The organism is Anaerotruncus massiliensis (ex Togo et al. 2026) (genome assembly GCF_900199635.1).
Taxonomy (GTDB): Bacteria; Bacillota; Clostridia; order Oscillospirales; family Ruminococcaceae; genus Anaerotruncus; species Anaerotruncus massiliensis.
The window spans coordinates 2953320-3010830 of sequence record NZ_LT962687.1 but is presented as its reverse complement, the minus strand read 5'-3'; the positions used below and the strand labels follow the sequence as shown (position 1 = coordinate 3010830).

Here is a 57511-nt window from a genome sequence, read left to right as displayed (position 1 = left end):
TTGTGTAACAGGTGAAGATCAACCGCATCCGGATCAGCGATTTCCGCAATATCGCCTCGCTCGAGCTGGAGCTTTCGGACGGCGCCAACGTCGTCTACGGGGACAACGGGCAGGGCAAGACCAATTTTGTCGAGGCCGTGTGGCTTTTCACGGGGGCCAAGAGCTTCCGGGGCGCGAAGGACGGGCAGCTCGTCCGCTTCGGCGCGCCGCAGGCCGGGCTGGAGATGGAATTTTTCGCCGCCGGCCGCGACCAGCATGCCCGTGTGACCATCGAGGGGCGGCGCGGCGCGGCGCTCAACGAGATCCCGCTCAAATCCGCCGCCGAGCTGGCGGGGCATTTCTGCGCGGTGGTCTTTTCGCCCACCCACCTCTCCCTCATCAAAAACGGACCGCTCGAAAAGCGCAAGTTCATCGACACGTCGATCTGCCAGATCAAGCCCAAGTATATCCACATCCTGAACCAGTACACCCGCGTGCTCGACCAGCGCAACCGCCTGCTCAAGGACATTTCCTATGAGACGAGCCTTTTCGACACGCTGGACGTCTGGGACGCGCGGCTGGCCTCCTTCGCGGCGGTGCTGATCAAGACGCGCGCCTCCTTCCTCGACCGCCTCTCCCCCTTCGCGCGGGAGACCTACGCGGGTATTTCCGGGGAAAAGGAGGCGCTCGGGCTGGAATACCAGTCGTCGCTCCGGTGCGACACGGCGCGCTCCATCCCCGAGATCGAGGAGCAGGTGCTTGAGGACCTGCGCGCCCACCGGGGGGAGGACATCCGCAGCCGGGTGACCGGGCTTGGCCCCCACCGGGACGACATTGCGGTCACCCTCGACGGCAACAGCGCGCGGGTGTTCGGGTCGCAGGGGCAACAGCGCTCCTGCGTGCTCGCCCTCAAGATGGCCGAGTGCGAAATCATCCGGGAGACGATCGGCGAATATCCCGTCGTCCTGCTCGACGACGTGATGAGCGAGCTGGACGCGGCGCGCCGCGACTACCTGCTCAACCATCTGAGCGGGCGGCAGCTCATCATGACCTGCTGCGACCGAGCGGACTTCAAGCACCTGACGAGCGGCGTCAGCGTCAAACTGGAGGGCGGGCGCGTCCTCACGACCAGGAAATACGAGTAAAGGGGCGGGGAATATGTACCTGCATCTCGGACAGGACACGGTGGTGCGCACCGACGAGATCATCGGCATCTTCGATTTGGAGAACACCTCGATCTCAAAGATCACCAAGGAATTTCTCGCCAGGTCGGAAAAGGGTGGGCTCGTCGTGAACGTCTCCTACGAGCTTCCGAAATCTTTTGTCATCTGCGGCAGGGGCCGCCGCGACCCGAAGGTCTACATCACGCAGATCTCCTCCGCGACCCTCAAAAAGCGGGCGGGCTTCGTGGACGGGCTGGCGAACATCGAACACGGATAACAGGCCGGAAACGGCTTTACCGGATATTATCGCCCGGACGGGCGGACACAAAGGCCCGCACGGGGCCGAAAGGAGCGGTTACAGTTGGATACAGTGGACAACAACCCGGCGGGAATCCCGACCGAGGAAGCAAATTACGACTCCTCGCAGATCCAGGTGCTCGAGGGGCTGGAGGCGGTACGCAAGCGGCCCGGCATGTATATCGGGTCGACGGGGCCGCGCGGCTTGCACCACCTGGTCTATGAGATTGTCGACAACTCGATCGACGAGGCGCTCGCGGGCTATTGCTCGATGATCGAGGTGGACCTGCTTCCCGGCGAGATCATCAAGGTCTCGGACAACGGCCGCGGCATCCCCGTCGGCACCCAGAGCCAGACCGGCCTTCCCGCCGTCACCGTCGTCTTCACCATCCTGCACGCGGGCGGCAAGTTCGGCGGCAGCGGCTACAAGGTGTCGGGCGGCCTGCACGGCGTGGGCGCCTCGGTCGTCAACGCCCTGTCCGAGTGGCTCGAGGTCGAGGTGTGCGACGGCGAGCACCGCTACTACCAGCGGTTCGAGCGTGGCAAGGAGTGCGCGCCGCTCGCAATCACCGGCGACACCGACCAGAAGGGCACCCAGGTCGCCTTCCGGGCCGACCCGGAGATCTTTGAGGAGGTCCTCTACGACTACGACACCCTGCTGCGCCGGCTGCGCGAGCAGGCGTTCCTCAACGCGGGGGTCTACATCGTCCTGCGCGACCAGCGGGGGACCGAGACGGTGGAGGAGCACCTCCACTACGAGGGCGGCATCCGCAGCTTCGTCGAGCACATCCACCAGCAGAAGGGCGTCGAGACCCTGCACGACGAGGTCATCTACCTCGCGGCGCGGGAGGGGGACAACACCGCCGAGGTGGCGCTGCAGTACAACGACAGCTACACCGAGCTGCTGCTCTCCTTTGCGAACAACATCCACACGACGGACGGCGGCGCGCACGAGGTCGGGTTCAAGGCGGCGCTCACCCGCGTGATCAACGACTACGCCCGCCGCTACAACATCCTCAAGGACAACGACGAAAACCTCAAGGGCGAGGACGTGCGCGAGGGGCTGACCGCGATCATCTCGGTCAAGCTGACCGACGCGCAGTTCGAGGGCCAGACCAAGGCAAAGCTCGGAAACACGGCGGCGCGCACCCTGGTGGACACCCTCGTCTACGACAAGCTGACCACCTATTTCGAGGAAAATCCGACGGTCGCCCGCACGATCATCGATAAATCGCTGGGCGCCTCCCGGGCGCGCGAGGCCGCGCGCAGAGCGCGCGAGGTCGCCCGCCGCAAATCGGTGCTCGAGACCGCGTCGCTGCCCGGCAAGCTGGCCGACTGCTCCCAGCGGGGGCGCGACGGCACCGAGATCTACATCGTCGAGGGAGACTCGGCGGGCGGCTCGGCCAAGATGGGCCGCGACCGCAAATTCCAGGCGATCCTGCCCCTGTGGGGCAAGATGCTCAACGTGGAGAAGGCCCGGCTCGACAAGGTCTACGGCAACGACAAGCTCATGCCGATCGTCACCGCGTTGGGCACCGGCATCGGCGAGGAGTTCGACCTCGAAAAGCTCCGCTACGGCAAGATCATCATCATGGCCGATGCGGACGTCGACGGCTCCCACATCCGGACGCTGCTGCTCACCTTCTTCTTCCGCTACATGCGCCCGCTGATCGAGGAGGGGCACGTCTGCATCGCGCAGCCCCCGCTCTTCAAGATCAGCCGCGGCAAGCAGGTGCGCTACGCCTTTTCGGACAAGGAGCGGGACGACTATATCCGGGAGCTCTGCCCCGACGGCAACGGCAAATGCGACGTCCAGCGCTACAAGGGCCTCGGCGAGATGGACCCCGAGCAGCTGTGGGAGACGACGATGAATCCCGAAAACCGCACGATGATCCGGGTCCAGATGGAGGACGCGGTCAAGGCGGACGAGATTTTCACCATCCTGATGGGCGACAAGGTCGGCCCGCGCAGGGACTTTATCGAACAGAACGCGAAATACGTGCAGAACCTGGATATTTAACGTCTGGCAGAGAGGAGACGCACCATGCAGGAACAGGACAATTTTGAGACGCTGGAGGCCGCCGGGACGGTGGAGGAAGCCGCGGAGGCCATAGAGGAAGAGGCGGTCGTCAGCGACACCGGGGAAGAGCTCGCGCGGGAATTCCGGGCGGAGGCGGACGAGGGGGATGTGGACGCCGCGGAAAGCGTGCCGAAGGTCAAGAAGCTGTTTACGCTCAACTTCGCCCTCCCGCTGGAGGACTACCTGGATTTCTACCGCATCATGAACGCCGCGAACGTGAAGAAGAGCAAAAAGAAGATGACCATTATGGGCGCCGTCGAGATCGTCGTCGGTCTGCTGCTGGTCCTCTCGGTCGTGCTGGGATATTCCAAGGCCACGCCCCTTTCGTGGGTGCTGCTGGCCATCATCTTCCTGCTCGGCTTCCGCAGCCTCTTTTACTACAGGTTCTTCTACGAGCGGGCGCTCTTCAAGGCGGTCAACAGGGAGTACCAGAAGAACGCCTACCTGCGGGAAAAGATGCTGATCGACTTCTACCCCAACAAATGCGTCGAGCACATCCAGAACAAGACGGTCGAGACCTACTGGCACACGATCGATTCGGTCAAGGAGTCGGAGGGGCTGTTTTTGATCATGCTGGAGCCCCGCCGTTGCCTGCTCGTCCCGAAATCCCAGATCGAGCCGCAGATCGACGCGGTGGAGAAGTTCCTCGCGGAGATGTGCGAAAACTATGAAAAGCCGAGGTATCAGGTATGAGCGATGAAAAGAACCCGGTCGTGACCGGGGAGCAGGAGACGGAGGAGCAGGCCGTCCTCCAGGCGGACCCGGAGGAGCCCGCCGCCACGGCGGAGGACGCCGGCGGGCCCGGGGCGGACGAGCTTGACGACGAATTCGACGACGACGAATACGAGAGCCGCCACGCCGAGGTCGACTACGGCCGGGTGGAGTTCTCCTATGAGACGCGCGAGGCGGACGTGCTCGACGGGGTCGAGATCTCCGACCGGAAGAACCGGGTCGACGCGCACCGCAACTTCCAGCTGCTCGGCGTGTTCGTCGTGATCTGGATGTTCTGGGGGGACCTCTTCAAAAACAACGGCACGCAGACCCTCGTCAGCTGGGTGATGGTGATTGCCGCGCTCGCGCTGCTCTTTTTGATTCTCAAGTTCCCCGCGAACAACAACCGCAAATACGCGACGCGGCTGAAGGAACACTCCCCCCGCTTCGAGCTCGCGGCCACCCGCGACGGCATCGACGTGCGCGAGGGGGGCGGCAAGTACTACATCGCCTTCTCCGGATCGTGCAGCGTCTACGACTACAAGGGCGTCTACGCGATCTGCTACGACAAGAACAAGGTCGTCGCCGTCCCCAAAAACCAGCTCGACGAGGCCACCGCCGAGCGCTTTTGCGGCGTGCTGCGCCAGGGGCTCGGCGACCGGTTCGAGAAGGTGGCCGAGGACACGCGGCGGCCCCTCTTCGGAAAGAGGAAATGAGTTTCCGGCGGAAATCCAGGCGGCCCGAATAGGAGATGATACAGATGAAGAAGGAAACCCATGATTCCAAGGACGACGTGTTCGATTCCGAACTGATCGAACAGCGTATGCATAACATCGACATCGAAAGCGAGATGAAGAAATCCTTCCTCGACTATTCGATGTCGGTCATCGTCAGCCGCGCGCTGCCCGACGTGCGCGACGGCTTAAAGCCGGTGCACCGGCGCATCCTCTACACCCTGCACGAAAACGGCCTCACCCCCGACAAGGCCTACCGCAAATGCGCCGACACGGTCGGCAGCGTGCTCGGCCGGTACCATCCGCACGGCGACGCGTCGGTCTACGACGCGATGGTGCGCCTGGCGCAGGACTTTTCGATGCGCTACCCGCTCGTCGACGGCCACGGCAACTTCGGCTCGGTCGACGGCGACCCGCCGGCCGCCTACCGGTACACCGAGAGCCGCATGAGCAGGATGTCCCTCTCCCTGCTAACCGACATCGAGAAGGACACCGTCGATTTCATGCCCAACTACGACGACCGCCTCAAGGAGCCGGTCGTGCTGCCCTCCCGCTTCCCCAACCTGCTCTGCAACGGGTCGACGGGCATCGCGGTGGGCATGGCGACGAACATCCCGCCCCACAACCTCGGCGAGGTGATCGACGCCGCCTGCATGCTGATCGACAACCCCGACGCCTCCCTCGAGGAGATCATGCAGCACATCAAGGGGCCGGACTTCCCGACCGGCGGCATCATCATGGGGCGGGCGGGCATCCGCGCGGCCTACGCCACCGGGCGTGGCAAGATCACCCTGCGTTCCCGCTGCGAGGTCGAGGAGATGCCCAACGGCCGCGAGCGGATCGTCGTCACCGAGATCCCCTACATGGTCAACAAGGCGCGGCTGATCGAGTCGATCGCCGACCTCGTCAAGGAAAAGCGGGTCGAGCAGATCTCCGACCTGCGCGACGAGAGCGACCGGGACGGCATGCGCATCGTCATCGAGCTGAAACGGGACGCCAACGCCCAGGTGGTGCTCAACCGCCTCTACTCCTACACCCAGCTCCAGGACACCGTCGGCGTCATCATGCTGGCGCTGTCGGGCGGCGTGCCCAAGGTCATGCCGGTCAAGGAGATCCTCACCCACTACATCGACTTCCAGGGCGAGGTCGTCATCCGCCGCACGAAGTACGACCTGCGCAAGGCGAAGGAGCGCGAACATATCCTCGAGGGCCTCAAGCTCGTCTGCGACAACACCGACGAGGTCATCTCGATCATCCGGCACTCGAAGGACGTGCCCGACGCGAAGCAGAACCTGATCGAACGGTTCGCCATCACCGATATCCAGGCGTCCGCCATCGTGGCGATGCGCATGGGCCAGCTCTCCGGCATGGAGCGGATCAAGATCGAGGAGGAGCTGGCCGCGATCCTTGAACGGGTGGCGGAATACGAGGCGATCCTCGGCGACTACGGCCGCGTCATGTCGATCGTCAAGGAGGAGCTCGGTGAGATCCGCCAAAAATACGCCGACGAACGCCGCACCGAAATCGTGGCGGTGAGCGGCGAGGTGGACATCGAGGACCTCATCCCGGTCGAGGACTGCGTCATCACCCTCACCCACTTCGGCTACCTCAAGCGGCAGCCGGTCGACGCCTACCGCACCCAGCGGCGCGGCGGCCGCGGCGTTTCGGGCATGACGAGGCGGGAGGAGGACTTTGTGGAGGAGCTCTTCATCTGCTCCACCCACGACTATATCATGTTCTTCACCTCCAAGGGCCGGTGCTTCCGGCTCAAGGGCTATGAGATCGGCGAGGGCTCCCGCACCTCGCGCGGCACCAACATCGTCAACCTTCTCCAGATGGATACCGACGAGAAGGTGACGGCGCTCATCAAGGTGGCGGCCGACGAGTACGACATGGACGACCGTTACCTCGTGATGGTCACGCGCAGGGGCGTGATCAAGCGCACCCCGCTGTCGGCCTACCGCAACGTCCGCCGCATGGGGCTCATCGCGATCGGGCTGGACGACGGGGACGAACTCGCCTGGGTCCGCCAGACCGACGGCACCAGCGAGCTGATCGTCGCGACGCGGGGCGGCATGGCCATCCGCTTCGACGAGCAGGACGCGCGGCCCCTCTCCCGTTCGGCGCGCGGCGTGCGCGCGATCACGCTCGAGGAGGGCGACGAGGTCGTCGGCATGGCGCGGGTGCGCAAAAACGGCGACGCCACCGTGCTCACCGTGTCGGAGAGCGGGCTCGGCCGCCGCACCGAGGTCAGCCAGTACCGCCTGCAGAGCCGCGGCGGCAAGGGCATCCGCAACTACTATGTCGACCGCAACGGCCCCGTCGCGGGGGTCAAGATGGTGGACGGCGACGACGACGTGATCCTCATCACCGACGACGGCGTCATCATCCGCATCCCCGTGCAGGAGATCACCGTGCAGTCCCGTTACGGCGGCGGCGTGCGCGCGATGCGCGTGGCGGAGGACAGCCGCGTGGTGACGCTGGCGCGCGCTCCCAAGGAGGAGGCCGCCGACGAGGAGGGCCCGGACGGGGAGCAGGACGGTCCCGCCGAAGAGGCGGCGCCGGAGGAGAGCGGTTCCTGAGGGTAAGACTGTCCCCGGAACGCGGGCAACCGCCCGCGTTCCGGGGACTTTTTGCGCGCAATCGGGAGGTTTCCCGCAAAATTCGGCCGAAACGCCCGAAAGCTCTGTACAAGCCCGGGTATTTTCGATATAATTGTTTCGTATGGTAAAAAATAAGAAAAAATTACGTAAAATGAAGTGGTGAAACAACTTGGATATTTTCGGGTTTATCAGCCTGCTGGGCGGATTGGCAATGTTCCTCTACGGCATGTCGATGCTGGCGTCCGGCCTGGAGCGCGCGTCGGGCGGCCGTCTTGAGCGGACGCTTGAGAAGATGACCGACACGGTGATCAAGGGGGTCGCGCTCGGCGCGCTGGTCACGGCGGCCATCCAGTCCTCCTCCGCGACAACGGTCATCGTCGTCGGCCTCGTCAACGCGCAGGTCCTCAAGCTGCGCAACGCCATCGGCGTCATCATGGGCGCGAACATCGGTACCACGATCACCGCGCACATCCTGCGCCTGAGCGACCTGCAAACGGACAACTTCTTCCTCATGCTCCTGAAGCCCAAATCTCTCGCGCCGCTGGCGATGATCGTGGGCATCCTCTTCTTCATGTCCGCCAAGCGCGACCGGCAGAAGAACATCGGCATCATCCTGCTCGGCTTCGGCGTCCTCTTCACGGGGATGTTCGCGATGGAGGGGGCGGTCGCCCCGCTGAGCAACGAGCCCTGGTTCACCAGCCTATTCGCGACCTTCCGCAACCCGGTCATCGGCATTTTGGTCGGTACCTTCGTCACCGCCGCGATCCAGTCGTCGGCCGCGTCGATCGGTATTTTGCAGGCGCTGACCTCCACCGGGCTGATCACCTATTCGATGGCGTTCCCGATCATCATGGGCCAGAACATTGGCACCTGCATCACGCCGATCCTGGCGTCGATCGGCGCCTCCAAAAATGCGAAGCGCACCGCCGCCGTGCATGTGAGCTTCAACGTCCTGGGCACCATCATCTTTGTCATCGGCTGCTACACCTTCCAGCACTTTGTGGGATTCTCCTTCTGGGACGCGCCGATCGACAAGGGCGGCATCGCGAACTTCCATACGATCTTCAACGTGACGGTGACGCTGCTCTTCATACCGCTGGTCGGCCTGCTGGAGAAGATCGCGCGCACGCTTGTCCGCGACAAGCCGGGCGACCGCGACCAGGAGATCACGGCGATCACGCTGGACGAGCGCCTGCTCGTCTCCCCCGGCCTCGCCGTGGAGCACGCCCGCGAGGCGGTCGTACAGATGGCGAACATCGCGCGGCAGAACTATCTGAGCGCGATCGGGCTGCTCTTCCAGTACGACCCCAAGGTGGTTGAACGGATCAACGAGAACGAGGACGTGGTGGACAAGCTCGAGGACCGCGTGGAGACCTACCTGCTGCGGCTGGGCGAGCGGGAGCTTTCGGACAGCGAAAACCGCAGCATCTCCGAGCTGCTGCACACCTGCGGCGAATTTGAGCGGGTGGCGGACCACGCGGAGAACATCTGCGAATGCGCGGACCGGATGTTTGAAACCAAGACCAAATTTTCCAAGAAGGCCACCGAGGAGATGCAGACGATCTGTGAGGCGGTCAAGGAGATCCTCGACCTGGCGGTCGACGCCTTCCAGAATGTGGACCGCAGGGCGGCGGCGAGCATCGCGCCGCTCGAAGAGGTCGTGGACGAGATGGAGCAGCTCCTCAAGGATAAGCACATCGACCGCCTGCGGCGCGGCAAGTGCACGGTGGACGCGGCGTTCCCCTATGTGGAGGCGCTCTCGAACATCGAGCGGATCGCGGACCTCTGTTCCAACGTGGGCGAGTCGGTGCTCACCTACGACAGCCGGATGGAGGAGATCGACCGCCACGAGTACAAACGACTGCACGGCGACCAGCACGACAGCGGCTACCAGGCGCAGTACGCGGCCTTTACGGCGAAGTACTACGGCCGCCTGAAAAAGAAGGCGGTTTCGGAATAAGCAAAAGTTTCGTCCGCCTTTTCAAAGGTGACGGGTGAGAAAAAGGCCGGCGCTTCGATCGAAGCGCCGGCCTTTTTCGAGGGCGGAGCCCCCAGCCCGGGCCCGCAGGCCCTGCTGCAGGCGCATTTTGGGGGTTTGGGGGCCTCGCTGCGGCGAGCGGCGCGGGGCTCTGCCCCGCGGCCCCGCGGCTTTTTGAAAAAAGCCGGCAAAAACCTTTGGTCAGTCGTCAGAGGAGCTCTGCGAGGAAGAGACGTCCGCCGGCGGCACGTAGGGCAGATCCCACTTGGCGATTTCCAGGCCGCGCGCGCGCACCTCGTCGATCAAATCGCCGAGGATCTCCGCGTTGTCGTGGCTCACCGCGTGCAGCAGGTAGATCGCGCCCTCGTGGATGAACTTTTCCGTGCGCTCCCGCGCCGCGTCCACGCCCGGCTGGTTGTTCGGGTCCCAGTCCTTGTAGGCGAAGCTCCAGAGCACCGTCGTGTAGCCCGTCTGCTGGACCATGGCGAGCGTCTGCTCGCTGAACGCGCCCTCGGGCGGGCGGTAGAGGGTCATCTCATAGTCGAAGTTCTCCAGCATGTAGTCGTGGAGCTCCTTGATGTCCGCATAGGCGTCGTCGAGCGACTTCTGGGTCGGGTTCCAGTGGTGGCTGGTGTGGTTGCCCACGACATGCCCCTCGTCGATCATCCGCCGGACGAGGTCGGGGGAGGACTTCACAAACGGCAGGGTGACGAAGAAGACCGCGCTGACGTTTTTCTCTTTAAGTACATCGAGGATTTGCGGGGTGTAGCCGTTTTCATAGCCCTCGTCAAAGGTTAAGTAGAACTTTCCGCAGTCCGCCGGGGCGATAAAATAGGCGCCGTACTGGCCGTACTCCTCCTGGTGCACCTGCGGCTCGGTGGTGCGGTTTGCTTCGTCGACGAGCACGCCGGGGCCCCATTTGACCTGATCGCTGCCAAGAGCACCGATTTTGTCAAAATCGGTGCTCATGGTAGTGGTCACGGCGCTTTCGATATTGGACGCGACATCCGAGACGCCGTCCTCAATGTCGGATAGCAGATCATCCGGCTCGGAGGAAGACGGAGCCATGGAAGAAGCGGCCGGGGCCGAAGAGGGCGCGACGCTCGAGGAGGACGTATTGTCGTTCCGCGAGGTGCACGCAGTCAACGAAACGAGCATAACGAGCGCCAATGCCGTCGCGATGAACGCTTTGGTTGATTTCATTGGATTCTTCCTTTCACATTTGAACTGGGAAACCAGCATAAACCGGTGAAATAACGTGGTTATTTCGCAGTTATTGTATGCATCCGCGCCAAAAATAACAGCCCGGAAACAAGGAATGATTTCCCAAAACAAAAGTTTTTAAGCGCGTTCAGAGCTTTCCGGCCTGCCGCAGCGCGTAAAATTTTAAAATGCCGAGCTGGGTTTTCGCGTCGGGGATTTCCCCGTCGAGCACCATCTGCACCGCTTTTTCCACCGGGATGCGGCGGACGGTCAAAAACTCGTCCTCGTCGAGGTGCTGCCGGGTGGGACGCAGCCCGGTCGCGTAAAAGATATGGATGATTTCGGTGTCGTAGGCGCAGGTGGGGTACATCTTCGCCAGCGGCTGGAAGAGGTCGGCGGCGCAGCCGCATTCCTCCCCGAGCTCCCGCATGCCGCATTCGGCGGGGTTCTCCCCCTTCTCCAGCTTGCCGGCGGGCAGCTCGAGCAGCACGGCCCCAAACGGGTAGCGGAACTGTGACACAAAGAGGATGTTGCCGTTCTCGTCGAGCGCGAGCACCGCCACGCCGCCCGAGTGGTCGACCACCTCGCGCGCCGCGGTCGAGCCGTTTTCCAGTTCCACCATATCCCGCCGCAGGCTCAGGATCCTGCCTTCATAAATCACCCGTGAATCGATCGTTTTCTCATAGTGGGCCATATCCCATGTTCCTCCTGTATCTCAGTTCCAATTTGATTCTCCAGACACGCCGCCCGCGCGGCGTTTTTTCCGGCTTGCCCGCCGTACTAATACGAGCCCTGCGCCACATAGACTGGGCTTAGAGGTGAGACGGCATGTTTGACGGATTTTACAGGGAGCCTCCCAGCTACGACAACATCCGCCGCGCGGTGTGCGAGCTCAAGGAACGGTTCCCCTTTTTAAAGACCTTTCCGATCGGGAAATCGGTCCTCGGGCGCAGCATCTACGCGCTGGGCATCGGGGACGTCTACCGGGGCACCCTGTTTGTCGGCGGCGTGCACGGGATGGAATGGCTGACCACCCTGCTGCTCTTCCGCTTCTGCGAGGATATCCTCAGCGCGATGACCACCGGCGAGCCGCTCGCCGACATCGATATGGCCCGCACGCTGGAAAACCGCTCGATCGCGATCATCCCCTGCCTCAACCCCGACGGGGTGGAGATCAGTCTGCACGGGGCCGAATCGGCGGGGCAGCTCTGCGCCTTCGTCGAAAAGGCGAGCGGCGGGGACGCCTCCCGCTGGCAGGCCAATGCGCGGGGCATCGACCTCAACCACAATTTCGACGCGGGCTTCCCCCAGCTCAAGGAGCTCGAGGAGCAGGCGGGGTTCACTTCCCCCGGGCCGACCCGTTACGGCGGGACCGCCCCCCACAGCGAGCCGGAGACCCGCTCCCTCGTGAATTTCTGCTGCGCGTTCGACCTGCGGCAGGCGTACGCCTTTCACTCCCAGGGGGAGGAGATCTACTACCGCTACGGGCCGCACACGCCGGTGCGCTCCCAGCTGATGGCACAGGTGCTGGCGTCCGCGTCCGGCTACAAGCTCGCTTCCCCCGAGGGGACCGCTTCCCACGGCGGTTTCAAGGACTGGTTCATCGACTGCCTGCACCGGCCCGCCTTCACGATCGAGATCGGCCGCGGGAAAAACCCCCTGCCCGTCGAGGAGCTCGAACCGATCTATGCGCGCCTTTTGGAGATGATGCTCATTTCGATCCTGCTCTGAGCGGATCGTATTTTTCGCAGAATCCCTCGATTGTGCGGAAATCCGCGATCCGCTCGCGCAGCAGCTCGTGGGGCCAGTCCCACCAGCGGATGCGCCCGAGCGCGGCGGCCGTCTCCCCGTCGAACCGCCGCCGCAGGCGCCGCGCGGGGACCCCCGCGACAACGTCGTAGGGCGCCACGTCGTGGGTCACGACCGCGCCAGCGCCGACGACCGCCCCATCGCCGATCGTCACGCCCCCCATGATGACCGCGTTGTGCCCGAGCCAGACGTCGTTTCCGATGACCACCCGTTGCTCCCGCCGCCATGCGACGACGCTGTCGTCGTCGGGGCCGAAGCCGTATTTCGTGCAGCGGTAGGTGAAGTGGTGCTGCGCCGGGCGCAGCGAGGAGGGATGGGGCGCGGGGTTCAGGCGCACCCCCGTCGCGATCGAGCAGAACTTCCCGATGTCCGAATAGATGATGTCGTTTTGGGCGAAGCAGTAGGAGTAGTCGCCCAGCCGGGTCTCTTCCAGCGCGCATCCGGGCCCGATCTCGGTGTAGGCGCCGAGGACGCAGTTTTTGACCGCGGAGGACGGGTGCACCGTCGGCCGCGCGGGAAGCGCGTGTTCAAAATCCATAGGCTTCCTCCTTGTGATGTCTCTCCTATTATATCTCTTTTCGCGCCAAAACAAAAGAGATTTTGTCGGGCGCGAAAAAGCAGACGCCGGCCCGCCAGCTTTTGCTGGCGGGCCGGCGTCTGCCGTTTTGGGGGAACAGGCGTTTTCAGAGCTTGCCGGCCTTGTGCAGGGCGTCCTTCAGGACGGCCTGCTCGGCGTCGGTAATGGGCGCGAGCGGGCCCCGCGCCGGGCCGACCCTGACGCCGGTCACGAGCTCGATGGCCGGACGCATGATCGAGTTGGGAAGGATGCGGCCGTTCTGGCCGCAGGCCTTGCAGAAGCGGTAGAGCGGAAGGAAGCATTCGCGCGCCTTTTCGTTTTCCCCCTTCGCGAAGGCCTCAAAGATCGCGCGGATCTCATGCCCGAAGATGTGCGCGCCGCCCGAGACGATGCCCATCGCGCCCTGCACGATGGTGGGCAGCAGCATCACGTCGTCGCCGTTATAGATGAGAAAGTCGGGATCGGCCGATTGCGTCGCGAGGAAGTAGTCGGTGACCTGGGTCGGATTCACGCCCGCCTCGTCCTTGACGCCGATGATGTTGGGGATGGCGGCGAGCCGCCCGACCGTCTCGGCCTCCAGGTTGACGCCGACAAAAATCGGGATGTTGTAGAGGATGATTTTTGCCCTGGTGGACTCGGCCACCGCCCGGTAGTGGCGGTAGATCCCCTCCTGGGTGGGCTTGTTGTAGAAGGGGCAGACGACGAGCATCGTATCGATGCCGAGCGCCTCGGCCCTCCGGGTCAGCGCGACCGTCTCCTTGGTGGAGGCGCAGCCGGTGCCGGCGATGACCGGCTTGCGGCCCGCGACCGTTTTGACGGCGGTCTCCATGAGCCTGACGCGCTCGTCGAAGGTGCAGAGGCTCGCCTCGCCGGTGGTGCCGGTGACGATGAAGCTGTCGCAGAGGTCGTTTTGGATGAGGTATTCGATCAATTCGGCGTAGCGCCCGTAGTCGATCTCCTCGTTTTCGCCGTAGGGGGTCACGAGGGGCAGCAGGATCTTGCCGTATGTTTCGCGCAGGTTCATGGATGGGCCTCCCTCTTTTGATATGATTGTCTGATGACAAAGAAATTATAAACCGGAACCCGCGGAATGTCAACAGGTGAGACCGCTTTTAAATGCGCGTATCCGGACAAAATCTTATGCTTATTATTGTTAGTATTCCATAAAAATATAAAATAAAGAGAAAAAAGATTGACAATTAACTGCAAAGCCGTTATTCTGTATTTGAGATCAGACAATATTACCGAATTGCAAAGGAGGCCGTTGCATGGTCAAGGCAATCGAAGGGATTATCGCGCCGCTGGTCACCCCCTTTGACGAGGCGGGGCGGCTCGATGCCGCGCGCGCCAAGGGGGAGATCCGCCGCCTCTTGGACGCGGGCGTGGACGGGATCAGCCCGGGCGGCAGCACCGGAGAGGGCGCGGCCCTCACCGACGGCGAGCTGGCGGAGCTCGTCCGCCTCATCCGCGCGGAGGATCCGGAGATTCCGGTGATCGCGGGCGTCATCCGCAACAGCACCCCCGCCGCCGTCAGCGCCGGGCTCGCGGCGAAGGAGGCGGGCGCCAACGCGCTGATGGTCACCCCCGTCTCCTATAACGTGCTCGTCCCGGACGACGAGGGAAATTACAACTTTTACCGGGAAATATCCGACAGGGTGGGGCTCCCGATCGTGATCTACAACGTCGTGCCTCAGAACACGATCACCGCCCCCCTCTTTGGGAAGCTGCTGGAGATCGAAAACGTCGTCGGAATCAAGCAGAGCGTCGGCGGCATCATGGCCTTCTACGAGATGAAGATGGTCAACGGGAAGCGCGGCAAGGTGTTCAGCGCGACCGACGACATGCTCTGCTCGACCTACGAGCTGGGGGCGGACGGCGCGATCTCGGCAATTTTGACCGTTTTTCCCGAGCTCTGCGTGGAGATGTGGAAGGATTTCAAGGAGGGCCGGCGGGAACACGCGCTCGAGCTGCAAAACCGCATGTACTTCACCTGGCAGGCGATCGCGGGCAGCCAGTTCCCCATCCGCATCAAATACGCGCTACGTCTCATGGGCCGCGACGCGGGCTGGCCGCGCGGGCCGATCTGCCACATGGGCGAGGAGGAAAAGCGGCGCATCCGAGGCGCGCTGGAAGAGGGCGGATTTCTGGAGACCGTAAGCGCGGACAAAGGAGAGTGAAGCAGATGGCGGACAACCGTTTTTCCTACGAGGGGATGAAGGCGCTTTCCGAGACGGTGTTCCGGCGGTACGGCTACTCGGAGGAGGAGGCGCGGGAGATCACCGACGTGCTTTTGACGGCCGACCTCTTCGGCATCGAGTCGCACGGGTGCCAGCGGATGACCCTCTACACAAACGGCATCACCAGGATCGGGCGGATCAAGCGGGACAGAAAGCCGGAGGTCGTCCGGGAGACGCCCGTTTCCGCGCTCATTGACGCGCACGAATACATCGGGCAGGTGGCCGCCATGATGGCGACCCGGCTTGCAATTGAAAAGGCCAAAAAAACAGGCGTCGGGATCGTGTGCGTCAAAAACTCCAACCACTACGGCATCGCGGGCTACTACGCGCGGATGATCGCGCGGGAACACCTGCTGGGCGTCTCGATGACCAACACCGAGGCGATCATGATCCCCACGAACGGCCGGCAGGCGCTGCTCGGCACCAACCCCATCGCGGTCGGGATGCCCGCCGAGCCCTATCCCTTCCTCTTCGACGCGGCGACGACCGTCGTCCCGCGCGGCAAGGTGGAGGTCTACGCGAAAAAGGGCCTGGAGATCCCGGCCGACTGGGCGATGGATTCGGAGGGGAAAACGAGCACCCTCCCCCGGCGGGTACTGGACGATATCGGCAAAAAGCAGGGGGGCGGCATCCTGCCGCTCGGCGGGGCGCGGGAGCAGTTCGGCAGCCACAAGGGCTACGGCTTCGGCATGATCGTCGAGATCATGACGGGTATTTTGGCGGGCGGCGTGACGAGCGACGAAATCCGCAAGCGGTTCGACTGCGACCGGTGCAGCCACTTTTTCCTGGCGGTCGACTACGGGATGTTCGGCGACCGGGAGGAGACCGAACGCCGCCTTTCCGCCTACCTGAATAAGCTGCGGGAGTCCCAAACGGCGCAGGGCGCGCCCTGCGTCTACACCCACGGGCAGAAGGAGATGCTCGCCTGTGAGGAAAACCTCCGCCGCGGCATCTATCTCAACGACAAGACGCTCGAGGAGATCACCGCCCTTTGCCGGGAGCTGGGCCTCCCGCCGGAAACCTATCTGATCCCGGTGCCGCAGGAGGCGCCGGAAGGATAAAACAGACACCGACACAAGTTGGGGACCAACAAGGAACAGGAGGTAACTATGAAAAAGTTGATGAGCGTACTGCTGGCTTCCGCGATGATCCTGGCCCTGGCGGCGGGATGCGGGGAGAGCGCGGCGCCCGCCCAGAGCGCGGCGCCGGAGACGGCCGCCCCGTCGGGAGCCGCCGCGGACACGGCGGACCTGCCGGAGGTGACAATCCATGTGGCGAGCATCTTCGAGCCGGGCACCGCGATCCTCAAGGGGATCGACAAATTCGGCGAACTCCTCGGCGAAAAGAGCGGCGGAAAAATCACGCTCAACGTCTACGCCAGCGGCTCGACGGGCGGAGAAAAGGAGCAGGCCGAGGCGCTCAAGCTCGGGGAGATCGACATGGCGGCGTTCGGCACCCTGCCGATCTCGATCTTCACGCCAGAATACTCCTTCTTCGACTCCCCCTTCGTCTTCCGCGACAAGGACCACTTCATGGCGGTGTGGAACGGCGAGCTGGGCGACGCGATGCGCAAGGAGATGCTCGACAGCCACAACCTCTACACCCTCGGCGTGATGGGCCGCGGCTACCGGCACATCACCTCCAACACGCCGATCGAAAGCGTCGACGACATCGCCAAGCTCACCATCCGCACCCCCGAGTCGGCGCTCTTCATGGACACCTTCGGCGCGCTGGGCGCGACCTGCGTTCCGATCGCGCTGCCCGAGCTCTTCACCTCGCTCCAGATGGGCGTCGTGAACGCTTCGGAGGGTCCTTTCGACCAGTTGGTCACCAACAAGCTCTATGAGGTGCAGGACTACATCACCCTGTCGAAGTACTACTATTCCATCTCGATGTGGCAGATGAACGCCGAATTCTATAACGGCCTGCCCGAGGCCTACCGGACGATGATCAACGAGGCGGCGGCCGAAGCCACCGAGTACGCCACGGCGCTCGGCGAGGAGATGGAAGACGAACTGCGGGCCCAGTGCGAGGACGCGGGCGTCACCTTCTGTGAGATGACCGACCTGCAGCCCTACCTGGACAAGGTGAAGCCCGCGATGGACAAGTTCTACGCGGAGAAGTGGCCGGTCACGACGGCGGAGGAGATCGCCGCCTACTGAGGAAACGGAAAATCCGGGAACGCAGCAGCCCGGTGCGCGAGGCACCGGGCTGATTGGGTTCTCTCCGGGCCCGCCGGCCCGGACAAAACCGGTTTGAAGGAGGGAACGGATTGAAACAGGTCAAAAAGCTGTTCGACGCGGCCGGAATCCTCATCTTTACCGCGATGGTGGCGGTGGTGATCCTGCAGGTCGTCTGCCGCTTTATCCTCAGGGTGAGCGTCCCGTGGACGGAGGAGATGAGCCGGCTGCTCTTCATCTTCCTCTGCTTCTGGGGGGTGGTCGTGGCCGTGCGCGAAAACGAGCTCATCGTCATCGACACCTTCCGCGCCAAGCTCCGGGGCAGGGCGCGCAAGGTCCTGGACTGCCTCATATCGCTCTTTATGGCGGCCTTTTTCGCGGTTATTTTAGCGGGAGCGGTCAAGATGGCCGTGTCGGTCTGGCCGACCAGGTTTTCCACGATGGAGTGGCTGAGCAACGGCTGGCTCTACGTCGCGGCCATCGTCGGCAGCGGCGGCGCGCTCGTGAGCATTGTCCTGGCGCTCCTCCGGGAGCTGCGGGGCGGCGGACCGGAAAAGGAGGGGGAATAAGATGGGAATCTGGTACCTGGTCATCCTCATCGCGGCGTTTCTGATCGGCATCCCCGTGGCGATCTCGATGGGCGGCTCGGCCGCCATCCTGATGATTCTGGAGCGCGGGCTCGGCGCCTTCCGCCCCGAGGTCATCGCGCAGAAATCGGTCTACGGGCTCAATAACTTCCTGCTGCTCTCCATCCCCCTCTTCCTCTACGCGGGGAAGATCATGAACACGGGGAACATCACCTCCCGCATCTTCGACTTCGCCAAATCGACGGTGGGCTGGCTGCGGGGCGGGCTCGGGCATGTGAACATCATCGCCAGCGTGATCTTTGCGGGCATGACGGGCACGGCCACCTCCGACGCGGCGGGCCTCGGCGCGATCGAGATCAAGGCGATGCGCGAGGCGGGCTACGAGGACGACTTCACCTTCGCGGTCACCGGCGTCTCGTCGACGATCGGCCCGATCATCCCGCCGAGCATTCCGCTGGTCATCTACGGCCTGATGACCGGCTGCTCGATCGGCGCGCTGCTGATCGCGGGCATCGTGCCGGGCATCCTGATGGCGATCGCGATGATGATCTACGTGGAAATCTACGCGGTCCGGCACCACTTCCCCAAGGGGGAGCGATTCCGCATCTCGGTCGTGTGGCGGACCTTCCGCCGCGCCTTCCTCTCCCTGCTGACGCCGGTCATCATCATCGGCGGCATCCTCTCGGGCGTCTTCACGCCGACCGAGGCGGCGGCGATCGCGGCGGTCTACGCGACGGTGCTGACCGTGTTCGTCTACAAGGAGGTCGATTTTAAAACCCTCAAGTCGGTTCTGTGGGAGACGCTGCGGGATTCCGGCACGATCATGATGATCTGCTTCTGCGCCTCCCTCTACGGCTACATGATCACCCGCTCGAAGATCGCCGAGCACCTCGCCTCCGCCATCGCACAGGTGTCAACCAACCCCTACGTCATCACCCTGCTGCTTGTGGCGTTTTTGCTGGTGGTGGGCTGCTTCATGGAAAACCTCGCGTCGATCACGATTTTGGCGCCCGTCTTCCTGCCGGTGCTGGTGAATTCGGGGATCGACCCGCTAGCCTTCGGGATTATCATGATCATCACGCTGATGGTCGGCCTGCTGACGCCCCCCTTCGGCATGGTGCTCTTTGTCCTCTGCAAGGTGGGGGACATCCCGCTCGAACGGATGGTCAAGGCGGTGCTGCCCTTTTTGCCGCCGCTGCTTATCGTCATCCTGCTGCTCTCCTTCTTCCCGCAGATCATCACCTTCCTGCCCAACCTGCTGATGGGCTGACGGAAAAACCGCCGGGGTTTCCCCGGCGGTTCAAAGGATGCGCTGCATATCGGAGAGGGAGCTCTGGATGTGGGTGACCATGTAGGCGGCCGCGAGCTCGGGGTTGTGGAGCCGCAGCGCGGAGAGGATGTCCTCGTGCGGCCCGACGGCGTGCCCGGGGTTGCCCGGCACCGAGAAGGAGTGCAGGCGGTATTCCCGCATCGCCTCGGTCAGATTCGCGTTGAAGGAGATCAGCAGCGGGTTGTGGGTCCCCTCGATGATCGCGCCGTGAAAATACTCGTCGGCCAGCGTCATCTGGTTGACGTTGTTTTCCTCGACTGCGCGGCGGAAGGAATCCTGGATCTCCTGCAGGTGGGAGAGCTCCTTCTCCTGCATGTTGATCGCCGCGAGCCGCACCGCCATCTGCTCGATGGGCAGGCGCACCTGCATGATGTCGGCGACCTTGTAGTTGTACTTTTGGAACCACATCTCAGGGGTCACGGCGTTTTCCCGGTCGGTGACGAACGCGCCCTTGCCGTGTCGGATTTCGACGAGCCCCATCGCCTGCAGGACGCGCAGCGCCTCCCGCACGGTCGAACGCCCGACGTGGAGCAGCTCGCACAGCTCCATTTCGGCGGGGAGCTTGTCCCCCCTGCGGTATGCCCCGGACAGGATGCTGTCCCGGATGTGGTTGACCGCGTGGTCGGTGGAAGAGATTCTGGCGATCGGCTGCATAGGCGGGCTCCTTTCGGCCGGGCGGACACGCCCTCTGCACCTATTATATCGGCGCGGGGCCGTAAAATCAATAGATCGGCAGCCGGGCGTTTACGGCCGTCGGAAATATGTGCTATACTGGTTCCAGACAACCAGTGAGCGCGACGGGAGGACGGATTATGGAACCGGTACGGTATACCTCGATCACCGACCTGACGGTGGAGAGCATTAAGGAACTGATTCAGTCGGACGAGTACCAGATTGGGGACAAGCTGCCGTCGGAGCAGCAGCTCTGCGGGATGCTGCAGGTGAGCAGGACCTGCGTGCGCGAGGCGCTGCGGATCTTGCAGGCGCGCCGGTTTTTGGACATCCGCTCGGGCAAGGGCTCCTTCATCCTCAAGAAGAACGAGCTCTCCCCCGAGGTGCAGAAATGGGTGGACGAACCGGACATCAGCTTCATGGACTATATTGAGGTGCGCCTCGCGATGGAGCCGCTCGCGGTGCGGCTGGCGATCTCCCATGCGACCGGGCAGGAGACCCAGGCGCTCGAACGCCTCCACGAGCGGTTCGCGGCGGCGGTAAAGTCCGGCGACGTGGCCGGGATGATCGAGGCCGACTCCCGGTTCCACTCCTATATCATGGATTGCAGCCGCAACAAGCTGCTGATCAACATCAACCGGGAGATGCAGGGGATCATCAACAAATACCGCACCAAACAGACCCGGACCTATAAAAACGCGATCGAGCCCCACGAAAGAATCGTACAGGCCTTCCGTGACCGGGACGTCGTGGGCGGGGTCAAGACGATGCGGGAGCATATCTATGAAATCATGCGGGACATCGAGGCGGTGTGCGACGAGCTGGGGACGGAGGGTCCCCGCCCGCCGCGGACGCCCGGTTGACCGGAGGATCAAAATGGGGGATACGATGGATTACAGACAAGAAGCCCTGGAAAAACACGCCGAATGGCGGGGCAAGCTGGAGGTCACTTCCCGCGTGCGGGTGCAGACAAGCGAGGACCTCTCGCTGGCGTACACGCCCGGCGTGGCGGAGCCCTGCCTCGCCATCCGGGAGGACCCGGCGAAATCGTTCGAGCTCCCCCGCCGCTGGAACCTTGTGGCGGTCGTCACCGACGGGTCGGCGGTGCTCGGGCTCGGGGACATCGGGCCCGAGGCGGGCATGCCGGTTATGGAGGGGAAATGCGTCCTCTTCAAGGAGTTCGCGGGGGTGGACGCCTTCCCGCTCTGCGTCGGCACAAAGGACGTCGACGAGCTGGTGCGCACCATCCACCTCATCTCGGGGAGCTTCGGCGGCATCAACCTTGAGGACATCGCCGCGCCCCGCTGCTTCGAGGTGGAGCGCAGGCTCCGGGAGCTGTGCGACGTCCCCGTCTTCCACGACGACCAGCACGGCACGGCGGTCGTCGTCTCCGCCGCCATGATCAACGCCCTCAAGCTGGTCGGCAAGCGGATGGAGGCGGTCACCGCCGTCATCAACGGTGCGGGCGCGGCGGGCACCGCGATCGCCCTGCGCCTGAGGGCGCTCGGCGTCGGGGAGGTCATTCTCTGCGACCGGGCGGGCATTCTCTGCGAGGGAATGGAGGGGTTGAGCCCCGCCCACGCGCGGATGGCGGCGCTCACCAACCGCGGCCGCCGGACAGGGACGCTCGCCGACGCGCTGCGGGGCGCGGACGTCTTCATCGGCGTGTCGGGCCCAAAGCTCGTCACGGCGGAGATGGTCTCCGCGATGGCGAAAGACGCGGCCGTCTTCGCGATGGCGAACCCCGTCCCCGAGATTTTGCCCGAGGAGGCCCTCGCGGGCGGCGCGCGGGTGGTCGGGACCGGACGGTCGGACTACCCCAACCAGATCAACAACGTCCTCGCCTTCCCCGGCATCTTCCGGGGCGCGCTCGACGTGCGCGCGCGGGAGATCACCGATGAAATGCTCACCGCCGCCTCCTACGCGATCGCGGGGCTCGTGTCCGGCGGGGAGCTTTGCGGGGACTACCTGCTGCCCCGGGCGTTCGACCCGCGGGTCGGGAAGACGGTCGCCGCGGCGGTCGCCGAAGCCGCGCGGGCGTGCGGCGCGGCGCGCATCTGAAAAAAGGAAAAGGGCCATGCGGGCAAAGCCCGCATGGCCTTTTTATAAGAGTAAAACCTTACTTGAAGGATTCCTCGACGGCGACGGCGCACGCGACGGTCGCGCCGACCATGGGGTTGTTGCCCATGCCGATGAGGCCCATCATCTCGACGTGCGCGGGGACGGAGGAGCTTCCGGCGAACTGCGCGTCGCCGTGCATGCGGCCCATCGAGTCGGTGAGGCCGTAGGAAGCCGGGCCGGCCGCCATGTTGTCGGGGTGCAGGGTGCGGCCGGTGCCGCCGCCCGAGGCCACCGAGAAGTACTTGACGTTATTCTCATAGGACCATTTCTTATAGGTGCCCGCGACCAGGTGCTGGAAGCGGGTCGGGTTGGTGGAGTTGCCGGTGATCGAGACATCGACCTTCTCGTGCTTCATGATGGCCACGCCCTCAAGCACGTCGTTGGCGCCGTAGACCTTGACCTTGGAGCGCTCGCCGTCGGAATAGGCGGTCTCGCCGATCACCTTGAGCTCGCTGGTGGCGAAATCATAATCGGTTTCCACATAGGTAAAACCGTTGATTCTGGAAATGATATAGGCGGCGTCCTTGCCCAGTCCGTTGAGGATGACGCGCAGCGGCTCCTTGCGGGCCTTGTTGGCGTTGCGGGCGATGCCGATCGCGCCCTCCGCCGCGGCGAACGACTCGTGGCCGGCCAAAAAGCAGAAGCATTTGGTTTCGTCGCGCAGCAGCATGGCGCCGAGGTTTCCGTGGCCGAGGCCGACGGCGCGGGTCTCCGCGACCGAGCCGGGCACGCAGAACGCCTGCAGGCCGATGCCGATCGCCTCGGAGGCGTCCGCGGCCTTTTTGCAGTCCTTCTTGATGGCGACGGCGGTGCCGAGGGTGTAGGCCCAGACGGCGTTCTCGAACGCGATGGGCTGCACGCCCTTGACGATCTTTTCCACGTCAATGCCTTTGGCAAGGCAGATCTCTCTTGCATCTTCAAGGGAAGACATGCCGTACTCAGCGAGACAAGCGCTGATTTTGGGCATCCTTCTCTCCTGTCCTTCAAACTTTGCCATGTGTGTTACCTCCCTCTCCTCTTATTCTTCACGCGGGTCGATGTATTTGGGGGCGTCGGCGTAGCGGCCGTAGGTGCCGATATTCTTCTCGAACGCCTCCTTGGGGTCCACGCCGTGGCGGATGTCCTCGAGCATCTTGCCGACCTTGACGAACTTGTAGCCGATGGCCTCATTGTTGTTGTCGACTGCGACCGAGAGGATATAGCCCTCCGCCAGCTCAAGGTAGCGCACGCCCTTGGCGTTGGTGGAGAAGATGGTGCCGACCTGGGAACGGAGGCCCTTGCCGAGGTCCTCGAGGCCCGCGCCGATCGGGAGCCCGCCCTCGGAGAAGGCGGTCTGGCTACGGCCGTAGACGATCTGGAGGAAGAGCTCCCGCATCGCCACGTTGATCGCGTCGCAGACGAGGTCGGTGTTGAGGGCTTCCAGGATGGTCTTGCCGGGGAGGATCTCGCCCGCCATCGCGGCCGAATGGGTCATGCCGGAGCAGCCCAGCGTCTCGACGAGCGCCTCCTCGATAATCCCGTTTTTGATGTTGAGGGTGAGCTTGCAGGCGCCCTGCTGCGGCGCGCACCAGCCCACGCCGTGTGTGAGTCCGGAGATATCCTTGATCTCGTAGGCCTTTACCCATTTGCCCTCTTCGGGAATGGGCGCGGGACCGTGCTTGGGTCCTTTGGCGAGAACGCACATTCTCTCCACTTCATGAGAATAGTTCATATCGGTACTCCTTTCGGTTTGTTTACTGGGGTTGTCCAATCTTTATTATATTAGTTTGTCAAGGCTTTATCAAGGGGATTGTTCAGCTTTTGTTCACGGTTGCAAAACAAAATAGGCCTAATTTTTGGATTTTTTTTGGTTATAATAAGCAGAGATGCGCCCGCCCGTCCTCCTCCCTCTGTGGAGAGGCCCCAAACCGCCGCCGCAAGCGGGAAAACGAGGTTGACTTTGACGGCGGGCGGGAGTAAAATGTACAAGTTAAAGTATACGCATTTCCAGCCAGCCGCGGCTTTTTGAAACGGCATGGGAGGGTCCGCGCGTATCAGACTATGAGGTGACAAAATGGGTATTTTAAACAAGGTCTTCGGGACCTATTCCAGCAGGGAGATCAAACGTGTCCTGCCCCTTCAGCAGAAGGTGCTTGAACTGGAGGAAACCTACCGCGCCATGAGCGACGACGAGCTCAAGGCGATGACGCCCAAGCTGCGGGAGCGCCTCGCGCAGGGCGAGCCGCTCGACAGCGTGCTGCCCGACGCCTTCGCAACCTGCCGCGAGGCGTCCGACCGCGTGCTCGGCATGCGGCACTTTCCCGTGCAGGTCATCGGCGGCATCATCCTCCACCAGGGCCGCATCGCGGAGATGAAGACCGGCGAGGGCAAGACCCTCGTCGCCACCCTGCCCGCCTATCTGAACGCGCTGACCGGCAAGGGCGTGCACATCGTCACGGTCAACGACTACCTGGCCAAGCGCGACTCCGAATGGATGGGTAAGGTCTACCGCTTCCTCGGCCTCACGGTCGGGCTGATCGTCCACGGGCTCACCACCGCCGAGCGGCGGGAGGCCTACGGCTGCGACATCACCTACGGCACCAACAACGAGTTCGGCTTCGACTACCTGCGCGACAACATGGTCATCTACAAGACGGACAAGGTCCAGCGAGGGCACAATTACGCGATCGTCGACGAGGTCGACTCGATCCTCATCGACGAGGCGCGCACCCCGCTCATCATCTCGGGCCAGGGCGACAAGTCCACCGACCTCTATGAGAAGGCCGACCGCTTCGCGAACACCCTCAAATGCTACCGCGTGGCCGAGGCGGACTCCAAGGAGGAGCACGACGACGTCGACGGCGACTACATCGTCGACGAGAAGGCCAAGACCGCCACGCTGACCGCCTCGGGCGTCAAGAAGGCGGAGGAATACTTCGGGCTGGACAATCTTACCGACGGCGACAACATGCAGATCCAGCACCACATCAACCAGGCGATCAAGGCCCACGGCATCATGCAGCGGGACGTCGACTACGTCGTCAAGGACGGCGAGGTCATCATCGTCGACGAGTTCACCGGCCGCCTCATGCTCGGCCGCCGCTACAACGAGGGCCTGCACCAGGCCATCGAGGCCAAGGAGGGCGTGAAGGTCGAGCGGGAGAGCAAGACGCTCGCCACGATCACCTTCCAGAACTTCTTCCGCATGTACGATAAGCTCGCCGGTATGACCGGTACCGCCCTCACCGAGGCGGACGAGTTTATGGAGATCTACAAGCTCGACGTCGTCGAGATCCCGACCAACAAGCCCATCCAGCGCCACGACCACCCCGACGTCGTCTACAAGACCGAGACCGCGAAGTTCCAAGCGGTCATCGAGAACATCGTCGAGTGCCACGAAAAGGGCCAGCCGGTGCTGGTCGGCACCATTTCGATCGAGAAGTCCGAGCTGCTTTCGCAGATGCTGAAGCGCCGCGGCATCAGGCATGAGGTGCTCAACGCGAAGTACCACGACAAGGAGGCGGAGATCGTCGCGCAGGCCGGTAAGTATGGCGCGGTGACGATCGCCACCAACATGGCCGGGCGCGGCACCGACATCATGCTCGGCGGTAACGCCGAGTACCTCGCCAAGGCGGATCTGCGCCGCGAGGGCTACGACGAGGAGACGATCAACGAGGCCACCGGCTTTGCCGACACCCACAACGAGGAAATTCTCGCGGCCCGCAGGCTCTTCCGCGAGAAGATGGACCAGTACCGGGCGGAGATCTCCGTCGAGGCGGAGAAGGTCCGGGAGGCGGGCGGCCTCTTCATCATCGGCACCGAGCGCCACGAGTCCCGCCGTATCGACAACCAGCTGCGCGGCCGTTCCGGCCGCCAGGGCGACCCGGGCGAAACGCGCTTCTTCATCTCGCTCGAGGACGACCTCATGCGCCTCTTCGGCGGCGAGCGCATCCAGAACATGATGAACATGATCGGCGCGGAGGACGACATGCCCATCGAGGCGAAGATCCTCTCCAACTCGATCGAGTCCGCCCAGTCGAAGGTCGAGACCCGCAACTTCGGCATCCGCAAAAACGTCCTCCAGTTTGACGACGTCATGAACCGCCAGCGCGAGGTGATCTACTCCCAGCGCGACAAGGTGCTCGACGGCGAGGACATCAGCGGCATCATCAGGAATATGATCACCGAGACGATCGATTCGGTCGTCGACCGCTACCTCGTCGACAAGGAGGTCCACGACAACTGGAACCTCGAGGGCCTTCGCGACTACTTCATGGGCTGGCTCACCACCCACGACGACCTGCGCTACACCACCGAACAGCTCGGCGAGATTACCGACGGCGAGATCAAGCGGCAGCTCAGGGAGCGCGCGGAAAAGCTCTACGCCGCGCGCGAGGAGCAGTTCACCTCCCCGATTATGCGCGAGGTCGAGCGCGTCGTGCTGCTGCGCAACGTCGACACCAAGTGGATGCAGCACATCGACGACATGGAGGAGCTCAAGCGCGGCATGTACCTGCGCTCCTACGCCCAGAAGGACCCGGTCGTCGAGTACCGCATCGAGGGCTTCGACATGTTCGACGCGATGATCGAGTCGATCCGCGAGGACACCGTCAAGCTGATGTTTACCATTCAGCTGCGCACCAACCAGGAGCCCAAGCGCGAGCAGGTCGCCAAGCCCGCGCAGGAGGGCTTCGGCAGCGACGGCACCATCCAGAACAAGCCCCGCTCGGTCAAAAAGGTCGGACGCAACGATCCCTGCCCCTGCGGCAGCGGAAAAAAGTACAAAAAGTGCTGCGGCCGCGACGAGTGACAAAAGAGACGAAAAAACGAGGGGCCGCCCGGCGGGCGGCCCTTCCTTTTTGCCGCTTTTGAAAAAGCGGCGCCAAAACGTTTGATTCAGGCCGGCCGCGTCCCCTCCCCGGCGACGCCGCCCGTGCGGAAGGGTTCCCGCCCGCGTCCGGCTGCCGCCGCATGTGGGGGAAACTGCCCGACAGCAGCCGCGATTTCCGGCCCACATTAGCAAAGTTACTAAAATTGCCGGGTTTTTCTTGACAACATACTTGTTTGGCGGTATGATACCAAGGTAAAATTGTCGAATCAATGAATGTGCCGGAGAACGGCAGATGGGAAGCAGGGTATATGAATATCAAGAGAGAAGACTTACGCAATATTGCCATTATCGCGCACGTCGACCACGGCAAGACGACGCTGGTCGACGGGATGCTCAAGCAGTCGGGCACCTTCCGGGAGAACCAGGCGGTGCAGGACCGCGTGATGGACTCGAACGACATCGAGCGGGAGCGCGGCATCACGATCCTGGCGAAGAACGCCTCCGCGGAATACAAGGGCGTAAAGATCAACATCGTGGACACCCCGGGACACGCCGATTTCGGCGGCGAAGTGGAGCGGGTGCTCAAGATGGTGGACGGCGTGCTGCTGCTCGTCGACGCGGCGGAGGGCCCGATGCCCCAGACCCGTTTCGTGCTGAGCAAGGCGCTCGACCTCGACCTCGCGGTTATCGTGGTCATCAACAAGATCGACCGCCCCGACGCGCGCGTCTACGAGGTCATCGACGAGGTGCTCGAGCTGCTGATGGACCTCGGCGCTTCCGACGCGCAGCTCGACAGCCCGATGGTCTTCTGCTCCGGCCGCGACGGCACCGCCTCGATCTCCCCCGAGGTGGCGGGCACCGACCTGCTGCCGCTCATGGATACGATCGTCGACTACATCCAGCCCCCCCAGGGCGACCCCGAGCTGCCCACCGCGGTGCTCGTCTCGTCGATCGATTATAACGACTATGTCGGCCGCATGGCGGTCGGCCGCATCGAGCAGGGCACCCTGCGGGTCAACGAGCAGATGAACGTCTGCGACTACCACGACAAGGAGCTCCTCAAGCAGGGCAAGATCACCGCGATCTACCAGTTTACCGGCGTGGGCCGCACCCAGGTCGAATCGGCCACGGTCGGCGACATCGTCCAGTTCTCGGGCATCGAGGACATCAACATCGGCAACACCGTCTGCGCGGCGGGCAGCAGCATCGCGCTGCCCTTCGTCAAGATTTCCGAGCCCACCGTGGAGATGACCTTCTCGGTCAACACGAGCCCCTTCGCGGGCCGCGAGGGCAAATTCGTCACCACCCGCCAGATCCGCGACCGCCTCTACCGCGAGCTGCTGCGCGACGTCTCCCTGCGCGTCTCGGACGGCGATACCGCCGACAGCTTCGTCGTCTGCGGACGCGGCGAAATGCATCTGTCGATCCTCATCGAGAACATGCGCCGCGAGGGCTACGAGTTCCAGGTCAGCACCCCCAAGGTGCTGCTCAAAACCATCGACGGCGAGCTGTGCGAGCCGTTCGAGGAATTGACGATCGACGTCCCGGCCGAGTCCTCCGGTTCGGTCATGGAGAAGATGGGCCCCCGCAAGGGCGAGCTCCAGTCGATGGAGCCGGTCGGCAGCCGCATGAAGATGACCTTCGTCATCCCCGAACGCGGCCTCTTCGGCTACAAGAGCGAGTTTTTGACCGACACCAAGGGCGAGGGCGTCATGAACACCCTCTTCCACGGCTACGCCCCCTATAAGGGCGACATCCCCCGCCGCCAGAACGGCTCCCTCATCGCGTTCGAGACGGGCGAGACGATCACCTACGGCCTCTATAACGCGCAGGAGCGCGGCACCCTTTTCCTCGGCGCGGGCGAGCCTGTCTACGCCGGGCAGGTCGTCGGCATGTCCCCCAAGAACGAGGACATCGCCGTCAACGTCTGCAAGAAAAAGCAGCTCACCAACACCCGCGCCTCCGGTTCGGATGACGCGCTCCGCCTCATCCCGCCGCGCCGCTTCTCCCTCGAGGAATCCCTCGAGTTTCTCAGTGACGACGAGCTTTTGGAGGTCACCCCCAAGAGCATCCGCATCCGCAAGAAGGTTCTCGACCATGCCCAGCGCATGCGCGAGCAGATGAAGAAGAAATCTTAAAAATGGTTTTTGAGCGGGCCCGGTTGGGCCCGCTCTTTCTTCTTAGATTTGCCGCTCAGTGAGCGGCGGAGTTTGTCGGGTCCCGCCCCGGCGGGCGGTTTTAGATTTGCCGCTCATCGGGCGGAGGACTTTTATCGCGCCCCTCCGGGGCGCTTTAGGGGAGCCGCCTTCGGCGGCGGGGATTGCCGGGTCCCGCCCCGGCGGGCGGCCCCATTTCTTGTACGGACAAGAAATGGGGGAAAGAAGCCGCAGGGGGCTATGCCCCCTTGACCCCCGCGCCGCCTCCGGTTGGCCTTCGGCCAAAGTCGGCGGCGCCCTGTCACGGATCAATGGGCGGGTGTACAGCATCCCGCCTGCCGCCGCGCCGCGGGCGCAATGCCTCTGCCCGAGAGTCTCCGGAGCCGTACTGAAAGTACATTCGGGGAGGCACGACCGCCTCTCCATGGGCGCTGTCAGGGATACAGCGCCTGCGCGATGCGTGCGCCCAGCTTGAAGCCGAAGCGGAAGCCCCGCAGCGCATACGCCCCGCACACCACCGCGAACTGGTCGGTGATGTGATCCAGCCTCTTTTGATCCTCCATCCCCATCCGGTGCCAAAGCAAATCGCACATCTCCATCATCTCCTTTTCCTCGGGAATCGGGCCGAGCTGCTCCGATGGATATACTTCCCCTTCGTAAAGTGCCTTTAAAATATCTTTGTCCATAAAATCATTCCTTTCATAAAAGTGAGGTCACCTATATTATAGGGTGACCTCACTTTGAAGTCAAGAACAAAATAAAAAGCATATAATTGTTTCAAGGTGACATCACCTATGAAAGGGGGAGTCAATATGCCTTCGAGTTTGCCGCATTTCACATTGCGTATCAGTCCGAGGCTCATGCAAAAGCTCCGTTATATCGCCGAGGGGAACGGAAGGTCTGTCAACAAAGAAACCGAAGCCCTGATAAAGGCCCATGTCGAGGCTTACGAAAAAAAGCACGGCCCTATAGAAGTCGACAAATAAAAGCGGCCGCCCGAATGGGCGGCCGCTTTATCATTTAAGCACTTATCAGGTAGGGGCACACGGGGGAGGGTCGCCGACCCTCCGCCCGTGAACGCGCGTGGGCGGGCGTCGCCGCGAAGCGGCGCTCCGGCGCAAAGCGCCGGGCAGACCCGCCCACAGGCCATTTGCGGTCAGGGGCCGCAAATGGGGCGCGTCAGTAGTCCCAATAGCTGTCGGGCATTTCTTTTTTCTCGCGGGATTCCACAGGCAACGGACAAGTAGCCAAGATATTTTTCAACTCATCGTTTTCCTTATCCCAGTCCTTGTCGGAGATCTTGAAGGTGCTCTTGAGCTTGCTCTGAGTGTACCACTTGCCGGTGTCGAAGGTCTTCCCATCGATTTCCACGGTCTTATCCGTGCTGTTGCGGCCGAACATGTACTCGGTGTACTTGTCCTCCCAGTTGTTGCGCTTTTTCTCGTACTGGCTCTCCAGGCGTTCATCCTTCTTGTCCTGCGCCTCGGAGGAGAGCTGGCGGATGAGATAGCTTCCGTCGTAGAGGGTGACGTTATCCCACTCGACCATCTGCGGGCGGTCGTAGTTATAGACGTTGAGCGCGATGTAGGAGGGATAGACGTCCTTGGTGGTCAGCGTGCAGTTGCCGAGCTTCTTCTCGTCGAAGTAGTAGGTGAGCACGCCGTTGTTGGCCTTGATGAGCAGGGAGTGCCAGCCCTCTTCCACGGTGAGGTCCTCGGTTTCCTTGTCGCCGTTGACAAACCGGTTGGCCATGCCCCAGCTTCCCTGCGCTTTCGGGTTATAATATTTGAGCACGGGCGCGCCGGAACCGCCCTTGACGAGCGCGATGGCGGGCGAGGAATTTTTGAGCGTGTTGCCGTCGCCGTCCACGAGGTCGACGCGGAACTCGGCGCGGCGGCGTCCGTCGCTCGACGAGAACCAGTTGTCGTCGATATTGATCTTCACGGTTGCGGTCCAGGTGTTGCTCGAGGGCATTTCGACCGGGAGCTTCTTGCCCTGGAGGGCGTAGTATTTGTCCTTTTTGTCGTCCGAGCGGTATTTGTAGTAGCCCTTCGGCCCCACGGAGAGATAGAGCTTGCCGTCCGAGCGGTCGAACTCCTCCGGCTCATACCGGTCGGTCACCCACTTGTCGGCCGATTTGGCGCTGGTGCTGAAGGTGTCGCTGGTGATGATCGCGATTGCCGATGCCGGCGCGGAAAGCGCCATGACAAGTACCAGCAGCACGCTGATGGTCGCCGTCAATTTTTTCATAGCTTGGATCCTCCCTCAGAACTTGGCAGCCGTACTGGTGCCTGTCTATATTCACTAACAGTATAACAATTAGTATAATGAAAATCAAGGAAATCGAGGGATTTTATCTCGGGAAATATTGCCTGAATTTCTTAGTGTCTGTCCCAAACATTGTTAAGTTTGACAAAAATAGCGCCCCCGGCGCGGAAATTTGGTTTGAGCCTCACAGAAAGCGGGCAAAAAACGCGGCGGATTGAAAATCCGCTTGCAAAAGCAAAAAAATGAGACTACACTTAGTAAACAATCAGAATGGGGCATTAGCCCCCTTCCATCTTCCGGCGAAAGGGATGGTGCTGTGGAACGGGTCATCAAGAATCTGGTCGAATATGACAAGCGCGGCCGGCGGCTTGTGGAAGAGGCGGAGGAGGAGCGCCGCAGCGTGCTGGCGCACATGGACGATTATAAAAAGGAGCTCGCGAAGCAGTACCACGAGCGGGAGCAGGAAAAGGTGGAGCAGTTCCGCCAGCAGGCCCAGGTGGAGAAGGAGGAGGCCCTCGCCGCGGCGCGCGCGCGCCACGAGGAGGCGCTCGGCCGCCTGAAGGCGAACTACCGGAAGAACAGCGCGCGGTGGGTCGCCGAAATCGTGAACCGCTGCATCGGGGGGTGACGCCGTGGCGCAGTATGCAAACGCGGTGATCTCCAAGGCGCGCGCCATGTACGGGCAGATGCTCTCCCCCGCCCAGTACGATGACCTGCTGCGCAAGCAGAACGTGCAGGAGATCTCCGCCTACCTGCGGGAGAAGACCCCCTACCGCGCGGCGCTGGAGGGGGTCCAGGACAGTACGATCCACCGCCGCCAGCTGGAGAACCTGCTGCACAGGGACCTCTTTTACCAGTACGTGCGGCTCGCGAAATATGTCCGCGAGAAGGACAGCATCTACCAGTACATCGTCATGGACCTGGAGATCGAGCTGATCCTTTCAAGCCTGCGCAATATCATCTCCGACGAGCAGGAGGACTTCGTCGCCTCCCTGCCCACCTTCATGCAGCCCTACGCGAGCTTCAACATCCTGGGGCTGGCGGGGGCGCGCTCCCTCGACGAGGTGATCGAGGCGGTGGCCGGGACGGCCTACGAGCCGGTGCTGCGCCGCTGCCAGAAGCAGTACCCGCCCGACGGCAACACCCTGCGCTACACCCGCTATGAGCTGGCGCTGCGCACCTGCTATTTTTCCACGCTGCTCGAACGGGCGAAGCGGGAGACGCGCGGCAGGGCCTCCGCCGAGCTGCGGGAGCTGATCACCATGCGGGCGGAGCTGATGAACCTCAACACGATCTACCGGATGAAAACCTATTTTCAGGCGGACGCCGACCGCATCCGCGTGACGATGCTTCCCTTCTACAGCCGGCTGAGGCCGCGCCAGCTCGAGGAGATGGTCAGCGCGCGGGACACGCAGGCGTTTTTGAAGCTGCTTTCCGCCACCCCCTACGGGCGGCGGATCGATCCGGAGACCGGCTTCTTCGAGGGGGAGACGGACGGCGTGCGCTACCGCGCCACCCGGAGGCTGCTCCGTTTTTCGACCAGCCCGGAGGTGGTGTATACGGCGTTCATGCTGCTGCGCAGCATGGAGACGGAGGACATCGTGCGCATCATCGAGGGGGTCCGCTACGGGCTGCCCCCCGAGAAGATCGAAAAGCTGCTTTATAAGGCGTAAAGGACGACCAGGCGAAGGACCGATTCAAACGCGAAGGACCGGCCGGCCCCGGTGGGGCGGGCATTTCAAATATCCCGGGGGGACCGGCGGGGGCCGGTTCCCGTCTGCCGGAGAAAGGGCGGATTCACATGTCGATTGCCAAGCTGGCGCTGGTGAACATCGTCGGCGATATGAAGAGCCTCGACGACGTCATCATACGCTGTTTGGACAGGGGGGATTTCCATCCCGAGCCCTCGCAGCAGGCGGCGGGAGGCATCCGCGGCTTCACGCCGCTGTCGGAGGAGAATCCCTACACCGACGCGCTGCAAAAGCTGACCGACGCGGGCGTGGCCGCGGGGCTCAACCCCAAGTACATGCCGGAATATGTGCGGAGCGACAAGCTGTCCCGCGTCGCGGCGCACAGCCGTCAGTATTACGAGGATTTTTACAGGACCTTTTCCGAGGGGCTCGGCGCCCTGCGGGAACGGATGAACTTTTTGCAGGGGGAGATCGACCAGGACGAGGCCGCGCTGCTGATCCTGTCCCACCTGGCGGAGCTCGACGTCGATTTCGACGAGCTCTTCACCTGCAAGTATATCAAGGGGCGGCTCGGGCGGCTGCCGCTCGACAGCTACCAGAAGCTCTCCTTCTACGCGGGGAAGCCCTTCATCTTCAAATCGTTCGACGCGGAGAAGGACTACCGCTGGGGCGCCTATTTCTGCATGGCGGAGGACGCGCCCGAGATCGACGACATCTTCTCCTCCCTCTACTTTGAGCGGATGCGGGTGCCCGCCTTCATTCACGGCACCCCGGAGACCGCCCTGACGCGGCTGCGGGAGGAGATCGCCACCAACCGGGAGCAGCTCGCGGCGGCCAAAAACCAGTTCCAGGAGCTGGTGGACGCGCAGCGGGACCGCTACTATAAGCTCTACACCCGGCTGAAATTCCTCTCCGACTCGTTCGACATGCGCAAATATGTCTCTGTACTGAAACGGGAATTCATCGACGTATTCTATATCACCGGCTTTATCGAGGAGAGCCGCGCGGACGACTTTGCAAAGAGCCTGCGGCTGCTTGCCGACGTGACCGTCGAGGTCAAGCCGGACGACTCGGACAAACGGCTCCAGCCGCCCACCAAGCTCAAAAACGGCTGGTTCTCCCGCCCGTTCGAGATGTTCGTCGAGATGTACGGCCTGCCCGCCTACGGCGACTTCGATCCCACCCCCTTCGTGGCATTCACCTATTCCCTCCTCTTCGGCGTCATGTTCGGCGATCTCGGGCAGGGGCTGGTGCTGGTGCTGGGCGGGTGGCTGCTCTGGAGGTTCAAGCGGTTCCAGATCGGCGCGGTCGTCAACCGGATCGGCATCTTTTCCTGCATCTTCGGTACCCTTTACGGGTCGGTGTTCGGGTTCGAGGAGCTGCTCACCCCCTTCTATACGAACGTCCTGGGCCTGCCCGGCAAGCCGATCGAGGTCATGGCCCCCGAAAACACCAACCTCATCCTCGTCGCTGCGGTCGCGCTCGGCGTGGTGCTCATCTGCACCTGTATCCTGATGGATATCTTCGTCAGCCTCCACAAGCGCGACTATGAACGGGCGTTTTTCTCCGCCAACGGCGTAGCGGGCCTTGTCTTTTACGGCGCGGTCCTCTTCGGCGCGGTCATGATGTTCCTGGCGGGCAAAAACTATTTCACCCACCTCTACGTCATCCTGCTCATCGTTCTGCCGCTGGCGGTCATCCTGCTCAAGGAGCCGCTCGGCAACCTGCTCCGCGGACTCGGCGCAAAGCCGGAGGAGGGCATGGGCGCCTATCTGACGGTCGCGCCCTTCGAGCTCTTTGAGGTGGTGCTCAGCTTTTTCTCCAACACGATGTCCTTCCTCCGCGTGGGCGGCTTCGTGCTCAGCCACGCGGGCATGATGGCGGTCGTCTTCACCCTCTCCGAGATGGTCGGGAACGCCGCCAGCCCCGCGGTCATCATCATCGGCAACCTCTTCGTGATGGGCATGGAGGGCCTCATCGTGGGCATCCAGGTGCTCAGGCTCGAGTTCTACGAGATGTTCAGCCGCTATTTCGACGGCGACGGAAAACCCTTCTCCCCCGTCACGGTAAAGGGCGCGGGGAAGTGATCTTCTCATCCGACACGTCTCTGTGCCTTCGGGCGCGGATACCAATTCAATTTGGAGGTAATTTGTGATGTTGTTTGTGATTGCTACCGCCGCGGTGATCGTGGCCACCCTGCTGCTCATCCCCATCGTCAAGGTCGGTTCCACCTCCGGCGCCAGAAGGTGCGTGCTTGCCAACGCGGGTGTTTTCCTCATCGCCATCCTGCTGATGATCATGATGGCGGTCGGCGTTTCGGCCGAAACGCCCGATCCCGACACGGCCCCGGACACTGCCGCCGTCGAGACCGTCCCCGCCCAGAACAACCAGGGCATGGGCTATCTCGCCGCCGCGCTCGCCACCGGACTCAGCTGCCTGGGCGCGGGCATCGCGATCGCGTCCACCGCCCCCGCCGCGATCGGCGCGTTTTCCGAGGACCCCAAGGCGTTCGGTAAGGCGCTGATCTTCGTCGTCCTCGGCGAAGGCGTCGCGCTTTATGGACTTCTGATCTCGATTCTGCTGATCAATAAGCTCTGATTTGCCGCTCGGCGAGCGGCGGAGGTTGTCGGTGGCCGGCCGACGGCGGTCCTTAGGCATACCGCTCAGTGAGCGGCGCAGTTTGCCGGGTCCCGCCCCGGCAGGCGGCCCCATTTCTTGTACGGACAAGAAATGGGGGAAAGAAGCCGCAAGGGGCTTGGGCGGCCTGCCCGGGCTGCGCCCGGAGCGCGCTACGCGCGACGGCCGCTCGCGGGCGCTCCGCCCCGCGGCCCCGGCTTGAGTCCGCTTCGCGGACCCGGCCCTGCGGGCCGGATTCTCTATAAGGATGGCCTGCGGCCAAATCCCCTTGACCCCCGCGCCGCCTCCGGTTGGCCTTCGGCCAAAGTCGGAGGCGCCCCGTCCACGGATGAACGGACGGGTGTACAGCATCCCGCCAGCCGCCGCGCCGCGGGCGCAATGCCTCTGCCGGCGAGTCTCCGGAACCGTACCGGAAGAGCTTCCGGGGAGGCACGGCCGCTTTTGCGTGGCGCGCAGCGCCCACGGGGAGGCGGAAAACTGCGCGGCTTTGCCGCGCACGCGCGCAAGGCGCGCGAACGCCCGGAACGGGCGTTGTTTTCCGCCGCGGGTTATGGCGAGCCATCCGGTGTGCGTTGTTGGGAGCGCCCGCAACTTGAATTGAGCCCTCAGCTGGTGTACCCGTGGGGAGCGGCGGCAGCTCGCGGGCTATGGCAAGGTACTCCCGGAGATTCCTAAGAACCCGGCGGAGGGTTCTTAGGCGGACTTTTGGTTCCTTTTCGTCCGTCCGAAAAGGAACCCGTGACGCGCGGCGGAACGCGCTCGTGATTCTTGCCGCTTGGAAAGCGGCAATTCCCGTGAAAGCTGGGCCGCTCGCTGGGCGGCATCATTCAAACCCCGTTGGGAGGGACCCGGATGAAATTCTATACGCTGAGCGACAACGTCGACACGCTGATGGGGATGCGCCTCGCGGGCATTGAGGGCGAGGTCATCCACACGGCGGACGAGGTGCTGGCTTCGCTGCGGCGGGTGATGGCGGACCCGTCGATCGGGATCGTGCTGATGACGGAAAAGCTGATCAACACCTGCCCGAACATCATCTACCGCTACAAGCTGACCCAAAAACGGCCGCTGATCGTGGAGGTCCCCGACCGCCACGGGGAAGGGGACGTTTCACAGACGATCGAAAAATATGTGAGCGAGGCGATCGGCATCAAACTCTAAAGGGCGCGCGCCCGGAAAATGAGGTGAAACCAGATGGCTGATATGCAGGAAGATAAACTGGAGCTGTTTGAACAGGAGATCATGCAGCGCGCCCAGGCCCAGCGGGATACGATCCTGAAGGAGGCCGAGCAGATGAAGCGGGATGCGCTCGGGCAGGAGGAAAACCGCCTGCTTGACGAGAGCTTCCACAGGATCCAGTCGCAGATCGACGAGATCAAGACGGAAAATATCAAGGAGATTTCCCGGGAAACGCTCGCGCTCAAGAAGGAGCTTTTCAAGCAGCGGGAGCAGTATCTCTCGCAGATGATCGCCGAAGCGCGCGTGGAGCTCGGGAGCTTTGCGAAAAGCGAGCGGTACGAGGCGTATTTCCTGGGAAAGATCAGGGAACTGGCCGCATCCTGGAAGCTGGAGGGCAGCACGATCAAGGTGCGCCCGGAGGACACGGCGTTCGAGCCGCGCATCCGTGAAATTTACGGGGACTGCGCGGTAGAGGCGGACGCCGGGGCGGTTTCGCTCGGCGGCGCGGTACTGGTGAACCGGGAACGCGGGGTTGAGGTGGACCTGAGCCTCGACGCGGCGCTCGCCGGACAGCGGGAGTGGTTTTACCGCGGCTCCAACTTCAATTTTGATTAGCGGCGGGGGGAAATGCTTTGGATAAGAATACCGTATATTCCATCAACGGGCCGGTCGTAACGGTCCGTGGCGCCCGTCAGTTTGAGATGCAGGAGATGGTCTTTGTCGGGAACAGCCGCCTCATCGGGGAGGTCATCAACATCTCCGACGAGCGCACGACCATCCAGGTCTACGAGGGCACCACCGGCATGCGCCCCGGCGAGCCGGTCACCGGCACGGGCGGGCCGCTCTGCGCCACCCTCGGCCCGGGCATCCTCTCGAACATCTTTGACGGCATCGAACGCCCGCTCAAGGAGATCGCAAAAACGTCGGGCGCGTTTATCCCCGAGGGCAGCGACATGCCCGCCCTTGACGTGGAAAAGAAATGGCCGGTCACCCTGAAGGTGAAGGAGGGCGACCGCCTGAAGGGCGGCGACGTCTTTGCCGCCTGCCCCGAGACGTCGATCATCGAGCACCGCTCGATGGTGCCGCCCGGGCTCGACGGCACCGTCGTGTCCGTCCGTCCGGACGGGGACTATACGGTGCTCGAGCCGCTCGTCGTGCTGCGGGACGCGCGGGGGGCCGACCACGAGCTGGCGCTCGCGCACAAGTGGCCGATCCGCCAGACCCGCCCGGTGGCCGAGCGCCTGCCGATCGAACGGCCGCTCATCACCGGGCAGCGGATCATCGACACCCTCTTCCCGATCGCCAAGGGTGGCACCGCCGCCATCCCGGGCGGCTTCGGCACCGGCAAGACGATGACCCAGCACCAGCTCGCCAAATGGAGCGACGCGGACATCATCGTCTATATCGGCTGCGGCGAGCGCGGCAACGAGATGACCCAGGTGCTCAAGGAGTTCGGCGAGCTCACCGACCCCAAATCCGGCAAGCCGCTGACCGACCGCACCGTGCTGATCGCCAACACCTCCAACATGCCGGTCGCGGCGCGCGAGGCGTCGATCTACACCGGCATCACGCTGGCGGAATACTACCGCGATATGGGCTACCATGTGGCGGTCATGGCGGACTCCACCTCCCGCTGGGCGGAGGCGCTGCGGGAGATCTCCGGACGCCTCGAGGAGATGCCCGCCGAGGAGGGCTTCCCCGCCTACCTGCCCAGCCGCATCTCCCAGTTCTATGAGCGCGCCGGGTATATGGAAAATCTGAACGGCACCGAGGGCTCGGTCACGATCATCGGGGCGGTCTCGCCGCAGGGCGCCGACTTCTCCGAGCCGGTCACCCAGAACACCAAGCGGTTCGTCCGCTGCTTCTGGGCGCTCGACAAGGCGCTTGCCTACGCGCGCCACTACCCCGCCATCAACTGGACTTCGAGCTACAGCGAATATCTCGACGACCTCGCCCCCTGGTACGCCAAAAACATCTCCCGCGACTTCCTCCCCTGCCGCCAGCGGATTTCCACCGTGCTGCTCGAGGAGGCGAAGCTCAACGAGATCGTCAAGCTGATCGGCGAGGACGTCCTCCCCGACGACCAGAAGCTCATTATGGAGGTCGCGCGGCTCATCCGCGTCGGGCTGCTCCAGCAGAACGCCTACCACCGGGACGACACCTACGTGCCGCTGCCCAAGCAGCTCATGATGATGCAGGTCATCCTCCACTTTTACGACAAGGCTTCGGCGGTCATCGCCAAGGGGATCCCGATCTCCGAGATCACCGATTCGGGGCTGATCGATTCGCTCGTGAAGATCAAGTACGAGATCCCCAACGCGCATCTCGAACTGTTCGACAACTACTATAAAGAGATCGACGACAAGCTCGCCGGGCTCAACCAGCTGTAAAGGAGGGCCGGAATATGCTTCAGTTTGTGGGGCTCAGCGAAATCAACGGCCCGCTGGTGGCGCTCGACCGGGTGCCGAAGGTGGCGTTCGAGGAGATGGTCTCCCTGAAACTCGATTCGGGCGAGACGCGCTTCGGCCGCGTCGTCGAGATCGACGGCGACCGGGCGGTCATCCAGGTGTTCGAGGGGACCCGCGGGCTCTCCCTCGAAAACACCCGCACCACCCTGCTCGGGCATCCGATGGAGATGCCCCTTTCCCTCGAGGTGCTCGGGCGCACCTTCAACGGCTCCGGCCGCCCGATCGACGGGCTGGGAGAAATCTTCTGCGAGCGCGCGGCGGACATCAACGGCAAGCCGATGAATCCCGTCGAGCGCGTCTACCCGCGCAACTACATCAACACCGGCATTTCGACGATCGACGGGCTGGCCACCCTCATCCGCGGCCAGAAGCTGCCGATCTTTTCGGGCAGCGGCATGAGCCACAACAAGCTCGCCGTCCAGATGGTGCGGCAGGCGCGGCTGTCGGGCACCGACGAACAGAACTTCGTCATCGTCTTTGCCGCGATGGGCGCCAAGAACGACGTGGCCGACTATTTCCGCCGCTCCTTCGAGGAGTCGGGGGTCATGGAGCGGGTCGTCATGTTCCTGAACCTCTCCAACGACCCGATCATCGAACGCATCCTCACCCCCCGCTGCGCGCTGACCGTGGCGGAGTACCTCGCCTTCGAGCACGGCATGCACGTGCTCGTCGTCATGACCGACGTCACCGCCTACTGCGAGGCGCTGCGCGAGTTTTCCTCCTCCAAGGGGGAGATCCCGGGGCGCAAGGGCTTCCCCGGCTACCTCTACTCCGACCTCGCCTCCCTCTACGAGCGGGCGGGGATCATTGAGGGAAGCCCCGGCTCGGTCACGCAGGTGCCCATCCTCACGATGCCCAACGACGACATCACCCATCCGGTCCCCGACCTGACCGGCTATATCACCGAGGGGCAGATCGTGCTCGACCGGCAGCTCGACCAGACGGGGGTCTATCCGCCCGTCTCAGTGCTGCCCTCCCTCTCCCGCCTGATGAAGGACGGCATCGGCGAAGGGTTCACCCGCGCCGACCACTCCGACTGCTCCAACCAGCTTTTCGCCTCCTACGCCCGGGTGCAGGACGCGCGGGCGCTCGCGAGCGTCATCGGCGAGGAGGAGCTCTCGGAGGTCGACCAGAAATATATGTATTTCGGCCGCATGTTCGAGGAGCATTTCGTCTGCCAGGGCGCGCGGGAAAACCGCGAGATCGGCGAGACGCTCGACCTCGGGTGGCTGCTGCTCTCGCTGCTGCCGCGCGAGGAGCTCGACCGGGTCGACCGGGAGACGCTCGACAAATTTTACCGGCCGGAACAGGCCGTGCAGAAATTCGGCGCGCCGAAGGAGTAGCCCCGGCGGGGAAAGGAGTGACGGCGGATGGCAAACGTACTGGGCGTGACGCCCACCAAGGGCAGCCTGATGGCGATCCAGAAGTCGCTGTCGCTGTCCACGCTGGGCTTTGAACTGCTCGACCGCAAGCGCAACATCCTCATCCGGGAGATGATGCTGCTGATCGACAAGGTCAAATCCCTGCGCGGGGAGATCAGCTCGACCTACCGCGAGGCCTACGAGGCCCTTCAGGAAGCCAACGTGACGCTGGGCATGGTGCAGGAGACGGCGATGGCTGTCCCGGTGGACGACGGCGTGACGATCACCTACCGCAGCGTCATGGGGGTGGAGATCCCCAACGTGCGGCTGGCGGAGAGCGAGATCCGCATGTGCTACGGGCTCGACCGCACCAACTCGAGGCTCGACTACGCCTATGTCTGCTTCCAGAAGGCCAAACGCGTGACCGCGCTTCTGGCGGAGGTGGAGAACAGCGTCTACCGGCTGGCCAACGCCATCCGCAAGACGCAGCGCCGCGCGAACGCGCTGGAAAACATCGTGATCCCGCGCTACGAGGAGACGGCGAAGTTCATCACGGACGCGCTCGAGGAAAAGGACCGCGAGGAGTTTTCACGACTCAAGGTCATCAAGGCCAAAAAACAGCAGGAGGCATAAAAACCCCCTCCGCCGCATGTCCGGCGGAGGGGGTTTTCTTTGGAGAATCCGGATTTTACAGGCCCGCGGGTATTGGCAAACGCCGCGCCGTATGGTAACATAAGCACATCAGGGATCGACAGGTCCCGCAGAATGGAGACCGATGGGGGTGGCAGCGTGTTCAGGGAGCGGAAGCGTACGGCTGTGCGCACGGCGGTGGTCATGGCCGTTGCGGCGGCCACGATGGTCCTGTGCGCCGCGCTCTATATGCGCAGTGTGACCGGCACGCTGCGTGAGGAGACCCTCTCGGGGCTGCGCGAGGTCGCCCGCCAGAGTGCGGGGAACATCGCGATGCGGATCGAAAAGGACATGCAGATGCTCGAGGCGGTCTCCCGCTTTGTGGGCGCGCAGCCCGAACTGGATATCGACGGGGTGACGCGGGTGCTCTGCGAGGAGGTCGAGAGCACCAGCTTCAAGCGGATGGGGCTCATCACCCCCGACGGCACCGCGCACACCACCGACAGCGTGGAGATGGACCTGGGCGGGCGCGGCTACTTCCTGCGGGCGATGGACGGCGAGACGGTGATCTCCAAGGAGCTGACCGACTACGCCGACGGCGAGCCGATCTACGTCTACGCCACCCCCATCCTGCGCGGTGGGAGGGCGGAGGCGGTGCTCTTCGCCACCAACGCGGCCGACGCCTTCGCGTCGGTCATCAACGTGCGGATGTTCGAGGGGGCGGGCTACTCCTATCTCACCAACGCCGGGGGCGACGTGCTGGTCTATCCGGACAACCCCGAGAGCGAGCAGGGGATGTCCAACATCTTTGACCGCATGGAGGAGGGCCGCATGCTCCCCGACGAGGAGCTCGGGCGGATGCGCCGGCGGATGTCCTCGGGCGACAGCGGCGTGGAGGAGTATTTCCGCGACGGGGAGCGCCGCTACCTCTCCTACACGCCGATCGGGGTCAACGGCTGGTATGTGCTTTCGGCGGTGTCCGGCCACGTGGCCGCCAGGAAGTCCGTCTACCTCACCATGCTCACCCTCGTGGTGTGCGTCGTCACGGTCACGGTGCTCATCGGGCTGTTCGGATACATCCTCTTCATGCAGAACAGCCGCCGGCGGGAGCTCGAGCGGATCGCCTTCACCGACCCGGTCACCGGCGGGTACAACTGGAACGGGTTCATCCGCGCGGCCAGGGAGGTTGTCGGCGGCGCGGCGGAATATGTGATGGTCTCCTTTGACATCGACAAATTCAAGGTCTTCAACGACATGTTCGGGCACGGCACGGGCAACGAGCTGCTCGGGCAGATCTGGGGGATCCTTTCCCGCTCCGTGCGGGAGGGGGAGCTTTTCGCGCGGGTGTCGGCGGACACCTTCGACCTGCTGCTGCGCGCGGCGCCCGACGAGGAGATCGTCCGGCGGCTGACGGAGATCGGCGGGCAGATCAACCCGCCCGGACAGCGGTACACCCTCACTCTCTCCTTCGGGGTCTACCGGGTCGGCCCGCAGGAGACGGACGTCAGCCTGATGAGCGACCGCGCGAGCATCGCGCGCAAGTCGGGCAAGGACGACAGCCGCACGACGGTCGCCTTCTACGACCACGCGGTGCGCGACCGGATCCTGCGGGAGAAGCAGATCGAGGACGCGATGGCCTCGGCGCTCGAGAAGGGCGAGTTCGAGGTCTACCTCCAGCCCAAATACAGCGCCTCCACGCGGGAGATCGTCGGCGCGGAATCCCTCGTGCGCTGGAACCGCCCGGGGGTGGGGCTGGTGCCGCCCAACGATTTCATCCCCCTCTTTGAGCGGGACGGGTTCGTCGTCCAGATCGACGCGTTCGTGCTGCGGGAGACCTGCCGCATGCTCCGCGGATGGGCGGACGAGGGCCTGCCCGAGATCCCGGTGTCGGTCAACGTCTCCCGCGTCAACCTGCACGACCCCGGCTTTGTCGGCAAGGTGTGCGCCGCCGCGCGGGAGTACGGGGTGCCCCCCGGGCTGATCGAGCTGGAGATCACCGAGACGAGCGTGCTCGACTTCGAGAACATCGGGCGGCTGACCGGCATCATCGGGGAGCTGCACGACGCGGGCTTTTTGGTATCGATGGACGACTTCGGCAGCGGCTACTCCTCCCTCAACCTGCTGCGGCGGCTGCCGGTCGACGTGCTCAAGCTCGACCGGGCGTTCTTCGCGGGGGACGCGGACAACGCCCGCGGGCGCACGGTGATCGCCGAGGTAGCCGACCTCGCCCGCAAGCTGGACATCCAGGTGGTGGCCGAGGGGGTCGAGACGGCCGGGCAGGTGGACTTTCTCACCTCGATCGGGTGCGACGTGGTGCAGGGTTACTATTTCGCCCGGCCGATGCCCGCCGGGGAGTTTGAACGGCTGCGGCGCCCGCAAAATAAGAACGACTGAATCGGACGGGCCCCGCCGCATGGCGGCGGGGCCCGTCCTTTTTTTGCTTTTTTCGACAGAATCGCCAAAAGGATCGGGCGCGGGGCCCGTTTTCTCAAATCTTTCCTGAAAAGTCAGGATTTCGCCGTTTACGCAAATTGACTGTTCGCTCAATTCGTGTTAAGATGAGGCATAGCAAACTATACTAATATGGGGCAATTTGCCCCTTCCCGGGACGGCCGTGGGTTTGCGCGGCCGCCGCCGGTCTGATCGGCCCCGCAGGGGCCGGAGTGAGGTGCTCTATATGGAACGGATTCCGGCGCGGATGACGATGGGGATCGACATCGGCTCCACCACGGTTAAAATCATCATCGTGAAGAACGGCGACGTCGTCTACCAGCAGTACGAACGCCACATGTCGCAGGTGCGGCCCAAGACGCTCGAGCTCATCCGCATGGCGAAGGACGTCATCGGCGGCGGGGAGCTCACCGTCGCGCTCTCCGGTTCGGCGGGGCTCGGGGTCGCCAAGGCGGCGGGCCTGCCCTTCATCCAGGAGGTCTTCGCCACCGGCGAGGTGGTCAAGTCCTACGCCCCCGACACCGACTGCGTGATCGAATTGGGCGGCGAGGACGCGAAGATCATCTTCTTTACCGGCGGGCTCGAGGAGCGGATGAACGGCTCCTGCGCGGGCGGCACCGGCGCCTTTATCGACCAGATGGCGACCCTGCTCGACGTGACCCCCGAACAGCTCGACACGCTCAGCCTCGGCAGCGAAAAGCTCTATACGATCGCCTCGCGGTGCGGCGTCTTCGCCAAAAGCGACATCCAGCCGCTCTTAAACCAGGGCGCCCGCAAGGAGGACATCGCCGCCTCGATCTTCAAGGCGGTCGTCGACCAGACGATCACCGGCCTCGCGCAGGGGCGGCGGATCACCGGCAAGGTGCTCTTCCTGGGCGGCCCGCTCTACTATTTCAAGGGCCTCCAGCGGGAGTTCGTCCGTTCGCTCGGCCTCTCGCATGAAAACGCCGTCTTTCCCGACATGGGCCGCTACGCGGTGGCGCTGGGAAGCGCCCTCTTCGCCGAAAAGACGGGCCAGCCGATGACCTATGAGGAGCTCGTCGGCAGGCTCGAGGCCGCGGCCAGCGAAAGCCACGCGGCGCGTTACCTCGAGCCGCTCTTCGAGAACGCGGACGACTACGCGGCGTTTTTGAACCGCCACGGGAAGGCGTCGGTCGGCCGCGCCGACCTCGACGCCTACGAGGGGGACGCCTACCTCGGCGTCGACTGCGGCAGCACGACGACCAAGCTCGTGCTGATGGCGGAGGACGGGCGCATCCTCTACGATTACTACAGCGCGAACAGGGGCAACCCCGTCGAGATCATCCGGGAGCAGCTCGTCAAAATCCGCGCCCGCTGCGGGGACCGGGTGGCGGTGTGCGGCAGCGCGGCCACCGGCTACGGCGAGGACCTTGTGAAAAACGCCTTTTCGATCGACGCGGGCCTCGTCGAGACGATGGCCCACTTCAAGGCGGCGCGCTTCTTCGACCCCAGCGTCGACTTTATCCTCGACATCGGCGGGCAGGACATCAAATGCTTCAAGGTCCGCGACAACGCGATCGATTCGATCATGCTCAACGAGGCCTGCTCCTCCGGGTGCGGGTCGTTTATCGGCACCTTTGCCCAGTCGATGGGCTACAGCGTCGAGGAGTTCGCCAAGCTCGGCCTCTTTGCCAGATACCCCGTCGACCTTGGCAGCCGCTGCACCGTTTTCATGAACTCGTCGGTCAAGCAGGCGCAGAAGGAGGGCGCGGGCGTCGAGGATATTTCCGCGGGAATATCCATTTCGGTCGTCAAGAACGCGATTTACAAGGTCATCCGCGCCCACTCCGCCGAGGAGCTCGGGCAGAGCATCGTCGTGCAGGGGGGCACCTTCTTAAACGACGCGGTGCTCCGCAGCTTTGAGCGGGAGATCGGCCACGACGTGGTGCGCCCGGCCATCGCCGGGCTGATGGGCGCCTACGGCGCCGCGCTCTACGCGCGGGAGCTGGCGCTGCCGGAGTCGTCGCTCATCTCGGCAAAGGAGCTCGAGAGCTTCCGCCACGCCTCCAAATCGGTCACCTGCGGCCTGTGCGGCAACCACTGCAACCTCACCGTCAACACCTTCGGCGGCGGCAAGAAATTCATTTCCGGCAACCGCTGCGAACGCCCGCTCGGCCGGGAGGCGGCGGAGCCGCTGCCCAACCTCTTCGCCTGGAAGCTCGAGCAGCTTGAGGCGCTCAAGCCCCTGCCCGGCAGGCGCGGCAAAATCGGCGTCCCCCTCGGACTCAACATGCTTGAGAACCTCCCCTTCTGGCACGCCTTCCTCACCGCCCTCGGCTTCGAGGTGGTGACGAGCGGCGTCTCCACCCGCGAGACCTACATCAAGGGGCAGTTTTCCATCCCGTCGGATACCGTCTGCTATCCCGCCAAGCTGATGCACGGCCACATCGCCGACCTGCTGGAACAGGGCGTCACGACGATCTTCTACCCCTGCATGACCTACAATTTTGACGAGGAGAAGGGCGACAACCACTACAACTGCCCGGTGGTCGCCTACTACCCCGAGCTGCTGCGCGCGAACGTGTCGGAGCTTTCCGAGCCGGGCGTGCACTTCCTCTACCCCCATGTGGGCATCCACCGCCCCGCCAAGTTCGCCGACAAGCTCTTCCACAACCTGCGCGCCGTCTATCCCGACCTGACGCTGCGGGAGGTGCGGGAGGCCGCCCGGACCGCCTATACCGCCTACGACGACTGGATGAAGGCGGTGAAGGCGGAGGGCCGCCGCGCGATCGCCTGGGCGCGGGAGCAGGGCAGAAAGATCGTGGTGCTCTCGGGCAGGCCCTACCACATCGACCCGGAGATCAACCACGGCATCGACCGGCTGATCGCCTCCTTCGGCATCGTGGTCGTCAGCGAGGACTGCGTGGCCGACCTGGTGGAGCCGGTGAAGGTGCACGTGCTCAACCAGTGGACCTACCACGCGCGTCTCTACAATGCCGCCAAATATGTGACCGCCCAGCCGGACATGGAGCTGGTGCAGCTGGTCTCCTTCGGGTGCGGCATCGACGCGATCACGACCGACGAGGTCCGCGACATCCTGGAGGCGGGCGGCAAGCTCTGCACCCAGCTCAAGATCGACGAGATCACCAATCTCGGCGCGGTCAGAATCCGTATCCGCAGCCTGCTTGAGGCGGTGGAAGAAAGGGAACGCAGCCATGCAGCTACAAAATGACGAACGCGTCCTCTTTACCAAAGAGATGAAGCGCGACTATACGATCCTCGTGCCCACCATGCTTCCGGTGCACTTCAAGCTGATGCTCAACATCCTGCGTGAGTACGGCTACCGGGCGGAGCTTTTGGAGAACAGCGGCCAGCGGGTGGTGGACAGCGGCTTGCGCAACGTACATAACGACACCTGCTACCCGGCGCTGCTCGTCATCGGCCAGATGATCGACGCGCTCGAATCGGGCAGGTGGGACGTGCACAAGGTGGCGCTGCTCATCACCCAGACGGGCGGCGGCTGCCGCGCGTCCAACTACATCCACCTGCTGCGCAAGGCGCTGAAAAAAAGCGGCTACGGATTCGTGCCGGTCGTCTCCCTCTCGGCCAACGGGATGGAGAAAAACCCGGGCTTTTCCCTCACGCCGATGATGCTGGACCGCATCTTTTACGCGATGACCTACGGCGACCTGCTCATGCTGCTGGCCAACCAGTGCCGTCCCTACGAGACGGAGGCGGGCGTCACCGACGCGCTCGTCGACCGCTGGGCGAACCGGCTGACCGACGAGATGAAGGGGCGCGGCCCCCTGAGCTACCGGGCGGTGCGCCGCAACTACGACGCGATCGTCGCCGACTTCGCGGCCCTCCCCCGCAAAACGGAGGAGAAGGTGCTGGTCGGCGTGGTGGGGGAGATCTATGTGAAGTTCTCCCCCCTCGGCAACAACAACCTCGAGGATTTCCTCCTCTCCGAGGGGGCGGAGGTCGTCGTGCCGGGGCTGCTCGATTTCTGCCTCTACTGCGTCTACAACCAGCTCAACGACCACAAGCTCTACGGGGCGGGCGGCTTCTGGAAGACGCTCGTCTTCCGCAAGGTCTACGACATGCTCTGCAAAAAGCAGAAGGACGTCATCGAGGCGGTCACCCGGGAGGGCACCTTCCGGCCGGGGGGCTATTTTCCGCATACGGTGGAATTGGTCCGGGGCTATATCAGCCATGGCGTCAAAATGGGCGAGGGCTGGCTGCTGACGGCCGAAATGCTCGAGCTGATCGAGCAGGGGGTGGGCAACATCGTCTGCACCCAGCCGTTCGGCTGCCTGCCCAACCACATCGTGGGCAAGGGGATGATGCGCATCATCAAGGCGCGCAACCCCGATTCGAACATCGTGGCGGTCGACTACGACCCGGGCGCCACCAAGATCAACCAGGAGAACCGCATCAAGCTGATGCTGGCCAACGCCGCCTCGATCGCCGGGCAGCACGCGGCGCGCGAGGTGCCGCTGCCGCGGCACGAGGAGGAATACGGCGGCGAGCCCGCCGTCTCCTCTGGGTTTTTCAGCAATTCCCAGCATGAATAACAACCGGGGGGAGGGGTCTTTCTGAGCGCGGAAACCTTCTGCGGGATCGTCCTTTGCTTTTTCATTTACAGCTTTTTGGGCTGGTGCTGCGAGTGCGTCTACTGCTCCATCCCGGCCGGGCGGTTTATCAACCGGGGCTTTTTGAACGGCCCGCTCTGCCCGGTCTACGGCTTCGGCGCGCTGGCGGTCATCCACTGCCTGACGCCGGTCGATTTCAGCCTGCCGCTCCTCTTTGTCTGCGGACTGCTCGTCACGAGCGCGCTCGAATACTTCACCGGCTGGCTGCTGGAGACGATCTTCCACGCCAAGTGGTGGGACTATTCCAACATGCGCTTCAACATCCACGGCCGGGTCTGCCTACTGAATTCCGTCCTCTTCGGCCTGCTCGGCGTGTTCGTCATGCGGGTGCTGCACCCCTTTGTCGGGCGCATGGTCGGGTCTTTATCCTTTGTGACGCTCATCTGGTTCGCCTCGGCGCTGACCACCCTGCTCGCGGTCGATCTCTTCCTCTCGGTGCGCACCGCCCTGCAGCTTTCGGGCAAGCTCGACGCGCTGCGCGACGCCCTCGAGGACGCGCGCGCCCGCACCGACGCGGTCATCATGGAGAAGAAGCTCCAGCTGGAGGGGCAGCGCGCGCTGCCCCTCTCCGACCGGATCGACCGGCTGCTGGAAAAGGGGGAGGGCCTGCGCCTGCACGAGCGGCTGAACGCCCTTGCCGGCAGCCACAACGCCCTCCACCGCCGTATGCTCGACGCCTTCCCGCACATGCAGTTCCCCCGCTCCCCCGCTTCGCTTGACGCCCTGCGCGCGGGCGTCGCCAGGATGCGCGCGGAGAAAAAAGCGCGGAAGGACGCGAAAAGGGACGGGAAATAGAAAAAAGGGGCGCTTTTGAAAAAGCGCCCCTGTGACTCCGGAAACGCTGATCAGGCCGGGCTGATTGCCGAACAGTCAAAAACCGGGCCGTCAATCCAAAGGATTGACGGCCCGGTTTCTTTCGCTTCGTGGACCTGGGTGGAAATCGGCCTTATTTAAACTTGACGGCGGTGCCGTAGGCGATCACCTCGGCGGCGCCCTGCATGACGGCGGAGGAGGCGTAGCGCATGCAGACGACGGCGTCCGCGCCGAGCCCTTCCGCATCCTCGACCATCCGCTTGGTGGCGATGGCGCGGGCCTCGTTCATCATCTCGGTATAGGCCTTCAGCTCGCCGCCCACGAGGGTTTTAAACCCCTGCGTGATATCCCGGCCGATGTTTTTCGATTGGATGGTGCTGCCCCGGACGAGCCCGAGGGTCTCCAGCTCTTTTCCGCTGATCGTTTCAGTAGTTACCAAGATCATCTTCTTCACCACTCCTGATTTCTTTGATTCGTTCCGTCAGAACGTAGATGGATACGCTGATGAGCGCCAGAAAGACGAGGCAGCCCACCACCTTGAAAAAAACCGGCATGGGGACCAGCAGGCAGAGCGCCAGATAGCCGAAGAACCAGAGCACCAGAAAGGTCGTGATCACGGCGGGCGCAACGAGCTTTTTTCCCTTCAAGAAACCGCCTCCTTTTTATCCGCCGCAGCGTTTTTCCAGCGCGAGCAGCCCTTCCTTGACGTCCAGTCCGCCCGCGTAGCCGGTCAGGGAACCGTTTTTGCCCACCACCCGGTGGCAGGGCACGAGGACCGCCACGGGGTTCCGGTGGTTGGCCATGCCCACCGCCCGGCAGGCCTTTGGATTGCCGAGCCTTGCGGCGATCTGCCCGTAGGAACGGGTCTCGCCGTAGGGGATTTCGCAAAGCGCCGCCCAGTCGGCGCGCTGGAAGGCCGTGCCCTCCAGCGAGAGCGGCAAATCAAACGCGCGCCGCTCCCCGGAGAAATATTCGGCCAGCTCCCGCGCTGCCCGTCTGAGCAGGGGCGTCTCCGCCTCCGTGTAGCCCTCCGGCTTTTCGCCGCGCAGGAAGAAGAGGGCGCAGATGCCCTTCCCGTCCTCGGCGATGCCGACCGTCCCGAAGGGGGATTCGGTGTACAGGATCTGTTTCAATGCGTCGCCTCCCAACAGTCAATAAAAGGTTGTCTGGGCTGTTTTCAGGGATTTTGCCGCCCGGTCGGAGATGCGCTCCCCTCCGCGCGGCCAGCCGGTCAGCATGGGGTCGGCGGGGTCGTGCGCCGCCGCGCACCGCAGGGCGGCGGCCCGGCCGGTCGTGGCGTAGCAGTAGGCGCAGCCGCCGGGGCAGGTGTTGTACGCGCCGATGTCGACGCTTTCGCAGCAGCCGCAGGCGGGGCGCTGGCCGGGGTCCTTCGCGGCCTTGACGGGGCAGCCGAGGATCCCGCCCACAAGCTCCGGGTCGATGCAGGCCGCGTGCCCGATGCCGAAGGCCGACAGGTCGATCGTCTCCGCGCAGGTAAAGAGGGAGAAGCCGTGCCGCGCCGCGATCTCCCCGAAGCCCCCGGCCACATCCAGGCACTCCGAACGGGTCATCTCGCGGTAGGCGCCGCCCGTGTGGCGGTAGGGGTCGACGAAGCTGAAGACGCAACGTTCGGCCGCGCCCTCCAGCGCGCCGCAGAGCGCCTCGAAGCGTTCCAGATGCCATGCCGTGGGATACCGCCCGTCCACCATGACGGGATCGTACCGCCAGACGACCCGTTTGGGGCCGAGCCTCCGGGAGAGCGCCCAAAAGGCGCGGACGAGCTCCTCCTTTGGGGGCAGGCCGGGTTCCGTCCGCGGCCCGTAGGGGGTCAGCGTGAACTGGAAATAAAACGGGTAGCCCGCCGCTTCGATCCGCGGGAGAGCGTCCAGCATGGGGGTGGGGTTCTTTGTCCAAAAGACGATGCAGTCGACCGTTTCGGGCGAAAGCGGGATGCGGCTCAGCTGGCGGGGGTTATGCGGGTTCGGCACCAGGACGAAGCCCTCCGCGAGGCGGTTTAGAAACCACGCGGAATAATAGGCCGGAATATCCGTCCGGCGGCTTACGCTGAGGATCACGGCCCTTCCCTCCCCTCCGCCAGCATCGGCTTTTCATTTATTGTACCCCAATTTCCCTCCGCTTACAAGCACGGATTGCGGAGAAACCGCACCCTGTTTCAGGACCGCCGGGCGCGCCGGGATGGCCGGGAAAGCGGCGAACTTGCGAAATGGCCCGGCCTATCCGGGGAAATGGGTCAACATTGGCACTATACAACCCGGGCTAAACAGGCTATAATGGGAGAAAAGAGCTGGGAGAGGGGCTAACAGGCCATACGGATTCGAATCAGGGAGCTGCGGACGGAGCATGGATACAGAGAACAGGAGCTGGCCCGGCTGCTGTCGATCAGCGTGAGGACCCTTCGGCGGTATCAATCCGGGCAGACGAGGCTCCCGGGGGATACGCTGATGAAGCTGTCCGCGATTTTCGGCGTTCCGCCGGAGGAGATTTTGATGGAGGAGGACGAGGCTGATGACCGGTAAGATCCTATTTTCGCACGAGGGGGCCCGCTCGGAGGACGCGCTCGACCGGACGCGCCCGTTTGTTTACGAGGGGTCGCTGCTCCTTCCCGACCAGACGAACGATCCCGCCCGGGAGATTACGAATTCGATTACCATCCCGCGTGAAATCGCCCAGAAGCTCAGGCGGATCAACGGGAAGTTTTCGCTGACCGAGGTAAAGGCGGGTTATAAAAACGCGAACGTCTTTTCCCGCCGCGCAAAGGTCTTCGACTCGGTCAACCGCGTCTGCTACCTCCGCTATGCCGACGGGACGCTGCAGGTGTGCGAGTTCAAGGGGACGCGCGGCTCCAACTACAGCGCGCTCTATCCCGCGCTGGCCGGGCTGCTCCGCCGGGAGGGCTTTGAGGAGAGGGCGGACGGCTTCGCCGTTCCGGACGACCGCGTGGACCTGCTGGTGGATCTGGTCAACGAGGTCTTCCGGATGCAGGAGGCCGGAGAGCTGCGGCTGGAGGCGGCCGACGAGGTGGACACGATGACCTTCCCCGACGGCAGGCACTACTACTTCAAGGCCTACTGGAGACCGGCGGGCGCCGGGACCGCGCCGCAGGAACCCGCCGCGGATGCGGAGGACGTCCCCGGCCAGGTCGCCCAGATCCAGACGTGTATCCGCAGGCTCGCGGGGGCCGGCCTGCGCTGTGCCGGCAGGGAACAGCTGGAGGAGATCCAGCAGGCCGCGGAGCAGCTGAAAAACGAGCTGGACATCGTCTGCGGCGTCTGCCGAAACGGTTTGGATTCCTTCGACCGCGCCAGGCAGCTCGGACTTTGAAACAACAGCGGAAACCTATCACCGGGAGGACGCGGCCGGGGCCGTGTCCTCCCGGCTTTCGCTTTCGGCGGACAGCTTGCTTTTTGGCTGCCGGCAGGCTATACTGGGTATCGTACAAATGTTGTTTTTCCAACGAGGGAGGCGCCAAATGAACGACCATGAAGCCATTCTCCGGAGCGTCCCCCTTTTCGACGGGATTCGGCCCGACGAGTGGGAGCGGATGCTCGGCTGCCTCGGCGCCGTGCACCGGCGTTATCCCGCCGGGGAATTCATCCTGATGGCGGGCCAGCCCGCCGACCGGGTCGGCGTCCTGCTGGAGGGGCGCGCGCAGGTCCTGCGGGAGGAGTTTTCCGGCGCCCGCACCATCCTCACCGCCCTTGCGCCGGGGGATCTCTTCGCGGAGGCGTTTGCCTGCGCGTCGGGCGGCGGGCGGACGCTCCCGGTCAGCGTGCTTGCAACGTCGGACTGCCGCGTCCTGCTGATCGACTACCGGAAAATCATTACCGCCTGTCCGTCGGCCTGCGATTTTCACGCGCGGCTGGTCCGGAACATGCTGGCCGTGCTGGCGGACAAAAACCTGCTCCTCAACCGCAGGCTGAGGCACCTCTCCAAGCGCACCACCCGGGAGAAGCTGCTCTCCTACCTGTCGGAGGAGGCGGCGGCCCATGGCGGCAGGGAATTCGACATCCCCTTCGACCGGCAGGGGCTGGCGGACTATCTCTGCGTGGAGCGCAGCGCGATGTCCGCCGCCTTGTCCAGGCTGCGGGGGGAGGGGCTGCTGGAGACCCGCCGCAGCCATTTCCGCCTGCTGCGGCCCCGGGACCGGGAGGACGCGGAGCTGTTCTGACGGCGCGGGTAAAGAATCTGAGACGGGTGCAAAAAGCCGCGGGGCCGAACGGCCCCGCGGCTTTTCCGCCGTCCCGCGCGGCGCGGGGAAAGCGGCCTGTGAAGCGGCCCGGGGAGCGCTAATCCCCGCCCTCGGGCGAGAGGTCGAGAGGGGGCAGCGGGCGGACATATCCCGCGCCGGCCGGCCACTGGAAGGAAAGGACAGAGGGGTCGACATAGGCGCCGGGGTCGGGCTCCCCCATGCTGGCCCAGAGCAGGTAGCCCGGGATCTCGGCGGGATCGCAGAGCAGCACGGCGTCCGTCGGCCAATCCGCCGTCACCGTCACCGATTCTCCCACAGGGATGTGGTCCGGGTCGTCCGGGTCGCAGCCGTTGCCGACCTCCATGAGCGTGTGGCAGGCCCCCGCCGTGTCCTGCGCCCAAAGCTGGAGATGGGTCCCGTAGCCGTCCTGTGCCGTCCGCAGGGTGACCAGACCGTCGCAGTTGAAGGCGTAAGCGTCCGGCGTATCCGGGTTGTGCTGCCGCAGGGAAACGGAATGAGGCCTCAGCGTCATCCCGCAGGAGGGCACGAGCTGGATATCCACGCGCTCGCCCCAGTAGGCCAGCCGCCCGTAGTCCGGCCGCCCGCCGCAGGCCGCGTGGTCGAGGCATATTTCCACCCCGAATTTGATCATGCTGCCGTCCAGGTGCCGGATGTGCGGAAAGCCCATCACCGCGGACCCCTCCTCGACCAGCATGTTGTCCAGCACGCTGATGGACTGGTCGTTGGCCGGCTCCACGTTGCCGCTGTCGTTGACCGTGCAGCCCTCCAGGCTGAACTCGATGAAGTCGATGCCGGACTGCAAATGCTTCCCGGTCACGTAGGAGTGGGGCGCGCGCGCCGCCTCCAGCGGGCCCCATCCGCCGCACTGGATGAGCGCGTTGTTGAAGCAGACCGCGGGCGGCGGCGCGCCCCCCGCCGATTCGCCCGCCCCCACCCGAAGGATCATGCCGTTGTGCGCGCGGAAGCCCGCGCTCACAGCGGTGCCGAAGACGAAGAGCCAGTCCTTGAACCGCTCCTCCGCCACCAGCGCCCGCAGGCTTCCGAACAGCCCGGGCCAGGGGCCGCCGTAGGGCAGGGGCAGGTGCCAGTCGGAGAAGGGGCAGGCCGCGCTCCAGCCGTTGATCAGGTCGTGCAGGTACGCGCCCCCGCCCCCGCGGTAGAGGAACTCGGGGGCGATGAAGATTTTGAGGACCTCCTCGCTCGCGTCGGCGGCTTCAAACGCCCGCTCGACCGCCATCTGCGTGAACGCGCAGCGCGCGCTGATGTCGACGCACTGACTCAGCACGTCCCAGCGCCGGTCCCCCAGCGGGCGCTTGATGCCCGCGTAGTCCACCGCCCGCCACTGGCCGTCGAAAACCGGCCCGGTATAGACCTCCCACGGAATCAACTGTATTTTTGCGTATTTTCCCATAGTCTCACTTCCTTGTCGTTGGCAGAATCGGTCCGCGCCCCGGGCGGTGATTGCGGGGGCCGCCGGGACCGGGGCCGCGCAGGGAAAGGGCAGGCCGCGGCCGGCCCCCGCGGCCGGACCGGACCCGGGCCGGCCGGAGAGGAACTGGCCGCAGCCTGCCGCTGCCTTATCAGCTTTTTGCCGCCGTTGGGACGGCCCCGGAGGTTCCTCGGCCGGCCGGCGGATCAGCGCTGGTTTTCGAGCTTGAACTGGTAGCCGTCCTCGGCGTTGCCGTACAGGGACACCGTCACCTCGGACACGCCCTCGAGGTCCTGCTCGAAGAACTGGTCGGAGTTGAGGACGGCGGAGCTGATCTGCGCGCCCTCCTGGATTTCGGAGGCCAGGCCCCAGTACAGCTTGGGATGGAGCACGAAGGTCGCCTTCTGGCCGTAGGCGACGGTGTTCTTGGTCATCATCAGCTTGCCGTCCTTATAGAGGTCGACGCTGATGCCGCCCTCCACGTGGACGTCGTTGGCCACGTCGATGGAGCGGGTGTTTCCGGCGTTGCCGTCGTTGGTGATGGTAATGCCGGTCTCGTCCTGCAGCACGGTGTAGCGGCTGCCGATGGTGGACTGCATCATCGCGGTCTGGCAGGTGCGCTCATCCCAGGAGGCGGAAACCATGGTCTCAATGGGGTAGAGCACGTTGCAGGAGGAGCCGCGGCCCACGTTTTCGATGACCTTCCACGCGACGCCGTCCTTGAGGGCGTCGAAGGTCGGGATCTCGTTGCGCATAAACATGAAGATCTTGGGCATATCCTGGTTCATGGATTTGTTCACGTAGTGGATTTTGATTGTATTCGGCATGAATAGCATCCTTTCCATATGTATTGGGTGTTGGTCGTGCGGGGATCGGCGCGGGTTCACCACTTGGATTCCACGCGGAACCGGTAGCCGTCCTCCGCGTTGCCGTGCAGGCCCACGACCACATTGGACATGCCCTCCAGATCGAGCTCGAAAAAGCGGCTGGAGTTGAGGACGGCGGAGCCGATGGTTTCACCCTCCTGGATTTCGGAGGCGAGGCCCCAGTACAGCTTGGGATGGACCACGAAGGTCGCCTTCTGGTCGTAGGCGACGATCTTTTCGCTCATCATGATGCGGCCGTCCTTGTAGAGGTCCACGCTGACGCCGTTGGGGACGTGGACGTCGTTGCGCACATCCAGCGAGCGGGGGTTCGCCCCGTTCCCGTCCGCCAGAAGAACGATCCCCGTCTCATCCCGGGATACGCAGTACCCCTGTCCGCTGAAGGCCTTCAGACGGATGGTCGAGCAGGTCCCGTTGTTCCAGCTGGCGCAGATCTCCGTCTCCTCGGGGAAGGGAAAGACGCAGGAGGACCCGCGCCCCACCCGCTCGATGACCTTCCAGGCAACGCCGTTCTTAAGGCTGTCGAAGGTGGGGATCTCGTTCCTCGTAAACAGGAACACTTTGGGCTGGTCCAGGTTCATGGACTGGTTGGTATAGGTGATTTGAACGTCGCCAGGCATACCATACCTCCTAACAAAATGGTGTTTCCAAAGACGGGGCGCCCGTTCGTTCCCGCCGGAGAGGGGCGAGGGGCCGCCGGCGGTCCGGCGGGAACGCTGGAGGTTTAAACCTTGATGCAAGTATAGCGCCGGACCCTCTCCCCCGCCATACCCCCAAACGGGTGGGGAGGCGGCTTTTCCCGCCGGCTGCCCAAAAGGGCAGTCCCGCGGCGCGGCCCCTCAAACACCGATCTCCTCCAAAGAAAAAGCGCCGCTCTGGAGCGCCTTCACCACCAGGCTGACGCTGCAGGGCGCGCTGAAGATTCGGAAGAGGTTCCGCTTGTGGTACTTGACTGTGTCCTCGCACAGATGCAGCTGCGCCGCGGCCGCCCTCTCGGTCATCCCCCGCGCGAGGCACAGGAGGACCGCCCGCTGCTGTGCGCTCAGGCGGACGGGAGGATGTTCCGGCGTGCGGCTGAGCAGGCTCTCCCGGTACCGGTGGGACACCGTCTGGGAGAGGAGGCCGAGCAGCGTGAGGTGGAGCCGGGTGATGGATTCCCGCTCCGTCACAATGGCGAGGCAGAGCGTCTGCGTGGATAGACGGAGCGGGAGCGCGCAGAGATACCATCCGCTGAGAAACGCGCAGTAATGGTGCTGGGGCTCCGTCCGAACCGGCCTGTGCAGCCGAAGCGAGAGCGCGATCGCGTTGGTTCCCCCGTACCGCTCCGCAAAGGAGACGCCCTCGTCCAGACTGGGAAACCGCCCGTCCGGCGGCATTTTTTTTTACCAATATGCCCTGGGCGTCGGTCATTAAAAACGCCATGTGGTCGGGGAGCTCGCGGCGCACCTCCGAAATGCTGGCCTCCAGCGCGGTGATGGCCCGGTCGTGCTCGGTCCGCAGGCGTTCGAGCTGCCGGTCCTTCAGGGGGTGGGAGGGAGTCGGCTGGTCGGGCGACAGCCCCGCCCGGGCGCAGTTCTTCCAGGAGCGTAAGATCTCTTTTTCCAATGCCTGGTGATTCATTGCGACATC

At 63.7% G+C, this 57511-nt stretch carries 52 protein-coding genes (1 of these 52 running past the window's edge); 35 read left to right on the top strand and 17 right to left on the bottom strand.

All coding sequences use genetic code 11. The features are described from left to right. From C1A13_RS14485 to C1A13_RS14450, 8 genes are all read left to right on the top strand, one after another. On the top strand, positions 1–8 hold the end of the coding sequence (locus C1A13_RS14485) for an RNA-binding S4 domain-containing protein (RefSeq protein WP_101553134.1). It extends 196 nt beyond the left edge of the window; only the last 8 of its 204 coding nucleotides appear in the window; the start codon falls outside the window, past its left edge; it ends in the stop codon at positions 6–8. Between the two features lie 3 nt (positions 9–11). Then, a complete protein-coding gene (recF, locus tag C1A13_RS14480) occupies positions 12–1124 on the top strand; it encodes a DNA replication/repair protein RecF (RefSeq protein WP_101553133.1) in 1113 nt (370 codons plus the stop codon). 13 nt (positions 1125–1137) lie between these two features. Continuing rightward, positions 1138–1419 carry an extracellular matrix regulator RemB gene (gene remB, locus C1A13_RS14475; protein ID WP_101553132.1) on the top strand — a complete coding sequence of 94 codons (282 nt, stop codon included), beginning with the start codon at positions 1138–1140 and terminating at the stop codon, positions 1417–1419. 93 nt (positions 1420–1512) lie between these two features. Next, the gene (gene gyrB / locus C1A13_RS14470) at positions 1513–3459 is read left to right on the top strand and encodes a DNA topoisomerase (ATP-hydrolyzing) subunit B (protein ID WP_417007775.1); all 1947 of its coding nucleotides are present in this window, start codon (positions 1513–1515) and stop codon (positions 3457–3459) included. A 24-nt stretch (positions 3460–3483) separates the two neighbouring features. After that, positions 3484–4212 carry a YcxB family protein gene (locus C1A13_RS14465; RefSeq protein WP_101553131.1) on the top strand — a complete coding sequence of 243 codons (729 nt, stop codon included), beginning with the start codon at positions 3484–3486 and terminating at the stop codon, positions 4210–4212. Next, positions 4209–4946, top strand: a complete 738-nt coding sequence (locus tag C1A13_RS14975; protein ID WP_101553130.1) for a YcxB family protein — start codon at positions 4209–4211, stop codon at positions 4944–4946. Before C1A13_RS14465 ends, C1A13_RS14975 begins: the two co-directional genes overlap by 4 nt. 44 nt (positions 4947–4990) lie before the next feature. After that, complete coding sequence (gyrA, locus tag C1A13_RS14455) at positions 4991–7546, top strand: DNA gyrase subunit A (RefSeq protein ID WP_242970886.1); 2556 nt, start codon at positions 4991–4993, stop codon at positions 7544–7546. A 190-nt stretch (positions 7547–7736) separates the two neighbouring features. Beyond that, a complete protein-coding gene (locus tag C1A13_RS14450; protein WP_242970885.1) occupies positions 7737–9527 on the top strand; it encodes a Na/Pi cotransporter family protein in 1791 nt (596 codons plus the stop codon). A 219-nt stretch (positions 9528–9746) separates the two neighbouring features. Here C1A13_RS14450 and C1A13_RS14445 read toward each other — a convergent pair whose 3' ends face one another. Further along, entirely contained in the window at positions 9747–10748 is a 1002-nt protein-coding gene (locus C1A13_RS14445; protein ID WP_101553127.1) for a polysaccharide deacetylase family protein, read from the bottom strand. Between the two features lie 148 nt (positions 10749–10896). Beyond that, positions 10897–11442, bottom strand: a complete 546-nt coding sequence (locus C1A13_RS14440) for an NUDIX domain-containing protein (protein ID WP_101553126.1) — start codon at positions 11440–11442, stop codon at positions 10897–10899. A 134-nt stretch (positions 11443–11576) separates the two neighbouring features. Here C1A13_RS14440 and C1A13_RS14435 point away from each other — a divergent pair, with 134 nt between their 5' ends. Next, the gene (locus C1A13_RS14435) at positions 11577–12479 is read left to right on the top strand and encodes a M14 family metallopeptidase (RefSeq protein WP_101553125.1); all 903 of its coding nucleotides are present in this window, start codon (positions 11577–11579) and stop codon (positions 12477–12479) included. Here C1A13_RS14435 and C1A13_RS14430 read toward each other — a convergent pair. Together C1A13_RS14430 and dapA are read right to left on the bottom strand one after the other, a co-directional pair. Then, a complete protein-coding gene (locus tag C1A13_RS14430) occupies positions 12460–13095 on the bottom strand; it encodes a DapH/DapD/GlmU-related protein (protein ID WP_101553124.1) in 636 nt (211 codons plus the stop codon). The genes C1A13_RS14435 and C1A13_RS14430 overlap by 20 nt on opposite strands. A gap of 145 nt (positions 13096–13240) precedes the next feature. Beyond that, positions 13241–14158 carry a 4-hydroxy-tetrahydrodipicolinate synthase gene (gene dapA, locus C1A13_RS14425; RefSeq protein ID WP_101553123.1) on the bottom strand — a complete coding sequence of 306 codons (918 nt, stop codon included), beginning with the start codon at positions 14156–14158 and terminating at the stop codon, positions 13241–13243. A 244-nt stretch (positions 14159–14402) separates the two neighbouring features. Between dapA and C1A13_RS14420 the strand changes: the two genes are divergently transcribed. The 5 genes from C1A13_RS14420 (at position 14403) to C1A13_RS14400 (ending at position 19408) form a co-directional block, all read left to right on the top strand. Continuing rightward, positions 14403–15311: a dihydrodipicolinate synthase family protein gene (locus C1A13_RS14420; protein ID WP_101553122.1), complete on the top strand. Its 909-nt coding sequence runs from the start codon at positions 14403–14405 to the stop codon at positions 15309–15311. Positions 15312–15316: 5 nt separating this feature from the next. Next, positions 15317–16432, top strand: a complete 1116-nt coding sequence (locus tag C1A13_RS14415) for an Ldh family oxidoreductase (protein ID WP_101553121.1) — start codon at positions 15317–15319, stop codon at positions 16430–16432. A 48-nt stretch (positions 16433–16480) separates the two neighbouring features. Beyond that, complete coding sequence (locus C1A13_RS14410; RefSeq protein ID WP_101553120.1) at positions 16481–17533, top strand: TRAP transporter substrate-binding protein; 1053 nt, start codon at positions 16481–16483, stop codon at positions 17531–17533. A 110-nt stretch (positions 17534–17643) separates the two neighbouring features. Further along, entirely contained in the window at positions 17644–18120 is a 477-nt protein-coding gene (locus C1A13_RS14405) for a TRAP transporter small permease (protein WP_101553119.1), read from the top strand. A gap of 1 nt (position 18121) precedes the next feature. After that, on the top strand, positions 18122–19408 hold the full coding sequence (locus C1A13_RS14400; RefSeq protein ID WP_101553118.1) for a TRAP transporter large permease: 1287 nt from the start codon (positions 18122–18124) through the stop codon (positions 19406–19408). A gap of 30 nt (positions 19409–19438) precedes the next feature. Here C1A13_RS14400 and C1A13_RS14395 read toward each other — a convergent pair whose 3' ends face one another. After that, entirely contained in the window at positions 19439–20122 is a 684-nt protein-coding gene (locus C1A13_RS14395; RefSeq protein ID WP_101553117.1) for a FadR/GntR family transcriptional regulator, read from the bottom strand. A gap of 158 nt (positions 20123–20280) precedes the next feature. On the opposite strand from C1A13_RS14395, the gene C1A13_RS14390 reads away from it, so the two are divergent. Together C1A13_RS14390 and C1A13_RS14385 are read left to right on the top strand one after the other, a co-directional pair. Then, complete coding sequence (locus tag C1A13_RS14390; RefSeq protein ID WP_172439305.1) at positions 20281–21003, top strand: FadR/GntR family transcriptional regulator; 723 nt, start codon at positions 20281–20283, stop codon at positions 21001–21003. A gap of 25 nt (positions 21004–21028) precedes the next feature. Continuing rightward, positions 21029–22201 carry an NAD(P)-dependent malic enzyme gene (locus C1A13_RS14385; RefSeq protein ID WP_101553299.1) on the top strand — a complete coding sequence of 391 codons (1173 nt, stop codon included), beginning with the start codon at positions 21029–21031 and terminating at the stop codon, positions 22199–22201. Between the two features lie 58 nt (positions 22202–22259). Here the strand turns inward: C1A13_RS14385 and C1A13_RS14380 are convergent, their stop codons facing one another. Together C1A13_RS14380 and C1A13_RS14375 are read right to left on the bottom strand one after the other, a co-directional pair. After that, positions 22260–23258: a GGGtGRT protein gene (locus C1A13_RS14380; RefSeq protein ID WP_101553115.1), complete on the bottom strand. Its 999-nt coding sequence runs from the start codon at positions 23256–23258 to the stop codon at positions 22260–22262. A 21-nt stretch (positions 23259–23279) separates the two neighbouring features. Continuing rightward, positions 23280–23972 (bottom strand): iron-sulfur cluster assembly scaffold protein, encoded by a 693-nt coding sequence (locus C1A13_RS14375; RefSeq protein ID WP_101553114.1) that lies wholly within the window; start codon positions 23970–23972, stop codon positions 23280–23282. Between the two features lie 342 nt (positions 23973–24314). On the opposite strand from C1A13_RS14375, the gene secA reads away from it, so the two are divergent. Continuing rightward, complete coding sequence (secA, locus tag C1A13_RS14370; RefSeq protein ID WP_101553113.1) at positions 24315–27050, top strand: preprotein translocase subunit SecA; 2736 nt, start codon at positions 24315–24317, stop codon at positions 27048–27050. A 329-nt stretch (positions 27051–27379) separates the two neighbouring features. Beyond that, positions 27380–29209 (top strand): translational GTPase TypA, encoded by a 1830-nt coding sequence (typA, locus tag C1A13_RS14365; protein ID WP_101553112.1) that lies wholly within the window; start codon positions 27380–27382, stop codon positions 29207–29209. 452 nt (positions 29210–29661) lie between these two features. On the opposite strand, the gene C1A13_RS14360 is transcribed toward typA, so the two are convergent. Beyond that, positions 29662–29913, bottom strand: coding sequence for a DUF6809 family protein (locus C1A13_RS14360; protein ID WP_101553111.1), 252 nt, complete (start codon positions 29911–29913; stop codon positions 29662–29664). 108 nt (positions 29914–30021) lie between these two features. Between C1A13_RS14360 and C1A13_RS14355 the strand changes: the two genes are divergently transcribed. Beyond that, positions 30022–30213 carry an Arc family DNA-binding protein gene (locus tag C1A13_RS14355; protein ID WP_367379709.1) on the top strand — a complete coding sequence of 64 codons (192 nt, stop codon included), beginning with the start codon at positions 30022–30024 and terminating at the stop codon, positions 30211–30213. A gap of 193 nt (positions 30214–30406) precedes the next feature. Here the strand turns inward: C1A13_RS14355 and C1A13_RS14350 are convergent, their stop codons facing one another. Beyond that, positions 30407–31477 (bottom strand): hypothetical protein, encoded by a 1071-nt coding sequence (locus tag C1A13_RS14350; protein WP_101553109.1) that lies wholly within the window; start codon positions 31475–31477, stop codon positions 30407–30409. A gap of 334 nt (positions 31478–31811) precedes the next feature. Between C1A13_RS14350 and C1A13_RS14345 the strand changes: the two genes are divergently transcribed. The 13 genes from C1A13_RS14345 (at position 31812) to C1A13_RS14285 (ending at position 49320) form a co-directional block, all read left to right on the top strand. Continuing rightward, a complete protein-coding gene (locus C1A13_RS14345; protein ID WP_101553108.1) occupies positions 31812–32123 on the top strand; it encodes a hypothetical protein in 312 nt (103 codons plus the stop codon). A 4-nt stretch (positions 32124–32127) separates the two neighbouring features. Continuing rightward, positions 32128–33168 (top strand): V-type ATPase subunit, encoded by a 1041-nt coding sequence (locus C1A13_RS14340; RefSeq protein WP_101553107.1) that lies wholly within the window; start codon positions 32128–32130, stop codon positions 33166–33168. A 128-nt stretch (positions 33169–33296) separates the two neighbouring features. Beyond that, positions 33297–35273 (top strand): V-type ATP synthase subunit I, encoded by a 1977-nt coding sequence (locus tag C1A13_RS14335; protein WP_101553106.1) that lies wholly within the window; start codon positions 33297–33299, stop codon positions 35271–35273. A gap of 67 nt (positions 35274–35340) precedes the next feature. Beyond that, a complete protein-coding gene (locus tag C1A13_RS14330; RefSeq protein ID WP_101553105.1) occupies positions 35341–35784 on the top strand; it encodes an ATP synthase subunit C in 444 nt (147 codons plus the stop codon). 891 nt (positions 35785–36675) lie between these two features. After that, positions 36676–36984, top strand: a complete 309-nt coding sequence (locus C1A13_RS14325; RefSeq protein WP_101553104.1) for a V-type ATP synthase subunit F — start codon at positions 36676–36678, stop codon at positions 36982–36984. Between the two features lie 33 nt (positions 36985–37017). Further along, positions 37018–37617 carry a V-type ATP synthase subunit E gene (locus C1A13_RS14320; protein WP_101553103.1) on the top strand — a complete coding sequence of 200 codons (600 nt, stop codon included), beginning with the start codon at positions 37018–37020 and terminating at the stop codon, positions 37615–37617. 17 nt (positions 37618–37634) lie between these two features. Continuing rightward, on the top strand, positions 37635–39392 hold the full coding sequence (locus tag C1A13_RS14315; protein ID WP_101553102.1) for a V-type ATP synthase subunit A: 1758 nt from the start codon (positions 37635–37637) through the stop codon (positions 39390–39392). A gap of 14 nt (positions 39393–39406) precedes the next feature. Then, positions 39407–40813, top strand: coding sequence for a V-type ATP synthase subunit B (locus C1A13_RS14310; protein WP_101553101.1), 1407 nt, complete (start codon positions 39407–39409; stop codon positions 40811–40813). Positions 40814–40840: 27 nt separating this feature from the next. Next, positions 40841–41464: a V-type ATP synthase subunit D gene (locus C1A13_RS14305; protein ID WP_101553100.1), complete on the top strand. Its 624-nt coding sequence runs from the start codon at positions 40841–40843 to the stop codon at positions 41462–41464. Between the two features lie 156 nt (positions 41465–41620). Then, positions 41621–43855 carry a putative bifunctional diguanylate cyclase/phosphodiesterase gene (locus C1A13_RS14300; protein WP_172439304.1) on the top strand — a complete coding sequence of 745 codons (2235 nt, stop codon included), beginning with the start codon at positions 41621–41623 and terminating at the stop codon, positions 43853–43855. A 283-nt stretch (positions 43856–44138) separates the two neighbouring features. Further along, on the top strand, positions 44139–47105 hold the full coding sequence (locus tag C1A13_RS14295; protein ID WP_101553098.1) for an acyl-CoA dehydratase activase-related protein: 2967 nt from the start codon (positions 44139–44141) through the stop codon (positions 47103–47105). Beyond that, positions 47089–48447, top strand: coding sequence for a 2-hydroxyacyl-CoA dehydratase (locus C1A13_RS14290; protein WP_101553097.1), 1359 nt, complete (start codon positions 47089–47091; stop codon positions 48445–48447). The genes C1A13_RS14295 and C1A13_RS14290 overlap by 17 nt, the downstream gene beginning before the upstream one ends. A 21-nt stretch (positions 48448–48468) precedes the next feature. After that, positions 48469–49320, top strand: coding sequence for a putative ABC transporter permease (locus C1A13_RS14285; RefSeq protein WP_101553096.1), 852 nt, complete (start codon positions 48469–48471; stop codon positions 49318–49320). A 151-nt stretch (positions 49321–49471) separates the two neighbouring features. Here the strand turns inward: C1A13_RS14285 and C1A13_RS14280 are convergent, their stop codons facing one another. Genes C1A13_RS14280 through C1A13_RS14265 form a run of 4 tightly spaced genes read right to left on the bottom strand, consistent with a single transcriptional unit; the run spans position 49472 to position 51413 of the window. Next, positions 49472–49783 carry a YbjQ family protein gene (locus C1A13_RS14280; protein WP_101553095.1) on the bottom strand — a complete coding sequence of 104 codons (312 nt, stop codon included), beginning with the start codon at positions 49781–49783 and terminating at the stop codon, positions 49472–49474. After that, on the bottom strand, positions 49764–49985 hold the full coding sequence (locus tag C1A13_RS14275) for a hypothetical protein (protein WP_101553094.1): 222 nt from the start codon (positions 49983–49985) through the stop codon (positions 49764–49766). The genes C1A13_RS14280 and C1A13_RS14275 overlap by 20 nt, the downstream gene beginning before the upstream one ends. A 15-nt stretch (positions 49986–50000) precedes the next feature. Beyond that, positions 50001–50471 (bottom strand): methylated-DNA--[protein]-cysteine S-methyltransferase, encoded by a 471-nt coding sequence (locus C1A13_RS14270; RefSeq protein ID WP_101553093.1) that lies wholly within the window; start codon positions 50469–50471, stop codon positions 50001–50003. 18 nt (positions 50472–50489) lie between these two features. Continuing rightward, positions 50490–51413, bottom strand: a complete 924-nt coding sequence (locus C1A13_RS14265; protein WP_101553092.1) for a DUF1848 domain-containing protein — start codon at positions 51411–51413, stop codon at positions 50490–50492. Between the two features lie 252 nt (positions 51414–51665). Here C1A13_RS14265 and C1A13_RS15290 point away from each other — a divergent pair, with 252 nt between their 5' ends. The 3 genes from C1A13_RS15290 (at position 51666) to C1A13_RS14250 (ending at position 53527) form a co-directional block, all read left to right on the top strand. Then, on the top strand, positions 51666–51875 hold the full coding sequence (locus tag C1A13_RS15290) for a helix-turn-helix domain-containing protein (RefSeq protein WP_101553091.1): 210 nt from the start codon (positions 51666–51668) through the stop codon (positions 51873–51875). Continuing rightward, positions 51865–52680, top strand: a complete 816-nt coding sequence (locus C1A13_RS14255) for a hypothetical protein (protein WP_101553090.1) — start codon at positions 51865–51867, stop codon at positions 52678–52680. The genes C1A13_RS15290 and C1A13_RS14255 overlap by 11 nt, the downstream gene beginning before the upstream one ends. Positions 52681–52828: 148 nt before the next feature. Continuing rightward, complete coding sequence (locus C1A13_RS14250) at positions 52829–53527, top strand: Crp/Fnr family transcriptional regulator (RefSeq protein WP_101553089.1); 699 nt, start codon at positions 52829–52831, stop codon at positions 53525–53527. Positions 53528–53645: 118 nt separating this feature from the next. On the opposite strand, the gene C1A13_RS14245 is transcribed toward C1A13_RS14250, so the two are convergent. The 4 genes from C1A13_RS14245 to C1A13_RS14230 all read right to left on the bottom strand — a co-directional run bounded on the left by C1A13_RS14245 (position 53646) and on the right by C1A13_RS14230 (position 57258). After that, positions 53646–54980 (bottom strand): hypothetical protein, encoded by a 1335-nt coding sequence (locus C1A13_RS14245; RefSeq protein WP_101553088.1) that lies wholly within the window; start codon positions 54978–54980, stop codon positions 53646–53648. A gap of 224 nt (positions 54981–55204) precedes the next feature. Next, positions 55205–55825, bottom strand: a complete 621-nt coding sequence (locus C1A13_RS14240) for a hypothetical protein (RefSeq protein WP_101553087.1) — start codon at positions 55823–55825, stop codon at positions 55205–55207. Between the two features lie 56 nt (positions 55826–55881). After that, positions 55882–56502 (bottom strand): hypothetical protein, encoded by a 621-nt coding sequence (locus C1A13_RS14235; RefSeq protein ID WP_101553086.1) that lies wholly within the window; start codon positions 56500–56502, stop codon positions 55882–55884. A gap of 219 nt (positions 56503–56721) precedes the next feature. Beyond that, entirely contained in the window at positions 56722–57258 is a 537-nt protein-coding gene (locus C1A13_RS14230) for a helix-turn-helix transcriptional regulator (RefSeq protein ID WP_101553085.1), read from the bottom strand. Positions 57259–57511: the final 253 nt, after the last annotated feature.

Excerpts from the sequence above, each read along its gene's own strand:
- dapA (WP_101553123.1), bottom strand. The coding sequence starts at position 14,158 with ATGAACCTGCGCGAAACATACGGCAAGATCCTGCTGCCCCTCGTGACC.
- C1A13_RS14395 (WP_101553117.1), bottom strand. The coding sequence starts at position 20,122 with ATGCAGCCGATCGCCAGAATCTCTTCCACCGACCACGCGGTCAACCAC.
- C1A13_RS14440 (WP_101553126.1), bottom strand. The coding sequence starts at position 11,442 with ATGGCCCACTATGAGAAAACGATCGATTCACGGGTGATTTATGAAGGC.
- typA (WP_101553112.1), top strand. The coding sequence starts at position 27,380 with ATGAATATCAAGAGAGAAGACTTACGCAATATTGCCATTATCGCGCAC.
- remB (WP_101553132.1), top strand. The coding sequence starts at position 1,138 with ATGTACCTGCATCTCGGACAGGACACGGTGGTGCGCACCGACGAGATC.
- C1A13_RS14375 (WP_101553114.1), bottom strand. The coding sequence starts at position 23,972 with ATGAACTATTCTCATGAAGTGGAGAGAATGTGCGTTCTCGCCAAAGGA.
- C1A13_RS14445 (WP_101553127.1), bottom strand. The coding sequence starts at position 10,748 with ATGAAATCAACCAAAGCGTTCATCGCGACGGCATTGGCGCTCGTTATG.
- C1A13_RS14390 (WP_172439305.1), top strand. The coding sequence starts at position 20,281 with ATGGAACCGGTACGGTATACCTCGATCACCGACCTGACGGTGGAGAGC.
- C1A13_RS14380 (WP_101553115.1), bottom strand. The coding sequence starts at position 23,258 with ATGGCAAAGTTTGAAGGACAGGAGAGAAGGATGCCCAAAATCAGCGCT.
- gyrA (WP_242970886.1), top strand. The coding sequence starts at position 4,991 with ATGAAGAAGGAAACCCATGATTCCAAGGACGACGTGTTCGATTCCGAA.
- C1A13_RS14325 (WP_101553104.1), top strand. The coding sequence starts at position 36,676 with ATGAAATTCTATACGCTGAGCGACAACGTCGACACGCTGATGGGGATG.
- secA (WP_101553113.1), top strand. The coding sequence starts at position 24,315 with ATGGGTATTTTAAACAAGGTCTTCGGGACCTATTCCAGCAGGGAGATC.
- C1A13_RS14400 (WP_101553118.1), top strand. The coding sequence starts at position 18,122 with ATGGGAATCTGGTACCTGGTCATCCTCATCGCGGCGTTTCTGATCGGC.
- C1A13_RS14290 (WP_101553097.1), top strand. The coding sequence starts at position 47,089 with ATGCAGCTACAAAATGACGAACGCGTCCTCTTTACCAAAGAGATGAAG.
- C1A13_RS14465 (WP_101553131.1), top strand. The coding sequence starts at position 3,484 with ATGCAGGAACAGGACAATTTTGAGACGCTGGAGGCCGCCGGGACGGTG.
- C1A13_RS14350 (WP_101553109.1), bottom strand. The coding sequence starts at position 31,477 with ATGAAAAAATTGACGGCGACCATCAGCGTGCTGCTGGTACTTGTCATG.
- C1A13_RS14430 (WP_101553124.1), bottom strand. The coding sequence starts at position 13,095 with ATGGATTTTGAACACGCGCTTCCCGCGCGGCCGACGGTGCACCCGTCC.
- C1A13_RS14255 (WP_101553090.1), top strand. The coding sequence starts at position 51,865 with ATGACCGGTAAGATCCTATTTTCGCACGAGGGGGCCCGCTCGGAGGAC.
- C1A13_RS14410 (WP_101553120.1), top strand. The coding sequence starts at position 16,481 with ATGAAAAAGTTGATGAGCGTACTGCTGGCTTCCGCGATGATCCTGGCC.
- C1A13_RS14240 (WP_101553087.1), bottom strand. The coding sequence starts at position 55,825 with ATGCCGAATACAATCAAAATCCACTACGTGAACAAATCCATGAACCAG.
- C1A13_RS14280 (WP_101553095.1), bottom strand. The coding sequence starts at position 49,783 with ATGATCTTGGTAACTACTGAAACGATCAGCGGAAAAGAGCTGGAGACC.
- C1A13_RS14330 (WP_101553105.1), top strand. The coding sequence starts at position 35,341 with ATGTTGTTTGTGATTGCTACCGCCGCGGTGATCGTGGCCACCCTGCTG.
- C1A13_RS14250 (WP_101553089.1), top strand. The coding sequence starts at position 52,829 with ATGAACGACCATGAAGCCATTCTCCGGAGCGTCCCCCTTTTCGACGGG.
- C1A13_RS14435 (WP_101553125.1), top strand. The coding sequence starts at position 11,577 with ATGTTTGACGGATTTTACAGGGAGCCTCCCAGCTACGACAACATCCGC.
- C1A13_RS14230 (WP_101553085.1), bottom strand. The coding sequence starts at position 57,258 with ATGCCGCCGGACGGGCGGTTTCCCAGTCTGGACGAGGGCGTCTCCTTT.
- C1A13_RS14305 (WP_101553100.1), top strand. The coding sequence starts at position 40,841 with ATGGCAAACGTACTGGGCGTGACGCCCACCAAGGGCAGCCTGATGGCG.
- C1A13_RS14415 (WP_101553121.1), top strand. The coding sequence starts at position 15,317 with ATGGCGGACAACCGTTTTTCCTACGAGGGGATGAAGGCGCTTTCCGAG.
- C1A13_RS14320 (WP_101553103.1), top strand. The coding sequence starts at position 37,018 with ATGGCTGATATGCAGGAAGATAAACTGGAGCTGTTTGAACAGGAGATC.
- C1A13_RS14385 (WP_101553299.1), top strand. The coding sequence starts at position 21,029 with ATGGATTACAGACAAGAAGCCCTGGAAAAACACGCCGAATGGCGGGGC.
- C1A13_RS14975 (WP_101553130.1), top strand. The coding sequence starts at position 4,209 with ATGAGCGATGAAAAGAACCCGGTCGTGACCGGGGAGCAGGAGACGGAG.
- C1A13_RS14310 (WP_101553101.1), top strand. The coding sequence starts at position 39,407 with ATGCTTCAGTTTGTGGGGCTCAGCGAAATCAACGGCCCGCTGGTGGCG.
- C1A13_RS14335 (WP_101553106.1), top strand. The coding sequence starts at position 33,297 with ATGTCGATTGCCAAGCTGGCGCTGGTGAACATCGTCGGCGATATGAAG.
- C1A13_RS14360 (WP_101553111.1), bottom strand. The coding sequence starts at position 29,913 with ATGGACAAAGATATTTTAAAGGCACTTTACGAAGGGGAAGTATATCCA.
- C1A13_RS14295 (WP_101553098.1), top strand. The coding sequence starts at position 44,139 with ATGGAACGGATTCCGGCGCGGATGACGATGGGGATCGACATCGGCTCC.
- C1A13_RS14420 (WP_101553122.1), top strand. The coding sequence starts at position 14,403 with ATGGTCAAGGCAATCGAAGGGATTATCGCGCCGCTGGTCACCCCCTTT.
- C1A13_RS14355 (WP_367379709.1), top strand. The coding sequence starts at position 30,022 with ATGAAAGGGGGAGTCAATATGCCTTCGAGTTTGCCGCATTTCACATTG.
- C1A13_RS14245 (WP_101553088.1), bottom strand. The coding sequence starts at position 54,980 with ATGGGAAAATACGCAAAAATACAGTTGATTCCGTGGGAGGTCTATACC.
- C1A13_RS14235 (WP_101553086.1), bottom strand. The coding sequence starts at position 56,502 with ATGCCTGGCGACGTTCAAATCACCTATACCAACCAGTCCATGAACCTG.